This is a genomic window from Pseudofrankia coriaricola, from assembly GCF_001854805.1.
In the GTDB taxonomy this organism is placed as follows: domain Bacteria; phylum Actinomycetota; class Actinomycetes; order Frankiales; family Frankiaceae; genus Pseudofrankia.
This window is the reverse complement of sequence record NZ_MBLO01000032.1, coordinates 1-57,671: the sequence shown is the minus strand read 5'-3', so window position 1 is coordinate 57,671 and position 57,671 is coordinate 1. Positions and strand designations below refer to the sequence as shown.

The following is a 57,671-nucleotide window of genomic DNA, read 5'->3' as shown; positions in this document are numbered from 1 at the left end:
TGCTGATGCCCGGCACGTCATCGAGCACCTGCGAGAGGCACCCGATGACGCAGGCGTGCACGGCCCCGAACATCACGTTCGCGTACGCGCCGTTCGCCGCCGGGAACGACGAGTTCACGACGGAACCCTTCGGGCCGGAGATCGACCAGCACCGCGCCGCACCCGAGTTCGAGACGTGGCCGGGGGACAGGAACGGCACGAGGATCTCGAAGACACCGGCGTGCAGGTCGGTGATGGTGCAGTTCGCCACGCCGTTCGCCTGGGGTGAGGATCCCTCGAAGTCAAAGGTCAGCCGGTCGCCGTCGATCGTCATCGCGCAGGCGATCCGGACCGGCAACGGGTGCGCGGAGCCGGCGTTCTCCAGGTAGTCCTCGAAGTAGTAGACGCCGTCGGCAAGGTCGGCGATCCGCGAGGCGGCCTTGCTCGCCTCGTTGGCCAGGATCCTCTCGACGGCGTCCTCGATGACCGCGACCCCGAAGTGCTCGCACGTCTCGTCGAGACGCTTCGTTGCAGTCTTCATGCAGGTCGACTGTGCCGAGTACATGCCTTCGATCTCGAAGGGCTGGCGGAAGTTCGCGAGCAGGACCTCCAGTAGTTCCGGAGTGACCCGGGTCAGCGGGAATCGGATGCCTTCCTGGAACACGTCGGTCGCGCCACCGTTCACGCTGCCCGGCACAGCTCCGCCCACATCTCCCCAATGCACCGTGGTCGCCAGCCACAGCATGAGCTTGCCGTTCTGGAAGTACGGCGAGATCAGGCTCACGTCGTTGAGGTGCGAACCGCACTCCCACGGGTCGTTGACCAGGAACCGGTCGCCGGGCGCGATCGTGTCGCCGTACTTGCGCAGCGCCGCCGACACAGCGTCACGTATGTCGTACATGTGCATCACGATGTCGTCGTTCATCGCAATGATCTCGCCCTCGGCGGTGCAGATGGCCGTGGCGAAGTCGTGGGTCTCAGTGATGATCGGCGAGTACGCCATCTTGATCAGCGTGCTGCGCATCTCGCGCACCGCGTAGGTCAGGTGGGCGTCGATCACCTCGAGGGTGATTGCGCTGATCCGGGGAAGGGTCGATGTGTCGGACACGGGTGTGCCCCCTTCTCGCGAACGGTGGCTGGGTCAGGACCGGCTGGCGCGGCGAAGAACGAGGTTGCGGTCGTCGTCGACCGTCGCCGTCCAGGCGACGGGCACGAGAGTCGTGGAGTCGTACTCCTCGACGACGGCTGGTCCAGCGACGATTGCGCCCGGGTCCAGGCGCGCCCGGTCGAGGACGGGGGTGTCGATGAAGGCTCCGTCGAGGTAGACCGGACGCCTCTCTTTGACCGCGCCGGCCGCACCAGCAGATCCGGTGGCGAGAACGGCGCCGCCGTTGGCCACCTCGCGCCGGACCGCACGGTGCCCGCTGCGTCCGGTGGCCACGACCCGGAGGTTGACGAGCTCGGACGCTTCGGGCTCGCGCTTGAACTCGTAGCGCTCCTCGTAGAGGTCGCCGAACCAACGGCCGAGATCCTCCAGCGTGAACTCCAGATCGCTGAGAATGACCTCTTCTTCCCACGTCTGGCCCACGTACCGCATGCCGATCTTGTAGGTGATGTCGATGTCGCCCTCGGCCACGCCGTCACCGAGCAGCCGCTCGCGACCCTCCTGGCCCAGGCCCCTCAACCGGTTCCGCACGTCGTCGAGGTCGGCCCTCGGAAGACCGCGGATGTAGCTGCTGACGTAGTCGAAGCGACGATCTGCCACAAGCATCCCGAACGCGGAGAAGTTGCCTGCGTCGCGGGGCACCACCACGCACGACATGCCCAGCCGCTCGGCGATCAACGCACCGTGCAGACCCCCGGCACCGCCGAAGGAGACGAGCACCATCTCCTCGGGATCGCCGCCGCGTTCCACCGACACCTCGCGGATGGCGCCGTACATGTTGGTGACGGCGATCTCGACGACGCCGGAGGCGAGCTCGTGGACGTCGTCAACCTGTGCGGCCTCGGCAAGGCGCTCTGCGGCGGCGTACGCGAGCGCGCCGTCGAGCACGAGGTCGCCGTTGAGAAGCGACTTGGCGCCTAAGCGGCCGAGGACCAGATTGGCGTCCGTCACCGTGAGCTCGGTTCCCCCGGCGCCGTACGCCGCGGGGCCGGGCGAGGCTCCCGCACTCTGCGGACCGACCTTCACAACACCCTCGTCCGTCAGCCACGCGATGCTGCCGCCGCCGGCGCCGATCGATTTCACCTCCAGGTCGGGCAACGCGATCGGGAAGGCCTCGACCACGGCGTTCGGTACGACGTGGGTCCGGAAGTTCTTGATGAAGCCGACGTCGCTGCTGGTGCCGCCCATGTCGAACGTCGCGACGTGCGGGGCGTCGATGCGTTCCGCCAGGAAGGCAGAGGCGGTGACACCGCCGGCGAGGCCACCCATCAGCAGCCGGAGCGGCTCCTGCCGGACGACCGCCTCGTTGATCAGGCCACCTGAGGAGGTCATCCACATCACCTCACCGGCGTACCCGCGGTCCTTGAGAGCTGCACCCAGCGACGTCACGTACTCGGTCAACAGTGGCGAGAGCGACGCGTTGAGCACAGCGGTGATCCAGCGCGGGTACTCGCGGAACTCGGGGTTCGTCGCGGACTTGATGATGTGGACGCCCGGCAGCTGCCCCGACAGGTGGTCGAAGGCGACCTGCTCGTTCGCCGGGTTCAGGTAGGAGTTGATGAAGCAGATGGCCACCGACCCGACATCGGCCTCCCTCAGCCTGTCGGCGACGGATCCAAGCTCGGCCGGGTCGGGCGCCGCGAGGATCTGGCCATCCGCCGAAACCCTCTCCCGGATCTCGAACCGCCGGTCGTGCGGGACGGGGTACGGGCGCGTCCTGACCCAACGATGATCGAAGAGACCGCCGGTGTAGCGCTTGGTGTCTCCGATCTCGATCTGGTCGCGAAAGCCCACGGACGTCACGATGGCCGTCGGCGCTCCCTTGCCCTGCAGGATCGCGTTGAGCGCCGCGGTCGTGCCGTGGACGATCGTGGAGACCTGGGCCAGGTCGGTCCTTTCGAGGCCACGCACCACGGCGCCGGCCAGGTCGTCAGGGTCGGTCGACACCTTGGCGACCTCGCCACGACCGTCCTCATGCATGAAGACAAAGTCGGTGAACGTGCCGCCGACGTCGATGCCGATGTCGATCACGGTCTCAGCTGCCTCTCCGGGTCGAGGTCCGGTCGCCGGCAACCGGCTCCCGCGCGACGCTGCGGCGCCCGCAGCGTCCGTCGGCGGGGTCGGTCGCTCCGGATATCCGGAACGACTACGCCACCGCCAGATCGGCGATCTAGTGCGATTGTCATAAGAGATTGCGAACGGGGTGTCAGCGTAATCACACGTGTCCGAGACGTCAATGGGTGTCTCGCGGCGTCGTTCCGGTCGCCGTTCTTCCGGCTAGTGCGCGGCCAGTCCCCGTCGACGACAAGTTCGGTGCCGGTCACGTAGCGTGGTTAGGTTTCCATATGTCGAGCGAGCCAGCGCGACGGCTGCGTCCCACTTTTCGGGCTGCGTGACGTCGAGGTGACAGAAGGTCTCCTGCGGGCCCTGTTCGCGGAGCGCCTGCTTGAGCCGGCCGGCCTCCTCGTCGAGGACGCCGCCGAAGACGACGGATGCGCCTTCCCGTGCGAAGAGTTCGACATGCGCTGCACCCAGCCCGCGCACCGCCCGAGACGAGGGCAACCTCGCCGGTAAGTCAGCCGGCCATCAGAGTGTGGGGTCGATCAGGAGCTTCATCTTGCGGCCCGCCCGCAGTTCCTCGAACCCCTCGCTCACCACGGCGGTCATCGGGATCGTCTCGACCCATCCCGTGGTGTCGTAGTAGCCCTTCGCCATCAGGTCGATCACCGCCGGAAAGTCGCCGGACTTGAAGCTGACCGCCCCTTTGATGCTCTTCTCACGCATCATCACGTCTAAAAGGGAGGTCGCGACGGGCTCGTCGTAGACCGCCACGCAGACCAGCGTGCGCCGTTCGGCGAGGCAGTCGAGTGCAGTCTGTACGACGCTCGCCACGCCTGCTGCGTCGTACACCGCGTCGACGCCCTCGCCCCGGGTCCGCTCCAGGACGATCGCGGTGACGTCCTCTGTCGTCGGATCGAGGATGCGCGCGCCGAGGCCTTCGATCGCGGCCCGGCGGGAGGCGGACGGCTCCACCACGTCGATCTCGGTCACGCCGTCAGCGCGCAACGCGAACCACAACCCGATCCCGATCGGGCCGGCGCCGAAGATCAGCGCGCGTTCCTGATCCTTCACCGCCCCCAAGGCTGCGGCGTGGTAGGCCACGGCCATCGGCTCGACGAGGGCCGCCATGTCTAACCGCACCGCGTCCGGCAGCTTGTGGATCATGATCTGCGGGAGAACCGCGTACTCGGCCATGCCGCCGTCCCCGCTGAGTCCGGGGAAGCCGATCAGGCGGCAGAGGTTGTAGTGGCCCGAGCGACAAGCCCGGCACTCACCGCAGCGGTAGGTCGGCTCGATGACCACGCGGTCGCCTTCGTAGATCTCAGTGACGCCCCGTCCCACCTCGGTCACGGTGCCCGAGAACTCGTGCCCCAGTGTGAGAGGGAGCTGCTGTCCCGTGAGCGGATGGGGGCTGCGGGGGATGAACAGCGGGCCGGCGTAGTACTCGTGGACGTCCGTCCCGCAGATCCCGTTGCGGCTGACCCGGACCTTGACCTGCCCGTCGCCTGTCGAGGGGTCCGGGACGTCCTCGACCTCGACTTGCCGCTGGCCGCGGTACACCGCTGCGCGCATTCGTTGGCTCCTTCGGCTGGGGCGTCGGGCGCGGGGCGGTACCGCGCCCGCGGCCGAGCCTGACTCGCCAAACCTGAATCAAGTATAATGGTTCTAAGTGTCGAGAGCCACAGCTCTCGACACTGGCGGCGCGGCCTCGGCAGGACACGGCGGCGGTGCCGCCAGGCCCCCGCCGAGGCAAGGATCGAGATGCCCGCCGTCGTGAACGTTCCGATCGAGACGCACTATCACCACTTCGACCAGCAAGGCGTCGCCTTCAACATGTGGTATCTCGCCTTCCTGGAGCAGGCGCGCAACGGGTACCTGGCGGCGCAGGGGTACTCGCTCAAAGACCTGCTCGTATCCGGTCACGACATCCAGGTCGTGCACGTCGAGATCGACTGGACGGCGGCCGTCCGCTACGGGGATGAGGTCGACATCGGCGTGACCGCGCAGCGCGTCGGGACAACGAGCTTCGCCCTCGGATTCTCGGTGAACGTCCAAGGGCGGACGCGGGCAACCGCGTCGATCACCTACGTGATCGTCGACGCCGCTGTCAAGGGCAAGGCGCCGATCCCCGACGGCCTGCGCTCGGTGCTCGGTCGCTGAGGTGGACAAGGTCGACGATCTCCCGCCGCGGTAGGGCTTTTCCACACGACCCGGATGTACGCGAAGGTGGCCGGGGAACCGGATCTCGACATGGTGGCGAAGGCCACCGCGATCACGAAGGCGACCGAAGCGGTCGCCTCCGTCGTCCGATGTTCACCTCGGGGGCGCCAAAGACGGCGTCCTCGGACGCCACCACGAAGTCGCAGGCGAGTGCCAGGCCGAACCCGCCGGCGAGGGCATACCCCTGAACCCGGGCGATGGTCGGCTTCCCCGGCTGGTACATGAGGGTGAAGAGAGTCGGTGCGGTACGAACAGCCTGATCGGGATGGGTTGACTTAGACAATCCTAATGATGATACTAGATCCAGTGCGGCGGAAGCCATCGGGAGACGCGGAGGCGGCATGGGTGACGTGGCGCAGGCCGGGGACGCCGTGGATGTGCGCGTCTGCGAGTGCTGGTCCCGGGACGGGATCCAGTCCTGGCCGTCGGCCATCCCGACCGAACAGAAGATCGATGTTCTCGACAAGGCGATCGCCGCCGGCATCGTCGAGTTCGACGCCACGTCGTTCGTGCCCGTGAAGGTCGTACCCCAGTTCTTCGACAACATCGCCATCCTCGAGCATCTTGCGTCCCGGGACGTCTACGTCCGCGTCCTGGCGCCCAACCTCAAGGGGTTCCAGCTCGCTATCGACGCCGGCAACAGAATTGGCGCCATCGACGCGATCGGGTTCCCGATCTCGGCCTCCGAGGCACACAATCTCGCCAACGTCCGGCGAACCCACGAGCAGCACCTCACCGAGATCAAGGAGATGGTGCAGGCTGGTCTCGACGCGGACGTGACGGTCATGGCGGCCGTCGCAACCGCGTTCGGGTGCCCGATCGTCGGCGACGTCGACGAGGAAGTGGTCTTCGGGATCGCCGGCACGCTCGTCGGCTACGGCGTCACGCGCATCATGCTCAGCGACACCACAGGGCTCGCGGATCCGGTTCGTGTGCGGCGGTTCGTCGAGCGCGCGCGACGCGACTTCCCCGGTGTGGAGCTGATCGCCCATTTCCACGACACGCGGGGGACGGGGCTGCTGAACACGTGGGCTGCCGTCGAGAGCGGAGTTGGAGTCGTCGACTCCAGCCTCGGTGGTCTCGGAGGGGAGCCCAAGGCGGTCGAGCAGAATCACTCCGGCGAGACCGGCAATGTGGCCACGGAAGACCTTGTCGTCGCGCTCGAGCGGGCCGGCCTGAGGACGGGTATCGACGTGGAAGCCCTGCTGGACGCCGGACGGGCCCAGGAGCGAGTGACGATGGTCGCCGCTCGTGCGCAGGTTCTGCGCACCGGCTCCGGGCTTGGCACTCCGTCCCACAGGCCAGGATGACTGACCTGAACTCGCCCTGGGCCGGCGCGAGTCCCTGGCGCTGGTGCTGCGGTGCCGCTGTTCGCCGAGCCGCCGTTCCTGTAAGCAGGCCGCACTGAGCTTGTGATGCCGGGCGCGCCTCTCCCGCTGCTTCGAGCCCATGAAGTTACGTCGCTGAGACCTTGTCGCGCCTCCATTGGCGCCGTAGAGTTATAATGATTCTTAGAGAATGGGTCCGGAACTCCGCGTCCGCCACTCGTATCTGGGGAGCACTGGATGACGACGCAGAAGACCGACGTCACGTTGGCGCTCAGCGACTTCGTCGCGAACACACCCATGGGTTCGGTCCCGGACGAGGTCCTGGCGGTAGTCGCAGCATCCCTGCTTGACGCCATCGGGGGGTCCCTGGCCGGCAGCACGGCCACCGGTGTGCCCGAGGTGCTGGGGGTGCTGAACGCCTGGGGCGGCAACTCACGCAGCCGGGCATGGGTCACGGGTGAGCGGCTGGCGGAACCGTGGGCAGCCTTCGCCAACAGCGCCATGCTGCACGGTCGCGACTACGACGACACCGACGACGCCGTGCCGCTCCATGCCTACTCGGGGGTGCTCCCGGCGGCCTGGGCGATCCTGGACTCCTCCGAGGAACCGGTTCCCGGTCGGGTCTTCCTCGAAACGGTGGTGATCGGACTCGAGGTGGCCTCACGGATCGGCCGCGCCGGCGGTCCGAAGTCCGCGCGCGGATGGAACAGCACCGCGCTCTGCGCGGGATGGGGCGCGGTCGCGGCTGCATCCCGGATGCTCCGCCTGGACGCCGAGAGGACGGCGAACGCGTTCGGACTTCAGCTCTGCCAGACCTCGGGCACGACGCAGGCGCTGATCGAAGCGACACTGGCCAAACGCATCTCGCCGGCGTTCGCGGCGAAGAGCGGGGTGATCTCCGCCCGTCTGGCCGAGGCCGGCATCACCGGTCCCCACGAGGCGCTCGAGGGCTCCATGGGGTACTTCCACCTCTACCAGGACGACCGCTACGACCGGAACGTCGTCCTCGACGGTCTCGGGGACCGCTACGGCTGCGTCGAACTGTCGCTCAAGCCCTATCCGTGTTGCCGCTTCACCCATCCCGTCATCGATATCGGGCGAGAGATCTCCACCGGCCACAAACTCACGGACATCGCGAGCCTGGAGATCCACGGCTCATCCTTCATGGCCAGCGTGGTGGGCCGCCCAGTGGGACAGACCCCGATGTCCGAGGTTGATGCCCAGTTCAGCGCCGCCTACACGGCGACCGTCGCGATCGACGGGGGCAACGTGGGTCTCGACGACTTCGCGCCCTCCCGGCGCAGTGACGACGCCCTGGTCTCCTTCGCGCGGGAGAGGGTGCGGGTCCTCGTCGACGAGGCGTTGCCGGCCACGGCCGTCGCCCCGGTGCGAGCTGTGCTGACGACCACGACGGGGAAGACGCAGGAGTACCTAGCGTCGGACGTCCTGGGAAGCCCGGACCGGCCGATGAGCGGCGACGACATCGACGCGAAGGTGCGCGCCTGCGCCGCGCACGCGATCGTGCCGATCGACGCGGACGCGCTGATCGCCGCGGTGCGTGGCATCGCCAACCTCGAGGACGCGCGCAGCCTCAGCGACATCCTCGCTCCGCCGCCCGCCAACTAGCCCAGGCCCCGACAGGAAGTACAGGGAATCCCCGCATGCAGCACCCTGTCTACGATTTTCGCGACCAGGTCGTCCTCGTCACCGGCGGAAGCTCCGGCATCGGTCTCGCCAGTGTGACGGGCTTCGCGGAGGCCGGTGCCGCCGTCGTGATTGTGGACGTCAACGAGACCACCCTGCGACCGGCGACGGAGAAGCTGTCCGCCGCCGGCCACCAGGTGCTGGGACTGCCCTGCGACGTCACCGACGAGCAGCAGGTCGCGGCGGCCGTCGAGCGCACCGTCGCCGAGTTCGGCAAGCTGGACATCGCCTTCAACAACGCCGGAGTGCTCGGCTACACCGGCGAGATGGCGGACGAGCCGATCGAGACCTTCGACCAGGTGTCCGCGGTGAATCTCCGCGGCGTGTGGGCCTGCATGAAGTACGAATTGCTCCAGATGCGCCGGCAGGGCAACGGCGTCATCGTCAACACCTCGTCGCTCGGCGGCCTCGTAGGTCTGCCCAACCGGGCGACCTATCACGCGGCCAAGCACGGGGTGATCGGGCTGACGAAGAGCGTGGCGATGGACTACGCCTCCCACGGTATCCGGGTCAACGCCGTCTGCCCGGGTGTGATCCAGACGCCCATGTCGGAAGGTCTGACCCAGTCGCACGGGGAGATCCTCGAAGAAATCCTGCGCGATCAGCCGATCGGTCGCCTCGGCCGCGCCGACGAGGTCGCCAATGCGGTGCTCTGGCTGTCGAGCCCCGCGTCCTCCTTCGTCATTGGCGTAGCCCTGCCTGTCGACGGGGGCTTCGTCGCTCACTGACGTCCTCGCTCAAGCCTGATTGAGAGCTGTTCTACCGACCGTCGGAGACCTGCCGGGCCACTGCGTCACCGCGCCTTCCGGTACCTCGCGATCGCGTTCGCCTCCTCCGCGATGCTTCCCTGGTCCAGACTGCGATCACTCTCCCGGTCGCCGTGCTCGCGCTTCCCGCCGGTGTGCTCGCCGATGCGACGGATCGGCGCCGCCTCCTGATCGGCGTGCATGGCGCCGCCATGATCACCTGTGCCGCATTGGCCGGGTTGGCCTGGTTCGGGGCGCTCGAAGCGTCCTGGGTGCTCGTGCTTACCTGCCTCCTCGGCGTGAGCAACGCACTGACCCTCACTCCCTTCCAGTCGCTCGTCCCGGATCTCGTCCCGTTACGCGCTCGGGTCGTGGCAGGAGTACGAGCGCCACCTGAAGCATCGCCTCGTGGTGTCGGACCGGGAGCTTGAGAGGCGGATCGCGGCGCTGTCGAGCCCGGCTCCCCAGGTGCGCTGGTTGTACGGGCTCCAGGAATCTCCGGCCGCTCGTCTCTGAGCCATTGACAAGTGGCGTGCGTCACCACAAACTATGGTAATCGTTGCGAGAGAATACCGGGTTACGACACGAGCCAGCTGGCGGCGGTGACGCACTCACGTCGACGGACGAGACGACCGTCGACCGGCCAAGGAGATCAACAGATGACCGGCAAGAGGCTCGTGGGCGTGGTGGCTGCGCTCGTGGTGAGCGCCGCGGTGCTCAGCGCATGCGGCGGCTCGACCGCGTTAGGCTCCGGGGGACCCGGTGATTCCGCTGCCGCCGCGGGGGATGTCCAGGCGACGGCGAAGACCAAGGTCGCGGAGTACGAGAAGGGGCCCTCGACCTACCCCGGGCCGACCGAGGCGTTCGACCCGGGCACCGGCAAGGCAGAAGTGCTCGCCTGCGGGTTCGGTGCGCCGGTCTGCGCCTCTCAGTCGCAGGTCGCCGTGACCGCGCTGAAGACTATGGGCTGGGACGCACCGCCTCCCGTCGATGGCCAGTTCTCCCCGCAGGTGGAGGCCGCGTTCCTCGACCGTGCCGTCGCCAACAAGCTGGACGGTGTCGTTCTGGTCGCCGTCAACGTCAACACGATCAAGGCGTCGGTGGAGCGGGCCGCCGCCGCGGGCTTGACGATCATGTGCACCCAGTGCGTGTCGGGTCCGCAGTGGCAGGGCAAGGTCTACGACGTCACCGTCGACTTCGCCGAGCAGGGCGAGATCGCAGCCTGGCAGGTCCTGGCCAACGCCGGTCCCAAAGCGAGGATCGCAGCGTTCGACGACCCGCAGTTTGCCTCCGCCGTGCTGCGTCAGCAGTCCTTCAAGAAGACCATCGAGAGCAACTGCCCGGACTGCGAGTTCACCCTGACGCACTTTGCCGCGGCGGACCTCTCCAAGCCCGGGCCTCCGTCGTTCACAGCGCTCCTGGCGTCGCATCCGAAGGGCACGCTCGACTACGTGATCGGGCACTACGACGGGCTGGGCGTGCAGATGTCCAATACCGCAAAGAACGCCGGTCGACTGGACTTCAAGATCGGCTCTTATGACGGCAGCCCGGACGGTATCGCCTCGCTCGCAGGCGACAACCCGCCGAACGACTTCGACGTCGCCGATCCCTTCACCTACGAGGAATGGGCCGCCGCGGACCTGATGGCACGCATCAAGGTCGGCGCCCCGTCGTGGACCGGATACGACGCGATGCCCAGCACGCTCATTACGCAGAATAACGTCAAGGAGTACGTCAACAAGAAGCCCGACGTGTTCCCCGCCCCCGAGGGCTACGAGGAGAACTTCAAGAAGCTCTGGGGTTCGGCCTGAGTTCTGTGCGGGGACGCGTGCGCCGGGCTCCGACGTCGCACGCGTCCCCGCACCACTTCCTCGACCTTCGACGACCTTCGACCGATCGCACTGCCGCGACAGGAGCTCCCGTGACGACATCCGCGACGAACGCCGGGTCTGCGTTCGCCCTTGAGGTCTCGCAGCTCGTGAAGTCCTTCGGCGCCAACAAGGTTCTGAAAGGCGTCGACCTGCAGATCCGCGGGGGAGAGTTCGTCGGCCTGATGGGCCCGAACGGCGCCGGGAAATCGACCTTGATCAAAATTCTCGCAGGGGTCTACGAGGCCACGAGCGGCGAGATCCGGCTCGGTGGAAAGCCGGTCCGCTCCCTGGCGAGCAGCTCGGACGTCGGCTTCATCCACCAGGACCTGGGTCTCATCGACGGTCTGACGATCTCCGATAACCTCAGCCTGGCTCAACCACCGAAGCGGCGGCTCGGTCCCGTTCTCGACAAGCGGGCCGAGCGTGCAGAAGCGGCCCAAGCCCTGCGCCTGGTGGGTTTGAGCATGAGCGTTGACACCTACCTCTCCGACCTGACACCCGGGGAGAAGACGCTGGTCGCCGTCGCACGAGTGATGGGGCGCGGGGCGAACATCCTGGTCATCGACGAGACCACGTCGGCGCTGCCGCCGGCCGACGCCGGCCGCGTGATCGAGTCCCTTGCGCTCGCTGCTCGATCGGGCGCGACGGTCATCATGGTGACCCACAAGCTGTCCGAGATCCTCAACGCGACCGATCGTGTCGTCGTGATCATCGACGGCGAGCTCGTGCAGGACGCTCCGACCGCGGGCCTCGACCGGGCCGCGCTGGTCGAGATGCTGATGCAGCACGAAAGCGACGCCCGCGAGATCAACACACGCGCCGCGGCAGGTGAGGAACCAATGTGCGTGCTGGAGCTCCACGACGTGTGCGTGGGCAAGCTCGGCCCGATCAACCTGCGCCTCAATGCGGGTGAGGTCATCGGCATCAGCGGACTGCCTGGGTCGGGACTGCACGACATCGCCTTTCTCGTGAACGGCAGCCTGAAGCCTGAGCGCGGCGAGGTCGTCGCTCACCGCCAAGGCCTCAAGCGGGCGCTCGTGCCCCCGTACCGCGAGAGCCAGGGAGGCTTCGGTGCGCTCAGCGTCCGCGAGAACTTGTCGGTGTCCTCGCTGTGGCGGTGGCGCCGGCGAGGAGCGCGGCTTCTCTCGCCCCGGCGCGAGCTGCGGGACTGCGCCAAGATCGCGGCCGACCTGTCCGTGCGACCGCGGCCGATGGACGTCCCGTTCGACACGCTGTCCGGCGGCAACAAGCAGAAGGTGATCTTCGGGCGGGCGCTCCTCGCCCAACCGCATCTGTACGTGTTATGCGAGCCGACGCGCGGTGTCGACGTCGGAACTCGATCCGAGATCTATCGACTGATCCGCGAGATGGCCGCCAGCGGTGCTGCGGTCCTCGTCGCGAGCTCTGACGCGGAAGATCTGTTCTCCGTGTGCGACCGCGTCGCGCTCGTCGTCGACGGTCGCCTGCAACGGCTGCGGCAGGTCACCGAGATGACCGCCTCTGAACTGGAGCTGATGGTGTGATGGTGCAGGCGATCAACGAAGACACGCCCGAGGTCGTCAAGGTGCGTCAGGCCGCGGTCGTCCAGTCGCGGGTCGTCCGCAGGAGGTTGATCGAGAACTCGATCACCCTCCTGGTTTTCCTGCTCATTTTCGCAGCCTTCGGGGTGTTCCTCGGCGGACAGTTCCTCAACGTGGCGGGGCGCCTGCTGGACGTGCACCAGAGCGTGCCGGTCCTGCTTCTCGGGCTCGCCGTCCTCGTGACGCTGATAGCGGGCCTGTTCGACTTGTCCGTCGCAGGGAACGCCACCTTGTCCTGCTTCTTCACCATCGGCCTCACCGTCAATCAGGGACTATCCTTCCCGGTGGCCCTGCTCGCGGCCTTGGCGATCGGTGTCGTCGTCGGCTTCGTCAACGGGTGCCTGGTCGAGTGGTTGAAGGTGAACGCCTTCATTGCCACGCTCGGCACCGGGGCCGTCTGCACGGGCCTGGCGTCGGTGTACTCCGGCGGTTCCTACGTCGGTCCTCTCCCCGGCGGCACGCAACTGCCGGCATGGTTCGTCTCGTTCGGGTCGTTCGCCAACAAGGCACCGACGTGGCTGGTCACTTTGGCCGCATTGGCTCTCTTCGCCTCCTTCTCCACCGGGCTCGATCGGGTCCGCCCGGTCGGCTGGGACGGTCGCCGCTGGCTGGTCGCCAAGGTGGCGACGCTGGTCGTCGTCGCCGCTCTGCTGGTGTTCGTCGTCCGCATCTGGGAGTGGATCCGGAACCTGTCGTGGATGATCGCCTTCTTGCTGATCGCCACGCTCGCCCTGTGGGTCCTCATGCAGTACACGACGTTCGGTCGTCAGGTGCAGGCAGTGGGGTCCAACCGCGCTGCCGCACAGCTGGCCGGGGTGAAGGTGCGAAAGCAGGTCATCAAGTCGTACGTCATCGGCGGTCTCTTGGCGGCGACCGCAGGGATCTGCCTCGCCGCCGGTCAGGGCTCCGCGTCTCCGGACATCGCCGCGAGCTTCCTGCTCCCAGCCTTCGCTGCTGCATTCCTGTCCACGGTGGTGCTGTCCGACGGCAGGTTCTCGGCGCCGGGCACCGTCGTCGGCGGGGTCTTCGTGACGTGGGTCGGCCTGGGACTCATCGTCGCGGGGCTCCAGCCGACCTACGTGAACGTCATCAACGGTCTGGTTCTCATCGGAGCCGTCGCACTGTCCACGGCCACCAGGACGCGACGTTAGCGCTCGTCGCCGAACCGGCGCGTCGAGCGGGGCGGAAGATATGGAGCAGCGGATGGACGAGAGCAAGGTCTGGCTCGTGACCGGCGCCGGTCGTGGCCTGGGGGCGTGCATCGTCCGCGCCGCACTCGCCGCCGGGCATCGTGTCGTCGCGTCAGGGCGCGATCCTGAAGCGATCACCGGGGTGCTGGGAGCTACCTCCGGCCGGCTCCTCGGCGTCCGCCTCGACATCACCAGCGACGCGGAGTCGCGAAGCGCCGTCGCAGAGGTGGCCGACAGCTTCGGGCGCCTCGATGTCCTGGTGAACAACGCCGGGACATTCGTGGCCGGCTACTTCGAAGAGTTGCTCCCGGAGCAGATCGAGCAGCAGTTGGCCACAGGGCTGCTCGGCCCCATGAACATCACCCGCGCAGCGCTTCCCGTCATGCGGGCCCAAGGCTCCGGCCACATCGTGTCCGTCTCGTCCTCCGCGGGCCTGGTCGGCTTCGAGTACTGGTCGTCCTACAACGCCGCCAAGTTCGGGCTCGAGGGATGGATGCAGGCGCTGGGACGCGAGGTCGAGCCGCTGGGGATCCACACCACGATCGTGAATCCCGGATCATTCAGGACCGATTTCCTGGCGCACGCCGCGGATGCCCCTACGGGGAGTCCGGTGCCCGACTACGCCGACCGGCGATCGCGACAGGTCGTCAGTTGGCGCACCAAGAACGGACAGCAGCCAGGAGATCCGGAGAAACTGGCGGCGGCGATGGTCGAGATCTGCGGCATGAATCCGCCGCCCAGGCGGTTCGTCGCCGGTGCGGATGCCATCGGGCTGGCCGAGGGCCAGGCCGCCCTCCTGATGCAGGAGGTCGACGCGCTGCGCGACCTCTCCCTCTCTCTAGGCTATGTCAGCGCCTGATCTGCAGAGGCGACCGTACGCAACCGACTCGAGAACGCTTCCGGGATGTGGGACGCAGGCGACTGCGGCGCGTCGAACATCTAGTATAAGAGAAATGGGAGATGCGGCATCTGCCGGGCACTCCACCGCAGACGACGCGTCCATGGACGAGCGAGTTTGCAGATCGCCAGGCTGCGCGGTCGAGACACCAATGGGCGGGGAGTCGGATCCCGCGAAACCGTGGGAACAGGAGGATCGCAGTGGGTCAGATCGACTACGGCGTCAGCGATCACGTCGCGACGATCGTCATCAACAACCCCGAGAAACGGAACGCCGTGGACCCGGAGATGTCGACGCAGCTTCTCGACGCCTACGCCGATGTCGTCTCCAATGACGACGTGCGGGTGCTCGTCATCACGGGCGCCGGCGACAAAGCCTTCTGTGCGGGCGGTTACATCCCGGACTACGTGGCCGACAGCGTGGTCGGGGCAGGCGCCACGAAGGACCGCACAGCCCTGCACAAGCCTTGGCGATTCTACAAACCGGTCATCGCCGCCATCGACGGGTTCGCCGTCGGTGGAGGGTTCAGCCTGGCCCTCTACTGCGACATCCGGGTCGTTTCGACGTCGTCCAGAATGGGGCCGTCCGGACTCAAGCGTGGAGTCGCCAACGGGGCCACCCAGGCGACCCGGCTCAGCCGGCTCGTAGGCGTGGGCAACGCGATCGAGATCCTGCTGCTCTCGAAGTACGTCGACGGTGCCGAGGCACATCGCATCGGGCTGGCCCAACGGTTGACCGAACCTGGCGGGGCGATGGCCGAAGCCATGGATATCGCCACCACGATCGCGTCCTTCAGCCCGGGCGCAGTGCAGGCCACGAAGCGACTTGCCTACGACAATCTGGATCTGGGCTGGGACGAGGCCCTGGAGTGGGAGGAGGCGGTCACCAAGCGCAGCTTCCACACCGCGGACGCGCTCGAGGGGTTCGCGTCCTTCGACGAGAAGCGTCCAGCAGTCTTCGGCCAGGAACGCTCGCTGCACACCCTCGGCCTCGACGAGTTCTGGCCGGGCACCCAGACGCCGGAGTGGCGCAAGTGAAAGGCCCGCTGAACGGCATCCGGGTCGTTGCGGTGGAGACCTTCATCGCCGGCCCCATGGCGACGATGTGGCTGGCCGACGCGGGTGCCGAGGTCGTCAAGATCGAGCCGCCGCGGGGCGGCGACCGCGCCCGCACGGTGCCACCGATCAAGGGCGATGGGGACGGGGCGCAGAGTCTCTCGTTCGTCCGCGCGAACCGGAACAAGCGCAGCGTGGTGCTCGACCTCAAGGACGAAGCGGATCGTGCGACATTCCTCGAACTGATCCGGGAGGCGGACGTATTCCTGGAGAACGCCCGCCCTGCGTCATTATCCGCCCTCGGGCTGAACTACGGGCAGCTGAGCAAGGTCAATCCTCGGCTGATCTACGCCGCGGTGTCGGGTTTCGGCGTCCCGGAGTTCAACAAGGGAGACCTGCCGTACCTCACCGCGTTCGACATCGTCGCGCAGGCCATGGCCGGCCTCATGTTGCGACCGGAAGGCGCGGAGTCGGGTGCCGTGTACCCGGGCTACCCACTCGCGGACATCTTTGCCGCAGCCAACGCGCAGTCCGCGATCTACCAGGCACTGTACAACCGAGAGCGTACCGGTGAAGGCGCATACATCGACGTCGCGATGTTCGACGGTGCGATCGCCCTGAACGAACTGGCGATCATCATGTACACGACCTTCGGGACGATCCCCCCGCCCGGTGTCCACGCGCTGGGTGCGCCTTTCGGGGCCTATTCCGCATCCGACGGCCAGGTCGTGCTCGGCGTCCTGGGGAATCCCGTGTGGGTCAGGTTCGCGGAAGCCATCGGTCGCCCGGACCTGGTGGACGTACCCGAATACGCCAGCGGGATCCTGCGGCATCAGCACCGGGACACGCTGGATCCCGTCATCAATGCCTGGATGGCCGCACGGACCACCGAAGAGGTCCTCGCTGCGCTGGGATCGTGCGACGTTCCTGCTGCGCCGGTATGGAACGTCGACTCCGTCGTACGCCTCGCATATGCGCGGGAGCGGGGCATGATCGTCGCGGTTGACGACCCCGCCTGGGGCGAGATGACCGTCGCGGGCAACCCGATCCGGTCCAGCCTGATGTCGGGCGAGCGGCCGGCGCCGGCGCCGCTGCTCGGTGCTGACACCGCAGACGTCTTGAAGGAGTGGCTCGGCCGCGAGGCCTGAGCGCGCCTTTGTCTCTTGGCGCGCTGCTGCGCCCTTCAATCAGCACCGATGCAATGAGGGATGGAACATGTCGGATTCACCCCAGGTCGTCTCGGCGGACGAGGCCATGCGCGCCGTGCAGTCCGGAATGCTCGTCGCCACCGGCTCACTGAGCTCCGAGCCGGTTGTGCTCCTCGAGGCGCTGGCGCAGCGCGCCCGCTCGGTGGGCGCGCTGACACTGCTGGGAGGCATGCTCCTCGACGGTTATCGCGCCATGGCACCGGAGCTCGGGGCGTCCGTGCGGCTGAACACATGGTTCATGCCAGGCACGTCGAACGTCGACGCCGAGATGGGGCCGGCCGTGGACTTCCTCCCGATGTCGTGGTCGCAGACCTGTCGTTACGTCGAGGGCGCGGACATCGACGTGGCACTTGTGCAGGTGTCGCCGGCGGACGCCGACGGCAACCACAGCTTCGGGATCAGTTCGAGTCTCACCCCGCTGCTGGCGAGGCGGGCGACCGTGGTCATCGCACATGTCAACCCCCGGATGCCTTTCACCTTGGGCGATTCGCTCATTCATGAGTCCGAGATCGACTTCGTGGTCATGCATGAGGCACCGTTGCGGGCGTACCCGCATCGGACGCCGGGCCCTCTGGACGCAGAGATCGGCTGTCTCGTCGCCGACCTCATCCCGAACGGCGCGACCATCCAGTGCGGCATCGGAACGGTGCCGGAGGCCGTGTGCCAGACGCTCGTCGACACCGACCGCACGGATCTCCGGATCACGGGCATGCTCACCGACGGAGGGCGAGCGCTGATCGAGTCCGGGCGCTGCATGTCGGACGGCCCTGCGGCCGTGGTCGGTGAGGTCGTCGGTTCGCCGGACCTCTATCGGTGGGTGGACCGCAACCCCGCCGTGAATCTCCAGAACGGCCTGCACACGCACAGCCTGGAGGCGTTGGCCAGGTGGGAGAGGTTCGTCTCGATCAACTCCACCCTCGAGATCGATCTGTACGGCCAGCTCAACTCCGAGGTGCTCCGGGGCGGGCAGGCCGGTGGCATCGGTGGCAGCGTCGACTTCATGCTCGGCGCGCAGTTGGCCGGCAACATGTCGATCGTCGCCCTTCCTTCGACCACCGTCCGCGGGGCATCGCGCATCGTGCCGGTCCTCTCAAAGGGATTGGTGACCGTGCCGCGAACACTCGTGCAGCACGTCGTCACCGAGTACGGCGTGGCGGATCTGCGCTTCCTGTCCGCCGGTGAGCGCGCCGAGGCACTGGCCGGAATCAGTCACCCGGACCACCGTGAGGGACTCTTCGCGGCGGCCAAGAAGCTGCCCCGCACCCACTAAGCCGTCCATCTGAAGACCAGCAACACGAACGTTCGCGGTCCGCTGCTGCAGCGCGTCCTGAGGAGAGGGGTTCGTCATGTCGATCGTAGGGGTTTCGACAGGCGCGTTGACCGGGCTGGCCGCGGGTGTGTCGCTGACCGTCGATGGTCGTCCGGTGCCGGGCGCGGGGACGTTCGAGGTGGTGAACCCGGCGACGGGGGAGCGGTTTGCCGATGCGCCGGACGCGTCACGGGCGCAGGTCGACGCGGTCATGGAGTCGGCGGCGCGGGCCTTCGTTTCCTGGCGTGCCGACGATGCGGCGCGGTGTGCGGCGTTGCGTGCGGCGGCGGATGCGCTGGAGGCGTCGGCCTCGGAACTGGCACTGCTGCTGACCGCGGAGCAGGGCAAGCCGTTCTCGGGGTCCTTGGCAGAGGTGTCGACCAGTGCGACCTGGTTGCGCTGGTACGCCGATCTGGACCTGTCCGCGCCCGAGATGGTCGAGGACGGCACCGAACGTACGGTGACTGTGCACCGCCGGCCCCTGGGGGTGGCGGTAGCGATCTGTGCCTGGAACTTCCCGATCCAGATGGCGATGAAGAAGGCGGCGCAGGCGCTGCGTCCAGGCAACACGTTGGTGATCAAGCCTTCGCCGTACACCCCTTTTGCCACGCTGAAGGCGGTGGAGGTGCTGCAGTCGGTCTTTCCGCCGGGTGTGGTCAGCGCAGTGAGTGGTGGCGGCTCCGAGCTGGGGGGTTGGCTGACCTCGCACCCGTTGACGCGCAAGGTGACGTTCACCGGGTCGACCGCGACCGGAAAACTTGTTGCGGCGGCGGTGGCGCCGGACCTGAAGCGGGCGACGTTGGAGTTGGGCGGCAACGATCCGGCGATCGTGCTCGACGATGCCGATCCGGCCTTGATCGGGCAGGGTCTGTTCGACCGGGCGTTCGTGAACTGTGGTCAGACCTGCGCGGCGATCAAGCGCGTGTACGTACACGAGCGGCTCTTCGACGACGTCGTCGACTCCTTGGCCGGGTATGCCCGCAACAGTGTGGTCGGCAACGGTATGGAACCCGGGACAGAGTTCGGGCCGCTCAACAATCGAGCGCAGCTCGAGATCGTCACGAGTCTCGTCGACGACGCGCTCAGCCGTGGTGCCCGAGCGGTCACGGGCGGGACGCCGATCGAGAGTCCGGGCTACTTCTACCCGCCGACGATCCTCACCGGCGTCGAGGACGGGATGGCGGTGGTCGATCAGGAGCAGTTCGGTCCGGTGCTTCCGGTGCTGGCCTACACCCACCTGGATGACGCACTCGGGCGGGCCAATCGTGGCCCGTACGGGCTGGGGGGCTCGGTCTGGACCTCCGACGAGGACCGCGGCCGCGACGTCGCGGCGCGTCTCGAGGTCGGCACCGCCTGGGTTAACACCCACGCCATCACTACCCCCTCCGCGCCATTCGCAGGTGCGAAGTGGAGTGGCATCGGGATCGAGAACGGCATCTGGGGCATGCACGAGTTCACCCAGATCCAGACTATCCACACTGCACACTGACGAGGCGCGAGGCAGCCTCCGACCGCTCACGCGCTACGCCCACTCCGAGCGACAAGCCTCCAGCAAAGGCGGAAGAACTCCATGGACGAGAGCACCTACTCAGCAGGCGAGGCCGTTCGGCGCGAGGTTGCGGGCAACGCGGTGGTCGACGCGGCGAGGAACGCGGACGACTTCAACAAGCCCATGCAGGACATCCTCACGGAGTTCTGCTGGGGCACCGTCTGGACCCGGCCCGAGCTGGACCGCCGCAGCCGGAGCATTCTCAACATCGGGATGCTCGCCGCCCTCAACCGACCCGACCAGCTGGCCGGGCACGTACGGAGCGGGATCACGAACGGTCTCAGCAAGGCCGAGATTCGCGAATGTCTGTTGCAGGTGGCCGTGTACGCCGGCATGCCGGCCGGACTCTCCTCGTTCGCGATCGCCAGCAAGGTCTTCGAGGAACTCGACATCTGACGTGTACGCGGTTCCGACACCCGCGCCGCGGCCTCGGGACGAGGCGCCCACGGCCGACCCGCAGGAGGAGACCAGCATGGCGATCGGATTCATCGGCCTGGGCCGGATGGGTCAGGGCATGGCCACGAACCTGGTGCGGCGGTCCGGACGTCAGGTGCTCGTCTTCGACACCAGCGCGGAGCCCGTGGACCTGCTCGCTGCCGCAGGCGCGACGCCCGCCTCGGACATCGCCGAGGTCGCTCGTCGTTGCGACGTGATCTTCGCGTCGCTGCCCGGTCCGCCGGAGGCGCAGGCGGTCTTCCTGGGCTCGGGTGGCCTGGTCGAGAACGCTCGGCCGGGCACGATCCTGGCGGACCTGTCGACGAACTCGTTGTCGCTCCAGAAGGAGATCCACGACGAGTGCCTGCGCCGCGACCTCTCGTTCCTGGATGCCCCGGTGAGCGGAGGTCCGGCGGGTGCGGCCTCGGGTGACCTGGCGATCTGGGTCGGTGGTGACCGTGCGGTGTACGAACGCTGCTTGCCCGTCCTGACGACAATGGGGGACAAAACCCACTATGTCGGCGCATCCGGTGCCGGGACGGTGACCAAGCTCTGCCACAACATGCTCGGTTCCATCATCCAGCTCGCACTGGCCGAGACGTTCTCCGTCGCCGTCAAGGCGGGGGTCGACCCGCTGGACCTCTGGGAGTCCATCCGGCTGGGGGTCGTCGGGAAGCGGTCGCCCCTCGACATGCTCACCAAGCAGTTCCTGCCGGGCAAGTTTGACCCACCGGCGATGCCGCTCAAGCTGGCCCACAAGGACCTCTCGCTGGGCGCCGCGCTAGGGACCGACCACGACGTCCCGATGAGGATGGCGGAGATGACGCGCGACGAGATGGCGGCGGCGATCCAGCGCGGCCTCGGCGATCTGGACGCCCGGGTGTTCCTCACGCTTCAGCTCGAGCGGGCGGGCGTGGAGATCGCCGTCGACCCGGAGCGGCTGGACGCCGTTCTGAAGGCCTCGCGTCCTGCTGGCAAATAATCCCTTGCATTTAGGCCAATTATAATGAGAGATTATCGGGAGGGCCTCTCACATCCGTAGTGATCGATGGCGGAGGTGTGCGGCCCCGCTGACGGCGACCTGTCACCGGATCGCAGTTCTGCGCCGAGCGCGCTGGTACCAAGGATGGACTCATGACCTCCATGAAGGAGAACACGGCACCGCACTCGTTCCTGGCCTCGCGCCTCGGGCACGTGATCGGCGGCGCCGTCGTCGACTCCGCCTCAGGCAAGACCTTCCCCACCCTCAATCCCGCGACGGGGCAGGTCCTGACTCATCTCGCGGACGGAGATCACGAGGACGTCGATCGTGCGGTGCGGGCGGCCCGTCGGGCGTTCGAGGGCCCTTGGTCGCGCTGGAAGCCCTATGAGCGCCAAGCGTTGCTGATGCGGATCCACGACCTCGTCGACCAGCGCTTCGATGAGATGGCTCTTCTCGAAACACTCGACCTGGGCTCGCCGATCACACGTTCGCGGGGGCTCAAGAGCTTCGTCCTGCAGACCATCGCGTACTTCGGGGCGCAGACGGTGAATGTCGGTGGCTCGACCCTGCCGAACAATCTCGCCGGCGACGTGATGACAATGACGATCAAGGCGCCGCTCGGAGTGGTGGGCGGGATCCTGGCCTGGAACAGCCCTCTGGTCGGGGAGTGGTTCACGGTCGGCGGTGCTCTCGCGACCGGCTGCACTGTCGTGCTGAAGCCCGGCGAGTACACGTCCCTCTCGGTGCTCTACATGGCCCGTCTGCTCGAGGAGGCAGGCGTGCCACCGGGCGTGGTCAACGTCGTGACCGGTCACGGTGCGGCGGGGGGTGCGCTGGCGGCGCACCCCGATGTCGACCGCGTCGTGTTCACCGGTTCCGTCGAGACCGGACGGCGTGTGGTCGAGGCGTCGGTGAGCAACATGAAGCGGGTCCAGGTCGAACTGGGCGGAAAATCACCCGACATCGTCTTCGCGGACGCGGACCTCGACCGCGCCGTCCCGGGGGCCGCGATGGGGGTGTTCAACAACTCCGGGCAGATCTGCACCGCCGGCACCCGTCTGCTCGTGCAACGCAGCGTCCATGACGAGTTCGTCTCGCGCCTGGTGGACTTCTCGGCGTCCCTGCGCGTCGGCAACGGCATCGACCCGGACGTCCAGATGGGGCCTGTCGCGTCGCAGGCCCAGCTCGACCGCGTCCTGGGCTATGTCGAGGGGGCGGGGCCCGAGGGGGCGACGCTGGCCGCGGGCGGGGCTCGGCTGGGCGGCGACCTGGCGGACGGGTTCTTCGTGCAGCCGACCGTCTTCTCTGACGTGACGCCGGACATGACCATCGCTCGCGAGGAGATCTTCGGCCCTGTGGTGTCGGTGCTGCCGTTCGACGACGTCGAGGAGGCGCTGGTACTCGCAAACGACACGCCCTTCGGCCTCGGTGGAGCCGTGTGGACCCGTGACACGACGACCGTCATGACGATGGTGAACGGGATCCGTTCCGGCAGCGTCTGGGTCAACTGCTACGGCCTGCTCGACATGACCGTGGGCATGAACGGCCACCGCATGAGCGGCTACGGCGTGAAGGGCGGCCCGGGGCACGTTGACGCCTTCCTCTACGAGAAGTGCGTCTACATCGACCTCTCGTCATGAGAGGCGTTCCCTTGCTCGTGCGCCCGTTCTGTCCCAGGGAGAGTTCGCCATGACCGTTGCACATCCTCGACCGCAGCAGACCCACCTGAGTGTCGACCGCACCCCGGCCCCAGGGACGTGTCCCGCGTGCGGGGCAGCCGAGCTCGCGTCGTACCCGGTGCTCGAGGAGCGCGGGTGGTTCGACGTCGTCAAGTGCCAGGCCTGCCTGCACTCGGTGGCCCGCGAGCGGGGTCCGTTGCTCGGCTACATCCAGCTGCTGTCCGACACGGTCTGAGGAGGCAAAATGATCGGCATCGACGTCGGCGGCACCTTCACGGACATCATCGCCGTCGAGGACGGCGAGATCCGGGCCTACAAGGTGCCGACGAACGTGCGTGACACGCACCTGTCCGTGCTGGCCAGCGCAGACCTGGTCAACGTGCCGGAGGCGCCGGTGTTCAACCACGCCAGCACCCATGGACTCAACGCCATCCTCACCAGGAACTTACCCAAGGTCGGATTCCTGACCACGGCCGGCCATCGTGACGTGCTGGACATGGCGCAGAGCTGGCGGCCGAATGACGCGGTCACAGACGCGCACTGGCGGCGGTCCTTCGGCGACTCGACCGCACCGGTCGTGCCGCGCTACCTGCGCCGGGGAGCCAGCGAGCGGACGCTGGCCGACGGGCGGGTCTACCAGGACCTCGACGAGGACCAGGCACGTCGCGAGATCGAGCTGCTTGGTCGCTGCGGCGTCCGTGGGATCGCCATCTGCCTGATCAACTCGTACGTGAACGGCGCGCACGAGGAGCGCCTGGCGGAACTCGTCCGCGCCGTCCTGGGAGACATCCCGGTCTCGGTCTCGAGCAGGGTCTCTCCACTCGCCCGCGAGTACCCTCGCGCGTCCACCACGGTCATCGACGTCACGATGAAGATCGTCTACGGGCCGTACACCAAGCTGCTCCAGGACGGCCTGGAGAAGGTCGGCTTCCGGGGACAGATGAACTTCGCGGACTGTGCCGCCCAGCTGTCCCCGGTGGATGACGCCATGAACGTGCCCAGCCGGATCGTCTTCTCCGGCCCTGCTGCCGGGGCCGTCTCCGCCGCGTACTTCGGCAGCCTGATCGGCAGGTCCGACCTCGTCTGTGCCGACATCGGCGGGACCTCCTGCGACATCAGCATCGTCCGCAACGGTTCACCGACCGTCGACACGACCTTCGAAATCGAGCACGACCTCGTCGTGAACACGCTCTCCAGCCAGGTGCACGCGATCGGAGCGGGCGGCGGCAGCATCGTCTCGGTCGGCCCCACGGGAGAGATCGTGGTCGGGCCGGCGAGCGCCGGGGCGGATCCGGGTCCCGCGTGCTACGGCAAAGGCGGAGTCCAGCCCACGACCACGGACACCTGCCTTCTCGTAGGGATCATCGACCCGGACCGATTCGCCTCCGGCTTCCTGGATCGTGACGCCTCCTGGCGCGCCTTCGAGAAACTGGACACGCACAGTCCCGTGGAGCAGCGGATCGCACACGCCTACGGGATCGCGGTCCACAACATCGCCGAGGGCGTCTTCAACCAGATCGTGCGTGCGGGAGTGGATCCCCGCGACTACGACCTGGTGGCGTACGGCGCGGCAGGACCGATGCTGCTTCCCGCGATCCTCGAGCTCGTCCACGCCCGAAGCGTCATCGTGCCTCCGCACGCCGGCCTCTTCTCCGCTCTGGGGCTGCTATCCGCGGACCGGGTCTTCACCGACAGCCGTAGCCACTACACGGTGCTGGACGAATCCGCCGCCGATGGAATCGACGCGATCTACCTGGAGCTCGAGAGCGCCCTGCGGAGTCGCCTGGGTGCCGAGGCCGACACCGCGACCATCGTGCGTTCTTTCGACGGACGGCTGCTCGGTCAGGCGTGGGAGACCCCCTTCATCCCCGTTCCTGACGGGACACTCGGCGTCAAGGGGATCGCCGCGATGGTGGCCGGCTTCCATGACGTGTACGCCGAACGGTCCGGCGCTCGCTTTGAGGCCATCCCGGTCCAGGGCGCCACCTATCGCGTCAGCGCGATCCTGCCGACACCCAAGGTTCAGTATCCGGTGCTGCCGCGCCGGGAGGGAGCGGCGCTCGTGCCTCGCGCGAGCACCCCGTTGCGTTTCATCGGTGACGAGGAACAGCTTGCGGACGTGTACGAGCGCACCGATCTGCGGGCCGGGGACGCCTTCCGGGGACCCGCCATCGTCCGCGAGAGGCTCGGCACCGTCCACGTCCACCAGGGGCAACTGGCCACGGTGGGCCGGTACGGCGAAATCGTCATCACCTCTGATACGAACAGCGAGCGGTGAGAGGACTCCTCCCACATGACGACCACGTCAGTCGCCCTGCGCGACCTCAAGGATGAGCAGTTCCAGGAGTCCTACGGGTGCGACCGGTTCACCGCGTCGGTGCTCAGCAACCGGCTGCGCTACATCTGCGGGCACATGGCGACGGGTCTTCTGCACAAGGCCTTCTCTCCGATCATCTCGTATATGAGCGACTTCGCGACGGCGGTCGTCGGACCGCCGGAGCTGGACTACCCGATGCCCGCGGTCAACAACGGGCTCGCCCTCTTCCTGGGCACACTTTCGGACGCGGTCCGCAACACGGTGGAGGAGTACGGGCCCGAGAACCTCCGCGTCGGCGACCTCCTGATAGCCAACGACCCGAACCGCGCCGGCTGCCACGTGAACGATCTGATGTTCGTTGCGCCGGCGTTCTTCGAGAACAGAATCAGCGGATTCATCGTCATCCGTGCCCATCAGCTCGACATGGGTGGCTCGGTGCCGGGGGGCTTCGGCGCCAAGAAGACCGACTCGTACGAGAACGGTCTCGTTCTCCCGCCCATCCTGCTGTACTCGCAGGGAACGCCTGTGCGGTCCACTTTCAGCCTCATCTTCGACAACGCGCGCTGGGGGCAGCTGCTCCTGCCTGACATCCGCACCATCAACGAGAGCTGTGCACTAGGACTGTCGATGTTCCGCGAGAGCGTGGAGCGCTACGGCCGCGCGGCGATGCTCGGATCGATGCGGTTCGCCACGGACCGGTCGGCCGAAGAGATCGCGGACGCGCTCGCGAGCGTTGCGGACGGTGACTACACGGGGACCGCCATCCTCGACGCGGACAACGCCACGGACGAGCAGTACGACGTGGTCGTCAAGGTGATCAAACGGGGTGCGCGGGTCGAGGTCGACCTGAGCGGCTCGTCCCGGCAGGCGCAGACCTGCATCAACGCCGGCGCCCTCGACGCGAAGACGGCGGTCGGCGTGGGGCTCAACATGGCCACCGGTGTCAGATCGCCCTTCACCTCGGGAAGCTTCCGGCACATCGATGTGGTGATCCCTCCTGGCACGGTCGCGAGTGCGCTTCCCCCGGATGGCGCCATCTTCTTCTACTGGGAGGTGTCGTCCGCCATCCTCGCCGCCATCATCGTGGCGCTCAAGGACGTGCTCGGTGACCGGAGTATCGGGGGGGACTACGGCTCCACGAGCACGCACAACGCCCAGGGCACGCGCGGCGACGGCACCACCTGGCAGAGCCTGTCCGAATGCGGCGGTGAGTGGGGTGCCTGGGGCGCGAGCCGTGAGGGCGACGGAGACGGCTACAACGCGCTCTACTTCGTGAACACAATGTCACCAGCCACTGAGGGGATCGAGGCTTCCGTGCCGGTCGTCATCGCGCGCAAGGAGTACGTGCCGGACACCGGAGGCCCGGGACGGCACCGAGGCGGTTCCGGGACGATCAAGGACGTCCGTTACCTGGACGACGCCGAGCACTACACGACTCCGCTGCGGTTCAAGGCTCCCTCTGGGACAGGCGTCAACGGTGGTGATGCCGGCCGGATGGGCGGCGTGTGGATCCTCGACCAGGAGGGAACCGCGGATATCGCGTTCCCGGGCATCGAGGACTCGTCCTACCTGGGATCCACCGCACTTGCGGGCGTCGTCCATCCGGACACTCGCCTCCCGACTCCGGACGGGGTGTACGCCTACTTCGGGCGTGTCGCGACCTGGAAAACCGGGCCGGGAGCCATGTTCCGCTATCGCACCAACGGCGGCGGCGGCTGGGGTGCCGCACTGACGAGGGACCCGGAGCGTGTGGCCCGGGACGTCCGGGACGAGTACGTGTCGATCGCGGGAGCCGCGCGGGACTACGGCGTCGTCGTGGTGGGGGATCCGCAGACCGACCCCGAGGGCGTGAAGGTCGACGTCCGCGCCACGGCGGCACTGCGCGCCGAGCTCGAGGCGGGCACGACCAGGCTCAGCTGAGGACCCCAGGTGCGGCGACGCCGGTCCCTGCTTCGCGGCCCGCGCCGCGGGTGTCTGAACTGCGATGGAAGGAGATGTGCGATGGATCGGATGTCGGGAAAGGTGGCCGTGATCACCGGCGGTGCTCGCGGTCAGGGCCGAGCGCATGCCGTCCGCCTGGCGGCGGAGGGTGCCGAGATCGCCATCACCGATGCTTGCGCCCAGTACCCCGACGTTCCCTATCCCATGGGTACCGTCGACGAGCTCGCCGAGACGGTGGCGGCCGTCGAGGCGCTTGGACGGCGCTGCCTCAGCTTCAAGGCCGACGCCCGCGACCCTGCCGCGATGCGGGCCGTCATGGCCGACACCGTCGCCGAACTCGGCCACATCGACACGGTCGTCATCAACCACGGCATCACCATTCCGCACACCGTCGAGGGTCCGGAGGCGGAGGACGCCATCTGGGATCTGATCATCGACACCAACCTGTCGGGCGTCTGGCGCACGGCTCGGGCGGCCGTCCCTCACCTGCGCGACAACGGCGGGTCGATCACCGTCACTGCCTCGTCCGCGGCCTTGACCGGCCTGTTCAACCAGGCTGCATACGTCTCGGCGAAGTGGGGACTCATCGGCATGGTCAAGACCTTGGCTGCTGAACTGGCGCACTACTGGATCCGTGCGAACGCCGTCTGTCCGTGCGCGGTCGCAACGCCGCTGTTCCTGAACCCGCACCACGTCAGGGCGTTCTGCGGTGACGACCCGACGAAGACTATCGAGGACATGGAGTGGCCGGCCACGTCGCTCAACCTCCTGCCGGTTCCATGGATCGAACCGGAGGCGGTGGCGAGTGCCGTCCTCTACCTGGCATCGGAGGAGGCGAAGTACGTGACCGGTATCGCGTTGCCGGTGGATGCGGGGACCAGCATCCAGCCTCCGGGGATCACTCCGTTCGTGGGAACGCGGTTGTGGGAGCTCCAGCAGCAGGTTCCGTCGCTGGGTGCGTGATTCCGTCACGTCTGTTGCGTCAAAGGGAATCCCTGGTACCACGAGGGCCACGTCGGAAAGGGCGAAGGCCGGGTGCTGGGAGGTATTCCGGGGCAGTTCGGCTACACGGCGCGCGAGCCTTACGGCGTAGTGGTCGCCCGCGACGCGTGAGTTCATTTCTATGATAATCAGAGATAGTCGGCGCGTTCGAGGTTCGCGTCGACCACGACCACCTGCCGGCGATGGAGCGAGGACGGGCAGCATGAGGCGAAGCCACAAGACCATCATTTCTTGTGCGTTGACCGGGTCGGTGCACACCCCGTCGATGTCGCCCGGCCTCCCGGTCACCGCCGACGAGATGATCGAGCAGGGACTGGCGGCGGTGTCGGCCGGCGCGGCGATCCTCCACGTCCACGCTCGCGATCCGGTCGACGGGCGCCCCGCTTCGGATCCGGAGGTCTACCGTCCGTTCGTCACGGCGCTGGCGCGCGACACCGACGCCGTCATCAACATCACCACCGGTGGGGCGATGACCATGACGGTCGAGCAGAGACTCGAGGCTGCGCTGGTCTTCGAACCCGAAGTGGCATCACTCAACATGGGTTCGATCAACTTCAACTTCGCCGGCGCCGCCGAGCGCGAGCGCGAGTGGCGCTACGACTGGGAGAAGCCGTACGTCCTGGGGTCGGCAGACAGCATCTTCGTCAACACGTTCGCCCAGATCGAGACGAGCCTGCTCCGCCTGGGCAAAGAGCGCGGGACCCGCTTCGAGTTCGAGTGCTACGACGTGGGCCACCTCTACAACCTCGCGCACGTCGTCAACAAAGGGCTGGCCGAGCCACCGTTCTTCATCCAGGCGGTCTTCGGGATCCTCGGTGGGATCGGTCCCGACGTGGACAACCTGACCCACATGGTGAGCATCGCCGACAAGCTGTTCGGCGACGACTACTACCTGTCGGCGTTCGGTGCGGGACGGCATCAGATGACCTTCGCGACGGCCTCCGCTCTCCTCGGCGGAAACGTCCGTGTGGGGCTGGAGGACAGCCTCTACCTGACCCAGGGAAGGCTTGCGGAGAGCAACGCCGAGCAGGTCGCAAAGGTCGCGCGACTCCTCGACGAACTCGGCCACGACATCGCGACGCCCGACGATGCTCGCCAGATGCTGGAGCTCAAGGGCAGCGACTCCATCAAGGTGTAGCGGCAAGCGATCGAGGCCGTCTGGAGAGGGAGGAACGACGTGAGCATCGGCAATCCGGTCGTGGTCGGTTACGTCCCCACGCCGCAAGGTGCGGCGACACTGGCGCGAGGGATCGTGGAGGCCCGGCATCGTGATGCCCTCCTCCTCGTGGTCTTCCCGAAGCCCGACGGTGGCTCCGTCGTCGTCGACGGTGTCGAGGTCGATGAGGCCATGGACCCTGTTGCCCGCCTGCTACAGGACTCGGGTGTCCGGTTCGGGGTTCGACCCCTGACCGCCGGTGGAAGTGTCCCCGAGGACGTGGTCTCGATCGCCGCGGAGGTGGACGCCGACCTGGGCACCGGCCTCCGTAACCGAACGCCGGTGGGGAAGCTAATCCTGGGAAGCAATGCCCAGCGCATCCTGCTCGGTGCTACGTGTCCGGTTCTCGCCGTCAAGGCTCAGTGACACCGGACCCGTCGCGCGTCGCGCCCGCATCCTCCGTCGCCGGAACAGGAGCGCGTCCGCGAGCACTCCTCGCGATCATCCTGATCAGCTACCTGATGATCGTGATGAACGTGGCGCTTGTCGTCACGGCACTGCCCCGCATCCACAGCGATCTGCGTTTCACCACCGCCGGACTAGCGTGGGTCCAGTCGGCGTATACCTTGGCATTCGGCGGGCTGTTGCTCCTCGGGGCTCGTGCCGGAGACATCCTCGGCCGTCGTCGCGTCCTCGTGGCGGGCCTTCTCTGCTTCGTCGCCGCGTCGCCGATCGTCGGCCTCGCGGGGACGCCGACCCTACTCCTCGCCGGACGCGCTCTGCAGGGGGTCGCAGCTGCGTTGATTGCGCCCTCGACCCTCGCCCTGCTCGCCGTCGGTTTCCCGGAAGGACGACCGCGGACGAGAGCGGTCGCGTACTACGGATCCGTCGCCGGCTTCGGGGCGACGCTCGGGCTCGTCGCCGGGGGACTCCTGACAGACACCGTCGGCTGGAGGGCGGGCTTCTTCTTCAACGTGCCGATAGGGCTGGTCCTGGTCGCCGCGACATTCCGGAGCATCGACGAGACGGCGCGCCGACCGGGCGACTTCGACCTCGCAGGCTCGCTCGCATCGACGGCCGGCATGTCCGCGCTCGTGCTGGGGCTGGTACGTGCCGCCGGCTCGGGGTGGTCCGACCCATTAACGCTCGGCGCCCTGGTCGCCGGGGTGCTCCTGCTGACGGCCACGCTGGTCAATGAGGAGCGGGTGTCGGAGCCCATCATCCCGCTCGCGCTGTTCCGCAGCCGGCAACGCTCCGTGGCGTACGCGGGTCGTTTCCTGTATCTCGGAGCCATGCTCGGCTTCTGGTTCTTCGTCTCGCGTTACCTGCAGGACGTCCTGGGCTACTCCGCTCTGGCCGCAGGCCTCGCCTTTCTACCCATGACTCTGATCAACATCGTGACGGCGCTCGCTGTGCCGCGCCTGACGAAGTGGTGGGGCAACACATGTGTGCTCTCGGTTGGCCTCGCCATCACTGCGACGGGCATGTTCTGGCTCAGCCGGTTGGAGCCCTCTGAGCCGTACCTGACGGCGATCGCGCTGCCGATCCTCTGCGTTGGAGCTGGGCAGGGGCTAGCCCTGGCCCCGCTGACCGTTATGGCCATGGACGGCGTAGGCAGTGAGAACTTTGGCGCTGCGTCCGGGCTCGTCAACGTAGCCCACCAGCTCGGTGGGTCGGTGGGGCTCGCTGCACTGGTCGCGATCTCGGGACAGGTGCACGCATCGGGGCGGACGCCCGCCGAGTTGCTCACGCGCCGGGCCTCGGTGGCCCTCGACGCCGGCGGTCTGCTGCTGGTCGTCGCGCTCTGCCTGCTCTTCCTTCCACGGCGCGACAGTCGTTCAGAGAAGCGACTGGTACAGGTCGAGGTCCCTCAGCGCGGCCTCCCGTGACTCCTGGCTGATCGTGAGGACGACGCGATCGACCCCTGCCTGACGCAACTCGTCGAGTGGATCGGGTGCGGGATCCGGTGAGTAGACTGAGACCGGCAGGCGATCGCGCCCCCGGACCTCGCACAGGTCGCGGAACTCCGCGACCTGTTGGACCAGACGGGCACGTTCCGACCACTTGTTGCCCACCGGGAACCAGCCCTCGCCTGCCTCGACCACGCGCTCCATGCTGTTCGTCGTGTTTCCGGCGATGTACAAGGGGAACGGATGCTGAACGGGCTTGGGCCACTGCCAGACGGGGTCGAAGGACACGAACTCGCCGTGGAACTCGGCTTCGTCGTCGGTCCATAGCCGGCGCATCGCGAGCACTCGCTCGTGCATCAGTCTGAACCGGGTCCTGGCAACGGTGCCGTGGTTGGCGATCTCCTCAGGGATCCATCCGGCGCCCACACCGCACATGAGTCGGCCGCCGGACACCTGGTCGAGGCTCGCGACAGCTTTGGCAGTGGTGATCGGATCGCGCTGGACGAGCAACAGGATGCCGAACCCGAGGCGCAGGGTATTGGTGACCATGGCGGCGGCGGTGAGCCCCACGAACGGGTCGAGGGTGCGCTTGTAGTGCTCCGCGATATCTCCCCCGGCAGGGCTGTCCGGATCCCGGAAGACCGGGATGTGGGTGTGCTCGGTCAACCAGAGCGACTCGAAGCCGCGCTGTTCGACCTGCTCGGCGAGTTCTATGACCCCGATCGTCCGATCGGTGGGGAACACCGAGATGCCGATCTCCATCACGCCTCCAGGAGCTGATTGCTATTCATACTGATAGATATCAGCATAGTGTGAAGCCGCACTGTCCTGGGTGCGGCGCGGGCCGCGTCAGCGTGGCTTTGCGCTGAGCCCGAACGTGCTACCCCGAGCCGAGCCGGGACCAGTCGGCCGGGGTCAGGGCGGCGGCCAGCAGCCCGAGGACGCCGGGCCGGTGGATGTGGCTGCCCAGCAGGCGTTCGCCGGCCGTGTGGATGTGAAGGAGGGCGTCGCGGAGCCGGTTGGACAGCTGGGTCGCGTCGGCGGCCAGGTCGCTGTCGTAGCCGACGAGCACGGTCAGCCCGGCGAGCGCGTCGTCGTCGGTGCCGACCCGGCGCAGAGTGTGGGGCAGCGTTCGTGCCGCGTCCGCGATCACGTAGTCGTGGCGGGCGTCGGTCTTCGATTCGCCGGGATGCAGGTCGGCGATGCGGCGCATCGCCAGGCCGGGCAGGTAGGCCACGTCCACGCCGCGGGCGACACGGCGGGTGCCGGGAATGGGTGCGATGTCGTCGCCGCGGGTGAGAATCCAGGCTAGGGCGGTCTGCGCAGGGGTCGCGCCGATCTCCGCGCCGATCGCCGTGACGGCGTCGACGATGGCCAGGTTGCGCCGGAAGTTCTCGCCGGTACATCGGCAAGCGCGGCCGCGCCGCCAACGGCGTCGTGGCCGCTGCCAGCCCAGCCCCCTGTCGCCGCCGGAGACTGCCCGAGCCGGCGGAGTCTGCTCTTGGCGTCGCCCGCCCTGACGGCCCACGGGTGGGCACGACTCGCCACGTGCACGACGTCCTGAAGCGGTCAGCCGCGGAGACCTTGCAAAGAGTCTAACTAATATGAGAGATTGGCTTCGTCTTCGTACCCGACACGAGTCTCCGCACCTGGCGTGAGGGAGTGCATCCGACGGTGCGCCGTCCGACTGTCCGCACCTGCCGGTCGTGGCTGACGGTGACACGACGGCAGCTGAGCGGTCGCCGAGGAGCGCTACGCCGTGCTCGCAGGGGCGCCGCATCCGCCGCAGCGGCTCCCAGGCCGGTCGCTCGGCGAATTCGGTCGGCCGGACGGTGGGGTCGCGATGGCTCGGTAACGGTCGGCCAGGTAGTAAAAAGATTACTATTATGATGGTTGAGGAAGGGTTGTGCTACGGTGACGCGATCCGACATCTCAGAGTTCCTCTTCCCGGGCCAGCTCACCCGGTACGCCGGTGCTTCAGGTGACGTCGGCGACCTGCTGTGCGCCCGGGGCGTACCGACGGGCGCGATATGCGTGGTGGCGGACAGCATCGTGCATGCCAACGGTCTGACCGCCGATCTACTGGAAGGCCTTGCCAAAGCTGGTTACGAGCCCCAGGTGTTCGCGGACGTCATCGGCGAGCCCGACGTCGATGTCGTCACACGGGCTGCGGTCGCCGCCGCAGCCACCAACCCCGTCGCCTTCGTCGGAATCGGAGGCGGCAGTGCTCTGGACACGGTCAAGCTAGTTGCCTACAGCGTCGCATCCGGCACACCGCTGCGGGACCTGAAAGGTCCGGCGCCACTGGTGCCGGGGCTCGGCCCGCTGGTGATGGTGCCAACCACGGTCGGCACCGGCGCGGAAGCGACTCGCGTCGCCATGTTCGCGGTAGACGGAGCCAAGCGCGCGGTGTTGTCCCGTCAGTTCGTACCGGAGCTCGCGGTCCTGGACGACGCCCTCGTGCAACGACTGCCCGCTCCGGTCGTGGCGGCGACGGCGCTCGACGCGTTGGCCCACTCCGTCGAGTCCATGATGTCGAGTACGTCGAACGAATTGACGTGGTTCTTCTCGGGCGAGGCCGCGCGACGGATCTTCGCCGCCCTCCCCGCGGGTCACAAAGGCGACCCGAAGGCGCGGTCCGAGCTTCTGTACGCCTCGTTCTTGGCCGGTGTCTCGCTCAACGCGGGCGTGGTGCTCGGCCATTCGCTGAGCTACGTCCTCGCGGCTCGGCACCACCTGCCGCACGGGGTCGGTTGCGCGATCGCGCTTCCGTACTGCCTCGCCTATAACCAGACGATGTCGGCCCGTGACGGAAAATCCCTGGCCGAAAGCGTGCTCGGCCAGTCCGACGCCACGTTGCGCGACGTCGCCGAGGCGGTGCGGGCGCTGACCGAGCTCGTCGACCTGCCGACCGACCTCGATGCCTACGGCACCGCCGCTGAGGAGATTCCCTTCCTCGCCCAGTCCGTCGTCCGTGACTACCCGCGACCGACCAACCCTGTTCCTCTTGAGTCGGTCCGGCTCGGCGTCCTGCTCGAACACCTGCGCACCGGAGACCTCCGCGGCGCCTGGACTGCGATGGGAGAGCTCGCATGACCGAGACCCGCTCCTACAACGCCCACGTGGGCGGGCGTTGGGAAGGATCCGGTACCCTCCTCGACGTGCACGACCCGTCCGACTGGGACACGGTCGTGGCGCGGGTGCCCGCACTCGGAGCGGACGTCGTCCGTGAGGGTTACAAGACGGCTCGCGAGGGCGCCCGGATCTGGGGTCGTACCAATGCGCTCGAGCGTGGGCGCGTTCTGTTTCGGGCCGCCGCCATCCTGCGCGACCGGGCGAGCGAGCTCGCGAGACTCCTTGCCCAGGAGAACGGCAAGACCTTGGCCGAAGCCACGGGCGAGGTCGGGAAATCCGCCGAGTTCTTCGAGTTCTACGCTGGGGTCGCGCGGCTGCCCTACGGCGACCTGATCCACGACGCACGGCCGGACACCACCACAAGCGTCTGGCACGAGCCCGTCGGCGTGGTGCTCGCGATCACTCCGTGGAACGACCCGTTGCTCACCCCGTCGCGCAAGCTTGCGCCGGCGTTCGCCGCGGGCAATGCAGTGGTTCTCAAACCGGCGTCCGACACGCCGACGATAGCGCTCGAGCTGACCCGGGCACTGGTGGACGCTGGCCTGCCGCCAGAGGCGATCACAACCGTCACCGGTCGGATCGGCGAGATCGGCGAGGACCTCGTCGGTTCGCCAGAAATCGACGCGATCACGTTCACCGGGTCCACGGGCGTCGGTCTCGATCTTCAGCGGAAGGTCGCCGGACGCAACATCCGAGTCCAGTGTGAGATGGGCGGCAAGAACGCGGCCATCGTCCTTGCCGACGCCGACCTCGACCTCGCGGCCGAGACGATCGCCGCCGCCGGGTTCGCCCAAGCCGGCCAGCGGTGCACGGCGACGAGTCGGGTCCTGGTGGAGGCCTCCGTCAAGGACAGTTTCGTCGAGCGTCTGGTCGCGGTAGCCAACTCCTACGCCGCCGGCCCGAGCCTGGACCCGAGCACTGTCGTCGGGCCGATGGTGAGCCGTCGCCAGCAGTCCGACGTCATCGGGCACGTCGCGACTGCGAGCGCAGAGGGCGCCACGATCGCCGCAGGCGGCACCGTCGGCGCGGGCGAGGTCCTCCAAAAGGGGTGTTACGTCCTGCCCACGGTCTTGGACGACGTGACAGCCGACATGACCATCTGGCGGACGGAGGTGTTCGGCCCCGTCGTCGCCGTGCTGGCCGTTTCGTCTCTCGACGAAGCGGTCGAACTCGCCAACGCCTCGGAGTACGGGCTTTCGGCCGCGCTGTTCACCAAGAGCATGTCCGCCGCGAACACCTTCCTGCGGGACATCGACGCGGGGCAGGCGGCCGTCAACCTACCCACTTCTGGCTGGGACGTTCATCACCCATTCGGGGGATTCAAGTTGTCCGGTTCCCCTTTTAAGGAGCAGGGCCTCGGTGCGTTGGCCTTCTACACGCGGACGAAGACCTGCGCAGTGCGTGCGTTGTGAACCTGTTCGACCTCGCGGGCCGACACGTCGTCGTCACCGGCGCGGGCCGCGGGCTCGGGCGGGCGATGGCCGAGGCGGTAGCGGCAGCAGGTGCTCGCGTGACGCTGGTGGCGCGTAGCGAGTCGCAGCTAGCCGAATCGGCCGCGGCAGTCGAGCACGCCGGGGGGACGGCGTGCGTGCGTCGTGCGGATTTGTCCGACCTCGACGCCGTTGCTGACCTCGCCCGGGAACTTAGCACCGGGCAGGTGCATGGTGTGGTGCACGCGGCAGGGGTCACTCACCGTGCGGACGCGCGCGACTTCGACGACGAAGTGTTGCGGCGCGTGCTGACGGTCAACCTCGAGGCGCCGATCGTCCTGTCACGCGAACTGATGCGGCACCGCGCAGATGACGTGCCGTCCAGTCACGTGTTCGTCGGCTCGCTCGGCAGTTCGATCGGCCTTCCGCGCGCATTGGCCTACGTCGCGTCCAAAGCCGGTGTCCTTGGGGTGGTTCGTACACTCGCCGCCGAGTGGGCCACCTCGGGGGTCCGCGTCAACGCGATCTCGCCTGGCTACTTCCGCACGGCGTTGACGGCCGATCTCCTCGACCAGCCCGACGAACTGAGCCGGATCGAAGGTCGCATCCCGATGCGGAGGCTGGGCAGACCAGCGGAACTGGGTGGCGCGACCATCTTTCTGCTGTCGGACGCGTCGTCGTACGTGACCGGTCAGCAGATTGTCGTGGACGGCGGCTGGCTAGCTTCCTAGGCAACCTCGTTGCACGGCCCCAGCCGACTTGGTCGGCTGGGGCCGTGCGTCATGAAGGACGCTTTGTGACAGTCGCTCGGTCGCGGTCGAGGCGCCGGATCACGAGCGGTCGATGCGGTCCACGAGTTCGCGGGCCAGGGCGAACGCGGAGGTGGCGGCGGGCGAGGGCGCGTTGCGCACATGCGACACCGCCCCGGTCCGAGAGATCGCGAAGTCGTCGACGAGCGTGCCGTCGCGGTCGACTGCCTGGGCGCGTACTCCGGAGTGGAACGAGTCGTCGATCGAGGACCGGGTCAACGACGGGACGTACTGCGCTGCCGCCCGGACATACGCTCGCTTGCTGGTCGCCATCCGGATCTCGTCGATCCCGGTGCGCCAGTAGGTGCGTGCCACGTGCCAGGTGCCTGGCCAGCTGACGGTGTCCCAGATGTCACGGGGTCGTGCCCGGCGGAACAGGTAGCCGTCGCGCGACGGCACGAGCATGGCGGTGGGGCCCAGCATCACGTCGCCGTGGACGTGCTTCGTTACATGTACGCCGAGGAACGGCAGCGTCGGGTCCGGGACCGGGTATACCATCCCGTTGACGACCGGACGGTCGGTCTGCTTGAGGCGGAGGTAGACCCCTCGGAACGGGACGACGCGCGGGTTCGCAGGTGCACCCGACCGTCGGGCCAGCCGGTCCGACCATAGCCCCGCACAGACGATCACTTGCTTGGCGGTCACCGTGCCGTGCGGCAGGCGCAGGCGGCATTCAGTGCCTTGGGTGATCTCACGGACCTGCTCGCCGAAGCGGAAGTCGACGCCCTTGCCTTCGAGTTCTTTGCGGATCGCCCGGGACACGTCGGTGTAGTCGATGATGCCGGTGTTCGGGGCGTGCAGCGCGGCGATGCCGGTCGCGTTGGGTTCGATGTCCCGGATCTCGTCGCCGGAGACACGACGAAGGCCGGGTACGCCGTTCGCCGCTCCGCGCCGTTCGAGTTCGTCGAGTCGGGGTAGCTCGTCCGGTCGCACCGCGACGATCAACTTGCCGCACCTCTCGTGCGCGATGCCTTGCTCCTGGGCGAACTCGTACATCAACGCCGCGCCCTCAACGCACAGTTTGGCTTTCAGCGAACCAGGCTCGTAGTAGATCCCCCCGTGGATGACCCCGGAGTTGTGCCCCGTCTGGTGCGCGGCCACGTCGGCTTCGCGCTCGACGACCACGATCGACGCGTCGGCTCTGCGGTTCGAGACCTCCAGCGCGACCGCCAGACCAACGATCCCTGCGCCCACCACGGCCACGTCGTACTCGGCCACTTTCGCTCCTCGACGTCCGGCCTCAACAGGCTCTATCAAATAGAATCATCATAACAAATTGAGGCCGCATCACACTCCACTCGATCCTGACCGAGGGCGGACTCGACCTGGTACGGCGCAACGGTGCCGCCGGAAGGCCGGCACTCGTCGGAGAGATCATCGGCGGCGCCAGCCTCTACGAGTTCGTCGACGGCAATCCGTCGGTTCAGATGGCGCCGGGCAACGTGACCCACGCGCTTTCTGCGTTGTCGTCACCGAGTACGGGATCGCCGACCTTCGAGGGTGCACCGCGCGGGAACATGCCGACCGCCTCCTCGAGGTGGCGCACCCGGACCACCGTGCGGAGCTCGCGACCCAGTGGCGTCGTGCGGAGGACGACGCCAGCCGGGCCCGCGCCGTCACTCGGTCCAGACAGGCTCGCGCCTCTCGTGGAAGGCGGCGACGCCTTCGGCGGCGTCGGGCAACGACGTCGCGACCGTGAGCATGGCCTGCAGCTCCGGTAGCGCCTGGGCCGAGGTCTGGTCGAGCATCCGGTAGAACGCGGGCCGTCCCAGCCGAATGGCCCCTGGTGAGCGGGTGGCCAGCCGCGCCGCCAGTTCGTCGACCGTCGCGTCGAGGCCGTCTTCAGACGTCAGCCGGCTCACGAAACCCAGCTCACGGCCCTCGGCCGCCGTCACTCGACGGCCGGTGAGGATGAGGTCGAGGGCGTCTTTGGGTCGCATCGACCTGACCAGCGGAACTGAGATCATGTAGGGCCACAGTCCGATGTTCACCTCTGGCGCCCCGAACGTGGCGCGTTCGGAGGCGACGACGAAGTCGCAGGCGAGGGCCAGGCCGAAGCCGCCGGCGAGAGCGTACCCTTGCACGCGCGCGACGGTCGGTTTGCCGAGCTCGTACATCTCGGTGAACAGCGAGGCGAGATGACCGCGTCCGGCGTGTGCGGCCTCGGCACCGTCCTTGGCGCCTCTGAGCCCGCCGAGGTCCGCCCCGGAGCAGAATGCCGTGTCGCCGGCACCGCCGAGCACGACGACCCGTACCCCCGGATCTTCGTCCGCCTGCCGAAACGCCTCACGCAGGTTTCGGATGGTGCCGAATGACATCGCGTTTCGTTTGGGCTCTCGATTGATCGTCACACGCGCGACGTGCCCGCTGACCTGGTAGAGCACGTCGGGCGGAAGTTCCTGGAGCGGGTCGGTCATGCTGCCTCCTCGCAGACGTGGCAACGGGTTCGGCTCACGGAGCCGCCTGACGCACCACACGGGTGCACCTGGCACCGCTTGCGTGGCCGCACACGTTGACGAATTCACTCGTAATGATAATACTAAATACAAGCTGCGCCCGCGAGGGCCGCCCCTCGCGGGCGCAGCTCACCTCACTCGTCGGCTTCCCACCCTGGATGGAGATGGCGCAGGATGACCCAGACGCCGGACGTGCTCTGGCGGCCACGACCAGGGACGACGTCGGAGCTCACGAGGTTCGCTGATCGACTGAGAGGACGGGGTGTCGATCTTCCCGACTACGAGGCGCTCCGCACCTGGTCGGTCGAGAACCTCGACGAGTTCTGGCTCGAGGCTTGGCGCCACTTCGACTTGCTGACCTCGACCGAGCTGCACCGGGCGCTGGTTGAGGACACGATGCCTGGGGCGATCTGGTTCCCGGAGGTGGCGACGAACTACGCGGCGGCCGTGCTGCGCCTGCCTGGACGGACCGACGACGACACGCGGGGCACCGGCCCGCTCAACACGTGGGCAGCCGTGGAGAGCGGGACCTCCATGGTCGACGCCAGCCTCGGCGGTCTCGGCGGGGAACCCAGCGCCGTTGAGCAGAACCGCTCCGGGGAAACCGGCAACGTCGCGACCGAGGACCTCGTGGTCGCGCTCGAGCGAGCCGGAGTGGCCACGGAGATCGATGTCCCGGCTCTGCGGGAAGCCGGGCGCCTGCAGGAGCGTATGACGGGCGTCAGCTCTAGAGCTCGGGTTCTCCGCACCGGGTCCGGGCTCGGCGCGCCGACGTGAGCTGCGCGCTGGCGTTTCCAAACGAGCAACAACAGTGACCGTTCAAGGGACAGGACAGGGGCATGACGGCGTTGAGTGAGACGGCCACGCAAGCAACCTCGTGGACTCTTTCGGAGAACCAGCAGGCGATCGGTGCGGCAGTGGCCGAGGGGATGACGAAATTCGGTCTCGACTACTGGCACGAATGCGACGAGACGGCCACATTCCCGCATCAATTTTTCGAGTTCGCGGCCGCGCAGGGGTGGCTCGGTGTCGCGATGCCAGAGGAGTACGGCGGCGCCGGTCTGGGGATTTCCGAGGCCGCTGTCATGCTGGAGGGAATTGCCAAAGTCGGCGGACTGACCGCGAGCAGTGCCATCCACATGAACGTGTTCGGAACGAACGTCGTGGTCAAACACGGCAGCGACCAGATGCGCCGCGAAGTGTTGCCCGAGGTGTCGTCCGGGCGGATGAAGGTGGCCTTCGGTGTCACCGAGCCGAACGTCGGGCTCGACACGACCAGATTGAAGACGAAGGCGGTGCGGCGCGGCGGCGACTGGGTCGTCAGCGGACGCAAAGTGTGGATAAGCACCGCCCAGATCGCCGACAAGATCCTGCTGTTGACCCGCACCAGCGAACGGGATCCCGCCCGGAAGTCGCGCGGTCTGACCCTGTTCTTCACCGACCTCGACCGGTCGAAGATCGACGTCCGTGAGATCCACAAGACCGGACGCGCCGCCGTGGACTCCAACGAACTGTTCATCGATGACCTGGTCGTCCCTGATTCCCATCGCGTCGGCGAAGTGGACCGAGGCTTTCACTGCCTGCTTGACGGGCTGAACCCCGAGCGCATCCTGGTGGCCAGCGAGGCGATCGGCATCGGCCGCGGCGCCCTGCAGATGGCTGTCTCCTACGCCAAAGAACGCATCGTCTTCGACCGGCCGATCGGCCAGAACCAGGGGATCCAGTTCCCACTGGCGAAGGTCTACGCCGAGTTGGAGTCCGCGTGGCTCATGGCGATGCGGGGCGCCGCGCTCTATGACTCCGGTCAAGAATGCGGTGCGGAGGCCAACATAGCCAAGTACCTGGGTGGCGAATACGGCTTCAAAGCCGCGGACGAAGCCATGCAGACGCTCGGCGGGTACGGCTACGCACGCGAATACCACGTCGAGCGGCTCTGGCGGGAAGTCAAGTTGTGCCGAATCGCGCCAGTGACGCCGCAACTCATTCTCGCCTACCTCGCCGAGAACAAGCTGGGTCTGCCGAAGTCGTACTGATTTCTCCAGGTTCAGGCCACGAACAGGGTTGGCGCCGAGCCGGTCCGTGGTGTCGTGGCTGACGCGGGACCGCTCGACGCGGGAGCCGGGTGGTGCGGCCGACTTGATCGCCGGCAGCGCCGACCCTCTTCTCGATCACGACCACTGTCGGCCGACGCACCGTCAAGCGCGTGGCGTCAGACGTCTCCGCGTCGAACGTGTTGGCGCGGCAACCTTCGCAAAGACCAACCCGGCAAGGCTAACCTGTCTAGCGATCTTTCGTCGCTGGGGCCTGTACATCTGTGCCATGTCCCAGGATACGGGGACGAGGCGGGCGTTCTCGATTTAGATGTCGACCTGGTAGGGGGCGGGTAGCGCCTGGCGGAGTCTGGGTGGAGTCTGGGCCTGGTCGGCGCCATCAGGCCGTGCAGGAACGACCGCGCCCGCCCGCGGGACTCGACGCGGGAGAAACAGCGATCGATCTGGGCTGCGAGGGCCTCGACCTCTGATCGCCACCTGTCAAGGTCTACGCTGGGGTGGTACAACCACCGGCCGATCTTCGAGAATCGCCCCAAACCCGCAATGATCACCTGTCGCCTCTTCATGCTCGGACACCGACGCGCCGCTCAGGCCAGCCCGGCCACCCAACCCCAGCCCGCCAGATCCAGAAGATCACAAAATTCGGCCCGGAGTACTAGGATAATGATTCATCGAGAATCAAGGACGGGAGGCTCCGCATGCAACGGGCTGTGCTGATGGGCCGGATCGCAGGCCGGTCGCTGAAGCGTGCCGAGCACGTCGCCCGCGAGATCCTAGCCGACGTGGTCGAGCGCGAGTTGCCGCCGGGAACGCCGCTGCCGCCCGAGGCGGTGATGCTCAAAGAGTACGAGGTAAGTCGCGGCACGTTCCGAGAGGCGCTCCGCATTCTGGAGGTTCACGGCTTGATCACGATCAAGCCGGGGCCGAGCGGAGGGCCTCGTATCGCCGCGGTCACCGCGCGAGAGTTCGCCCGGACGGCGACGTTCTACTACCGTGCGATGGGAGCCACGTTCGGCGACCTCGTCCAGACGCGCCTGGTCGTCGAGCCGATGATGGCTAGGCTGGCGGCCCGGAACTGCACTGCGGCGGACGCGACCGGCTTCGAAGATAACCTGGCCATGGCCAAAGTCGCCGCTCCGAAAGAGAGCCTGCGGCTCGCGTTCGAGTTCCACGAGATGATCGGACGTATTTGCGGCAACCAGGTGCTTGCGATGTTCGATAGGTCTATGGGCGAGATTTTCGACATGTACTCCTTGAACTCGCTGCCAGAGCGTGAGAACGAGCTCCATCTCCGCGCCCACGGCAACATCGCCCGCGCGATCATCGACGGCGACCAGGACCGTGCCGAGGCGAGCATGAGGAAGCATCTCGAGGGAATCGTCCGCGACTTCGAGCAGCGGAACGGAGACATCGTCGACCAGGTCGTCGACTGGCTCTAGACCTGGTTGGACGTCAACTGAAGTCGGGACGCCGATGCTGTCTGGTGGCGGCGGCCGCCTCCTTCGACTCGGGAAGAGCGCTCATGATCGCGGTGCCGAGCTGCTCGACGTGAAGGCCGGAAGCGAGGTCGCGGTCTTCGGTCAGGTTGAGCACCTCCTTCATGAGCCGCACCGCCTGCGGCCCCTTCCGGGCGATCTGGGAAGCCATCGCGATGGATTCGTCGAGCAACGACTCTCGGGAGGTCACTCGCACAACTCCGCCGTATCGAGCCACTTCCGCCGCCGGAATTCGTTCACGGCTGAGCGCCATCCACCTCAGTACGGTCGCCGGGACGAGGCGGCTCATGTGCTTGCTGCCTCCCATGACGCCTACGTCGATTTCGGGCAACCCGAAGACGGCATTGTCCGAGGCGACAACTATGTCCGCTGAGGCGGCCAAGGTGGCGCCGGCGCCGAGTGCGGGACCGCCGACGGCGGCTAGCACGGGCAGATCGCAGTCACGGACGGCCGCGAAGCACTCCCGCACCATGCGCGCCCGCGCCAGCGCAGTAGTCGGAGACAGGTCGACGACCTCGTTCTTGTCCCCGCCGGCGCAGAAGGCTCGTTGACCTTCCGCGTACAGCACGACGCAGCGTTCGTCGCCCGAACCCGCGGCCCGAAAGACCTCGGCGAGTTCGCGGTACATCGCCGTCGTCAGAGCGTTGACGGGCGGGTTTCGCAAGGTCACGAGCATTACATGTGAGATCCTCGATTCGACGAGGATGGCGCCTGTCGCCACCTGTCGCGCCTCCTTCCGGTCGCGGCCGCCGGGTACTGGGCCGCCGTCACGCGCCGAACAGCGCCGGGTTAGCCCGAAGGTGCCGGGCGAGCTCGTCCCGGTGCGCGGGGTCGGCGACCGCGACGAGCCGCTCGGCGCGTTCGCGAGCGGACGCGCTGTCCAGCACCGCGGCACCGTGTTCGGTTACGACCCTGCGTACCAGCGTTCGGGGGAGGGAGACCATGCCTCCCGACAGTCGCGGGACGATGCGACTGGTCCCGTCGGCGGTCGCCGAATGCAGCATGATGACCGAGTCCGCGGTCGCCTGAGACGTCGCCGCGGCGACGCCGAAGTCCATGGCACCGCCCACGCCACTGAACTGCGCGCCGCCCCGGACCTCCAGATTGGCTTGTCCGAGGAGGTCGACCTCGAGTGCCGAACCGAGGACCACCAGCCCCTTCCGCTCGAGCAGCCCTTTCATAGCGTGGGTGCGCCGGCCGTCCGCCATGGTGACGCGGCGGTTTTCCCGGACGTAGTCGTACAAGGCCGACGAGCCGACGATCTCGCCCACGATGGCCTGCGGCCCTTCGTCGGTCAGCGCCCTATGCTTCACGAGTTCGAGGAACGAGTCTGTGAGCATGGAGAACTGCCGTAGATTCCTGCGACCGAGATCGACGAGTCCGGCGATCACCGCGTCCGGCAGCACGCCGACGCCCACCTGAAGCAGGGCCCCGTCGGGGATGGTCTCGGCAACGGACATGGCCAGCGCTCGGTCGCGAGGGCCGGCCGGCCGGTTGGTGAGCACGGGAAGTTCTGCCTCGTCGTGCACGATGACGTCCAGCGCGGAGGCTGGGATGACGCTGTCGCCGAAGGTGTAGGGCATGAGTGGGTTGACCACGCCGATCACCGTTTCGGCGTGGTCAACCGCGACCCGGCCGTAGCTCACGCTGGTTCCGAGGGAGTAGTTGCCGTCCGGACCGGGGGCGACCTGCACGATGGCCACGTCGATCTTGATACGCCGGAGCCAGTCGACGGCCTGCGACCAGCTGAACGGCATGAAGGAGACACGGGATGGGTCCACGCGGTGCGACGAGGAGGTAGGCATCAACCAGGTGCGGAAACGGAACGACTCTTCAGGAGCGTCGAGCACCGGGTACCCGTCGAGCAGGACGCCAGCGGTGATCGTGACGTCGCGCAGTTCGTGCGCGCGCCCGCACACCGCTCTCACGAGGCCGATTGGCTCGGCCGCTAGGCACCCGACGACTACGTGATCACCCGACTTCACCAGTGCTGCCGCCTCTTCCAGGCTGACCTCGATGGGGGACGGCGTCATGGCTGAGTCACCTCGGTGGTCGAGCCGGAGATCGTCGGGCAAGTAAATCTGTCATAATCATACTATTAAAAGCGACGCCGGCTGACTCGTGCGGTGGCGTGGCGCCCCAACGTCTCAGGCTGAGAGCGGCGGGGACGGTGGTGGCCGTCTCGATGTCGTGACGGGTGGGTTCGAGCAGCGGTAACCCGCAGCCGCGGCGACACCCGGCTGGCGGGTGTCGACTCCGGGTCGCCGTCGGTGCGGTTGACCTGCGCTGCGAGTACCTCCCTCGTGGCCACGCCGGTGCGAAGCCGGCTGGCCAGCACCGGCTTCCGACCGAGCGCCAAGCAATTTTGCGGTGACGCTTGACACACCTATATCTATTAGGACGATTATATGAGTATTGCGACGCGGGGCGCCGGACGTGCCCGAGGGGCCGGACGGCCACGCGGACGGAGGTAGCGCGAGTGCTAGTCGCATCGGTGGTTGGGCCGGGCATCCCGGTAGACGGCGGTTCCGGCGGTCGTGCGGAAGACGCCGGCTTCGACGTCCGGGACTGCGCTGGCGAGGTGGTCGCTCGGGTCGACGAGTGCTCGCCGGGCGACGTCGACTCGCTGGTTCGCGCCGTGACAGCGGCTGCTGCCCGCTGGCGGTCGAGGCCGGCGCACTCCCGGGTGCGCGCGATGCTCGACTGGGCGGCAGCGCTCGACGGCGAGCGGGGCAGGCTGGCGGAATTGCTCGCCGCAGAGGCGGGTGCGTTGAGGTCGGAGGCTGAGCTGGAGGTCGACCGCGCGGTCGACTGGATCCGCTACTACTCCGGACTGGTCGGCAAGGTCGACGGTCGAGTCTTCGGCGGCATCCCTGGCCAGTTTGGCTACACCGCGCGCGAGCCGTACGACGTGGTGGCCGGCGTCAACGCGGCAGTCGGAGCTCTCGCCCTGTTCGCGGGGCAGGCGAGCCTGTCCCTCGCCAGTGGCAGCGGCTACCTCTTCAAGGCTCACGCGGAGGCTCCGCTCGCCCCGCTGATGATGGCCGAGCTGGCGCAGGCGGCCGGCGTGGAGCCGGTCGCGGCGGTCGCGGGTTCGACACAGGTCGGCGAGTACGTGTCGACCCACACTGGCGTAGGTCTGTTGGCGTTCACCGGCAGGTCTCCCGTTGGCCGAGAGGTCATTGCAGGGTCGGTCAAGGAAGTGACGCCGCTGGTGATGGGTCTCGGCGCCAGGAACGCGGCTCTGGTGCTCGACGACGCCGCATTGAGTACCGTCGTGCCGGCTGTGCTGCACTCGCGGTTCTCCCGCGCCGGGCAGGAGTGGTTCGGCGTCGCCCACGTGTACGTGCACGAGAGTCTGTTCGAGGACTTCGTGGCCCGTGCCGTGGCCTTGGCGGACCGAATCAAGGTCGGTCCAGCGTCCGACCCCGACTCGTTGATGGGCCCGTTGCTGTCGCGACAGCGTCGTCAGCTCCTCGAGACGGCGCTCGCGGCAGGAGTGGCCGACGGCGCACGGGTGCTTGCCGGTGGTCGACCGCCGGCAGACCTCCCCGACGGCGCGTACTTCGCACCGACGGTCGTCGTCGACGCGTCGCCGACGAACCCGCTGCGACGCGACGAGGTGGTCGGACCTGTTCTGACGGTCTCGTCGTTCGGCGATGTGGACCAGGTCGTCGCCCAAGCGAACGCGTCGCAGTCCGGAGCGGTGATGCAGGTCTGGGGCCGCGACGTGCGAACGCTCAAGTCGGTCTCGGACAGGCTCGAGGCGGGCGCGATCTGGATCAACACGGCGGACGGGCTGTCTCCCGAGGTCCCGATCGGGAGTTGGAAGAGCAGCGGGTACGGGACCACGGGCGGTGTCAGCTCGCTGGACTACTTCACTCGTACCAAAGCGATCATGTGGGACCTCACTCCACTGTCAGACCGTGCGCCTTCGCTCGCGAAGCTCGCGCACGCCACCAAGGTCGGAGGGGCTGCAAATGCTTGATCAGATGCATCGTGTCGAGGCTGTCGGCGCCGCCGAGACCTACGTCAGCCACGGCGACTACCTGGCTCTCGAGAATCCTGCTACCGGCAAGGTGTTCGCCGAGGCGCGGGAAGCGGACGAAGGACTTGTCGACCAGGTGGTCAGCGGTGCTCAAAACACTTTCCGTCGGCAGTGGCGAGGCACGAGTCCGCTGGATCGCGCCCGCTTGCTCGTTCGCTGGGCGGACGTCCTGATGGAACACCAGGATGAACTGGCCCGGATCGAGTCCACCGACGTCGGCCACCTCTACCGAGAGTCGGCCGCAGACGTGGCCAACGCCGCGAAATGGCTGCGGTACTTCGCGGGTGTGGCCGACAAGATCGAGGGTGACGCGGTGGACGCGCACCCCGATCGCGTCGCGCACGTGACGAGGGAGCCATTCGGCGTCGTCGCGGGGGTGAACAGCTTCAACGGCAACATCCTCATGTTCGGGATCAAGGCGGCGCCCGCCCTGGCCGCCGGGAACTGCCTCGTGCTCAAGGCTCCGGAGCTCGCCCCGCTCTCGTCGTTTCGGATGGCTGAACTCGCCATCGATGCGGGGATCCCGCGAGGCGTGGTGAGTGTGATCACCGGACGCGGCCAGGTGACAGGGAACGCGCTCCTGAGGCACCCGGCCGTCGGCATGGCAATCTTCACAGGCGGTCTCGGCGCGGCGAAGGCGGTGATTCGCAGCTCTGCGGTGAACGCGATTCCGCTCTGCCTGGAGCTTGGTGGCAAGAACGCCGTCATCCTGCTCGACGACGTCGACGTCGACCGAGTAGTGCCGCACCTGCTGCACTCCAACTTCGTCAAGTGCGGCCAAAGCTGCGCGGCCGGCTCAAGGATCTTCGTGCCGCGCCCGCTGGCTGACGAGTTGACCGGTCGGTTGGCTGCCGCCGCCAGCCGCCTTCGGCCGGGCGACCCCTTCTCTCCCGACTCGGACATGGGGGCAGTCATCAGCGAGACCCAAGTTGCTCGCATCGAGGACCTCGTCAACCGCGGCACCGCCGCCGGCGCCACGAGGCTGGCCGGTGGCCACCGAGCGCACGGGCGCCCAGACGTCGAGCACGGACACTTCTTCGAACCGACCGTGCTCGCCGACCTCATGGACAGCAATGTCGCCGCGCGTGAGGAAATCTTCGGTCCGGTCGTGGGGGTGCTCACCTACGACGACGTGGACGAGGTGGTCTCCCGCGCCAACGGCTTGGACCTCGGACTTAGCGCACAGATCTGGGGAAACGACTCGTCCACCATCCACTACGTGGCCCGGCGGCTGGAGGCAGGCACAGTCTGGGTGAACACCTACCGGGCGATCCATCCGAGTTCTCCGTACGGCGGCTACAAACACAGCGGCTACGGTCGGGAGAACGGGCCGGAGGTCCTGAAGACCTACACCCGAGGCAAAACCACGGTATGGGCGTACGGCGACATTCCCAACCCGTACGCTCAGCTCTCCGGAGCTTCCTGATGGCGGGCCGGCTCGACGGCAAAGTCGCCGTCATTACGGGCGCGGCGTCGGGCCAAGGCGCGGCGGCTTCGGAGGTGTTCGCTGCCGAAGGCGCGAGTGTGGCCATGCTGGACATTGACGGCGACCGAGTTTTCCGCGCCGCCGCGGCGATCGGTTCCCCGAATGTCAAGCCCTTTGCTTGCGACGTGTCCAGTTCCACGAGTGTCCGGGAAGCGATAGCCGGGATCGTGGCCGCGTTCGGACGCATCGACGTGCTGTACAACAACGCCGGGGTAGCGCTCAGGAGTGCGGGGGAGTGGGACGACACCCAGGACGGTCTCACCGGTGACATCACCGAGGAGGTGTTCGACCGGGTTCTCGGGATCAATTTGAAGGGCGTCTTCTTGATGAGCAAGTACGTCCTGCCGCACATGGTCAAGCAGGGCGGCGGATCGATCATCAACGTTTCCGCTCTCGCGGGTGCCCACGTCGGGACGACGAACCACGCCTACTGTGCGTCCAAAGCCGGCATCGTCGGCCTGTCGAGGGCGCTTGCGCTCGGTTACGGTCCGGCCGGAGTCCGAACGAACGTACTGTGCCCCGGTCTGATAGAGACACCTCTCGTCTCTCACATCCTGGGTGATTCTGAATGGACGGAAAAATATTCCAAGGGGTCGCCGCTCGGGCGCCTCGGAAGACCTGAAGAAATGGCGCAGGTGGCTCTCTTCCTCGCGTCCGACGAGTCTAGTTTCATGACCGGCTCGGTGGTCACCGCCGACGGTGGCGTAATGATCAGCTGATGCTTTCAGGTGGCTCGGCCGTAGCGAAGACTAAGATGTCGGCGCCGATCTCTCGGCCGTGGGCCGCCGTGGACAACCTGGTCCGTACCAAGATCGGTGCCGAGACCTGGGACGCGTCTGACATTCCAGCTCCACTGGTGACGGTGGAGAACGCCAGCGAGTTCCTCGACGCCTCGTACCCGTTCGTCGACTTCGAACAGACGTTCGCCTCGCACTGGCGATAGCCGACCATCGAAACGGCTCGAGGAGGCGCGATGAGCGACCGAAAGCTGCTGGAGATCGCGCACTTCACTAAGAAGTACGGTCCCGCCACCGTTCTGCGCGACGTGAGTGTCACCGTGGGCAGTGGCGAGTTCGTCGGCCTCCTCGGGCCGAACGGCGCCGGCAAATCGACGTTGATCAAGATTCTGGCAGGCGTCGTGCGGCGGGACTTCGGCGATCTGAAGTTCGACGGGCGACCTCGTGCCCACTTGGCCGGTCTCCCGCGTGCGGGTTTCGTCCACGCGACCGCCGACATCGCCAACAACTTCCTGATCCCGGCATTCGCGGCGGCGTTCCTGTCCACCGTGGTGCTCTCGGCTGGCCGGTTCCACGTGTGGGGGGCCGTCGTCGGCGGTGTCGTCCTCGTGTGGATCAGGCAAGGCCTGGTCGCGGGCGGCGTGCCTTTCTCCTGGTCCGACGTGGTGAACGGCGTCATCCTGGCGGCAGCGGTAGCGGTCTCCACCGTGCTCCACCGGAGGGCACGCCGGTGAGACGGACCGGACCGTTCGCCCGGCGACCGTGTACCCGATCCCAGCTCGTCGGCTGCAACTGGACTGCGACTACCGAAGGAGACCAGCATGAGTGACAAGGGTGCCGCTCACGGCTGGATCGTGGGCATTGACGTCGGGGGGACCTTCACCGACGTCATCGGGCTTAATCGCGTCACTGGCGAGACCCGCGACGGGAAGGTGCTGTCGACGAAGGAACAGGAAGTCGGAGTCCTGCAGGCGCTTACCGCGATCGACGTCGCCGTGGCGGACGTCGCGGAGATCGTCCATGGCCACACGGTGGGAATCAACGCCCTGCTTAGCAGAGCTGGCGCGACCACTGGACTGCTGGCGACGCGTGGTCATCGCGACCTGCTTGACATCGGCCGTATGAACCGCGATTTCGGCGAGAACTTCTACGACCCGACGTGGCTTCGACCGCACCAGCAACGGCCTGTCGTCGAGCGCCAGTACCGCGTCGGGATCCCCGAACGCATCACCTCTGACGGTTCGGTCCTGCTCCCGCTGGACGAAGACGCGGTCCGCGACGCCGCCAGGTCGTTCGCGAGCCGAGGGGTGACGTCGGTGGCCGTGTGCTTCATGAACTCCTACGTGAACCCGATGCACGAGCGACGTGCTGCGGAGATCGTGGCCGAGACCATGCCGGGCGCTTACGTCCAGACCTCAGCCCTGTATCCGGTGACGAAGGAACACGAGCGAACCACGACGGTGGCTCTCGACGCCTACGTCGGCCCGGCGGTACGCGGCTACCTGGATCGACTCCAGGTCGCTCTGGCCGCCGAGTCGTTCGCCGGAACTTTATGGATCATGATGATGAACGGTGGAGTGGCCACCGTCGAGGGGGCGTGCGAGGCTCCTGTGTTTCAACTTGTGTCAGGCCCCGTAGGCGGAGTGAGTGCGACCACCCACCTCGCGAACGACTGCGGAGCGGAGAACCTCCTCACGATGGACGTCGGCGGGACCAGCACCGACGTGGCGGCAATCGTCGGAGCGAAGACACCGCTGACTGACCTGTGGACCCTCGAGCAGGGGCTCACTCTGACGATGCCGCTCGTCGACGTCGGGAGCGTCGGATCCGGAGCAGGGAGCATCATCGGCCAGGACGCGCTGGGGAAGGTGTCTGTAGGCCCTCGCTCGGCGGGGTCGAACCCAGGTCCGGTCTGCTACGGCCGCGGCGGGACCGAACCGACGCTCACGGACGCGTGCGCAGCGCTCGGCATCCTTCAGCCGGACCTGTTCGCCAACGGGTCGCTCCGGCTCGACGTCGACGCGGCGTTGGAGGCGCTCGACCGGACCGGCCGTCAGTGGGGACTTTCCGACATCGACCTGGCCGCAGCGGCCTACCAGGTCGCGTGCGAGGACATCGCCGCGAAGATCCGGTCGATCTCGGTCTACCGAGGTCTCGACATCCGAAACTTCGCGTTGCTTCCGTTCGGCTCGGCAGGACCCATGCTCGCCGACAAGGTCGGGGAGATCCTCGGTGTGGAACGGGTGATCGTTCCTTCCTCGCCGGGACAGTTCTCGGCCATGGGCCTGTTGCGAAGCGACCTTCGGGTCACTCGCGCGGCATCTCCGATGTTGTCCCTCGAACCCGCGAACGCCGCGAGTATCGAGAACGCTTTCAAGGCGTTGGAGACCGACATCATCCAGGATCTCGAAAGCCAAGGCGTGAGCGTCGAGGAACTGACGTTCGACCGGGCTGTCTTCGCCATGTACAAGGGTCAGACGTGGGACAATCGCATGCCGCTGTCGACGGCCAGCGTCACTTCCGATGAAATACCCCCGTTGGTGCGTGACTTCCACCGGTTCTACCAAGACTCCTACGGGTTCTCGGCCGAGGACATTCCCGTCGTCATGACGAGCATCGAGGTCACTGCCGTCATTCCTCGGGCACGAAAGATGCCGTCGACCGCGGTGGGCGACTCGGGCGACTCGCTGCTGAGGACCGCCGATCTCACGGTGCCAGGATCTGCCACCGCCTTGTGTGTCCCCGTACACAAACGAGAACGACTGCGGCCTCACGTGATCGTCCTCGGTCCCGCGCTCGTCTCGGAGAAGTACGCCTCGACACTCGTACTCCCAGGCCGCCGGGCCTACATCGACGATTCCAACCTGCTCATTCTCGAATACCAGCGCTAGGAGCACGAGGGCGTGACTACCGCAAACGAAACCGAGGTCCGGGACGTGTCAGCCGACTTCGAGCTCGACATCCTTCGGTACGGGCTCATCGAGGTCGCACGCGAGATGAACGACTCGTTGATGCGCAGCGCTTTCTCGCCCGTGTGCCGGGACATTCTAGACTGCACGACCGGAATCCACATGCGCAACGGCGACGCCTGGGAAACGGTCGCCCAGTGGGAGGGCTGCATGCAGCACGCCTTCACGTCGCAGCACATCGTCAATTTCGTCATGGACGAGTGGGACGTCGACACGCTGCAGCCCGGTGACGTAATCTTGGTGAACGACCCTTGGCGAGGGACGATCCACCAGTCGGACGTCAATCTTCTCCGGCCAGTCTTCGTGAACGACCGCGTCGAGTTCCTGCTGCATTCGACCTCCCATCTCGTCGATCTCGGAGGACCCATCGCCGGCGGGTTCGCAAACGGGGTCCAGACCTCCTTCGAGGAGCAGCTCAAGTTCGCTCCGACGTTGCTCTACGCCAACGACGTGCCGGTCCGCCCGTTGTTCAACTTCATTCTGGAGAACAACCGCGTCCCGTCGATGGTGCTGGGCGATCTCCGCGCGCTTCACGGCTGTCTCGTCGTGGGCGAGCGGCAGCTGCACGCCATGATCGACCGTAGTGGGCTCGACAATGTCCGGTCAGCCGGTCTCTACGCCATCGAGGAGACCGAGGCCAGCATGCGAAGGGGGATCGCCGGTATCCCCGACGGGGACTACCGCGTCGAAGACTTCCTCGACGACGACGGAGTCACCGACGAGAGGGTTCCTGTCGTCGTCACCCTGCGGGTGCGCGGCGACTCGATGGAAATCGACTATTCGGGTACCGGCCGGCAGCCTCTAGGCAACGTGGGAACCGCCTGGTCGGAAGCGACCCGCTGCATCGAATCGGTCAAGTTGATGATTGATCCGCACACGTCGGTGAACAGCGGCACGCTGCGCCCTGTCGAGGTCCTGCTGCCGCCGGGAAGCGTGGTGTGCGTCTTGCCGCCGTCGAGTTGCTCGAACCACACCGACATCGGCTCACGAACGATGAACGGGGTGGTGCGCGCGCTGGGCGACGCCATGGAGCAACGGTCGATCGCGTGCGACTCGGGCACATCGCTGGTCGTCAGCATGGGTGGCATTGACACCCGCCGCGGTCACGAAGGCGATCCGTGGGGCGGGTTCGCCCTCGCCGGCGGAGGATGGGGCGGCACGTGGAAGAGCGACGGCGTCTCCTTCTGCGTTCCGCCGCAGGGAAACTGCCGTACGTCGGTGCAGGAGCATTCCGAGATCGAGTCCCCGCTGATTGTCACTCAGCACGAAATGATGCCGGACAGTGCGGGAGCCGGTCGTTTCCGCGGCGGCTTCGGCGCCGTGTACACAGTGACGACGCAGTCCGAGACGGTGGTGGCGATCACCAGCGACCGCGTGCGGGCAGGCGCGCCAGGCACGGCCGGTGGGGGGAGGGGAATGCCGGTGTACGGGTGGTACATTCGGGATTTCAACCCGTCGATGCACCACGACCCGCTCAATTTGGCAGGGGCCGAACCGCTGTTCGGCGTGTTCGACTCGAATGGCGTTCCCGATCCGGAGCGAGGAGACTTCTGCCTCGGAACCCGATTCACCACAGCCAAGATCTCGGGCCTGGCGCTCAAACCCGGAGACGCGCTTCGGCTCGTGATCGGAGGCGGAGGAGGCTGGGGCGACCCGCTGTCGCGAGACATCGAACGGGTCCAGAGCGACGTGGCCAACCAGCTCTACTCCGAAGCCTTCGTCCGCATTGCCTTCGGTGTGGTCATCGACGGCGGGCGCCTCGACGTCCGGGCCACCGACGATCTGCGGGCGGAACTGCGAGCAGGGCGCGACGACGACGGATGGACAGTACCCGTCGCGCACCCTCTCACGTGGTCTCTCTAGGAGCAGCATCGTGGCGATCGACCGTCTACTTTTCCCCCGTCCTGACGCAGAACGCATCTACGTCAAGCGCCTGCCCGTCGACGACGTCGAGTGTCCGTCTTGCCACGGCACGAACGTGGCCCGTTACCCGGTGGCCAACTACCTCGGACCGCGAATGGTCACGAAATGCCAGGACTGCTTCACTCACCTCTCCGTGGGTCGCCCGGAGCCGAGCGACCATTGGCCGCCGTGGAGGTCTGCCACGCGCGACTGGCCTGCGTCCCGCTTGGGCTGAGCTCGTCGCCGCCTGCCCGTGCCGTAGGGCGATCGCCACGCTGTCGGTCACATCTCTTCGATGTGATGGGCACTAGCTGTGAACGGACCACGACATGCTTGTTGAACACGTAGATGCATGGCGCGCGCACAACTCGGCAGTGGGTGTGTGGAACGCGGCCCTGGGCGAGTGGCCCGCAGAACTCGAGCGAACGTACGCCCGTGAGGTCGAGCGGCTGGGCTATTCCGCGCTGTGGATAGGGGAGAACCCCTACATGAAAGAGGTACTCGTGCACGCAGGACTTCTCCTGAGTGCCACGGAGCGCCTCGTCGTCGGTACGGGAATCGCCAGCGTATGGGCCCGCGACGCGATCGCGACCCACAACGGAGCAGAGGCGCTGGCCGAGGCGTACGACAGTCGATTCGTGCTCGGCCTGGGTGTCAGCCATCGTGTCCTTACCGAAGCCCGCGGGGCGGCCTACACGACGCCGTTGTCCACGATGAAGAACTACCTGACCACGCTGGCCGCCGTCGATTACCACGGGCCGAAGCCCGTGTCTCCCACCCCAATAGTGATCGCGGCGCTGCGCGACAAGATGCTCGCGCTGGCGGCCGAGAAGGCCGACGGCGCCCACACGTACCTCGTGACGCCCGAACACACTGCCCACGCCAGGGCCGTCCTCGGTCCCGAACCACTGCTCGTCGTCGAGCAAGGATTCGTCCTGTCTACTGAACCGTCTGTCGCCCGAGCGGCGGCACGAGAGCACCTTCATTGGTATCTAGGACAGCCGAACTACCAGGCGTCGATGCGTTCCCTCGGCTTTGACGAATCCGACATCATTCACGGCGGATCGGACTGTCTCGTGGACGCGCTTGTCGTCTGGGGAACCGCAGAGGACGTCGCCTCCAGAATCCAAGATCACCGGAGCGGCGGCGCTGACCAGGTGCTTTTGCAACCGGTGGCTGGGAGTCCGACCGAGCAACTTCACGGGCTCGGCCACGTCGCCCGGGTGCTTGGTCTCAGTTGACGTCGGTCTCGACGTAGGCAGGAGTCGCGCGGGTTCGTCGTCGTGTTCTTCGGTTTATGGGCGCGAGCGCTTCCGCGGGTGCGCCGTCGGTTCGCAACCCGCCGCGGGCGCTCGCGAGCGGACGACTGGTCAACGGTCGAACAGCGCGACAATGGGTGAACGGTGGTTGGACCTCGGTGGCGAGTACACGTTCGTTCGTTCATAGACGCACGGAAGTCTACGGACCCACCCTCTCAAGCCATTGAGCCATTCCCGGCAACGGGTCGTTGCGTTGGGTGACCGTCGCAGGCTGTGAGGGAGCTGGGGGTCTGTGCGGGGCTGGAGACGAGGCGACGCGGGGTCTCGGTAGGAAGTAGTCCTTCCACAGATCACTTCTCCGAGAGTCCCGCGTCGTCGATGAGTTTCACATACTGCGCCGAGCTGCCCTTCGGCGATCACACCGTCTTGCGTCTGGCGGGCCTGCTGGTCGCGGAGCGCCAGCGCCGCGGTACCCGGGCGGGCACGCGGACGCTGTCGCCGCTGGAGCAGGCGGTGATGGTGCTGCGCTGGTTCTGTGACGGCACCCGGACCCGCCAGCTGTTCACCGATCATGGAGTGGCTCGGTCGGTGGGCTACCGCTATCTGCACGAGGGCATCGCGGTGCTGGCCTTTCAGGCCCCTGACCTGCGTCGCGCACTGTCCCGGGCCTGCCTGGCCGGTTATGACCACCTGATCGTCGACGGGACGCTGGTCGAGACCGACCGGCTGTCGATGCCCGGACCGACGACGGGAGTGGACCTGTGGTGGTCAGCGAAGGCCCACAACCACGCCGGCAACGTCCAGGTCCTCTCGGCCCCGGACGACGGCTTCCCGCTGTGGGTCTCCGACGTCCGCCCCGGCCGCGAGCACGACACCACCGCGCTGCGCGCCTCGGGCGCGCTGCCGGTACTCGAGGAGTGGACAGCCGACGAGGCGCGCAGGGTCCTGTTCGACCTCGGTTACGAAGGGTTGGGAACCCAGGCCGGCCCGCTCGCGATCCCGTTCAAGAAGCCCAAGGGGGCCGGCCTCACCGACGAACAGAAGGCCCAGCTGAGTCGGCCGTGGGCGCGGTGCCGGGTTACCCCTGGCCCGTTTCCCACGGCCGCTCGCCGAGTCGGGTAGGCCGCCGGCGAGGTGCCCTGGTTGGGTCCTTTTCCGTCGGCCCCCCGCCGAACCCGCCGGGCGGCGTTAACCGCAACGGGCTCTCCAGTGGTTATGCCGTGGGTTGCGTGGTAGGTCGTCCGGCGTGGATGGCTTCGTGGCATGGCCGGCAGGTGACAAGTGTCTTGCGCCGTCGCATGGCCATGAGCCGGACCCACGTCGGCTTCTCGCGTCGTCCTGGTTTGTCGAGGTCCGCGAGGTGGCGGATGTGGTGGACTTCCACCTGATCCGCTGACCCGCATATCTCGCATGCGCCCGCGAGGAGCCGGTGAATCAGCTCGTTTCCGCGGGTTGTAGCCAGGACGGGYTTGTGATCTTCGAGGGTTGCCGTGGGCTGGCGGTGTAGCGGTATGCCGCCGAATCGTGCGACCAGTGGTTTCCTTCCGTCGCTGCGCGGGACGGYGACCTGGAAGCAGGTCCGTGGTCCGTGGTCCGTCTTCACGGTGGTCTTGTACTTGCGGGCCATCGTGTTGACGGTGGACTTGTGCTTGCCTGCCAGGGTCTTGAGCATGGAGGTTTCCATGGTCCAGTGCAGTTTCTGGAGCCGGTAGACGTCTCCGGCGAGTAGGTAGTACTGGACGACGCCCCGGTACTCTGCCTGATATTTCGACACGATGGTGTAGTCGGTGTCGTCAAGCATCTGTGGCCGTTGCGCGGGTTTGCCGCGCCGGCAGTACTGGGCACATTTGTTCCTGATCACTTCCGGGGGGACGCGTAGCCCGATCGCCCCGTTGACCGACCGGCGACCCCGGGCGATCTTGGTGTCGGAGTGCTGGGCCACGATGTCATAGCCGAGGAACCGCGCGCGCCCGGTCTGGGCGTGGGTTATCAGCGTCTTCTCCCTCGACAGTTCCAGTCTGAGTTCGTCAGCGAGGAACCGCCGGATCCTTTCGGTGATCTCAACTGCTTCGGCTTTCGGACCGCTGAACCCGAGGAGGATATCGTCCGCATACCTCACGTACCGGAGCCGCCGATAGTTCGGATCCTGTGGATCCTTGCTGGGCAGCCGGCGGCGTTGCTGCCGGAGCCGGCGTAGTTCCTGCCGGTCCCCGCGCCGCCGAGCACGGGCGATCGCGTACTCCACCTCGTTGTAGGCGGGGTTGGGCCCCCTGAGTCTGCCCCGATTGTAAGCTGGGAGCAGGTGTGTGACGACGAAGCCGTCGAGCCGGTCGAGATAGATGTTTGACAGGACGGGGGACGCCGGACCGCCCTGGGGCGCTCCGGACAGTGTTGCTTCCCATTGCCAGTCTTCCAGATACCCCGCCTGCAACATACCTTTGATGAGCCGGAGGAACCGGCTGTCGTGGATTCTCTCACCCACCGTGTCAAGCATGACCTGGTGGTCAAGTTGCTCGAACGAGTCCACGGCACACTACTGGCATCGAGAACGTTGTGGCCGCGTTTCGTGCCTATGCGCGCGGTGACCTGTGCGCGACGGCGGCGATTG

General features: G+C 67.1%; 50 protein-coding genes and 2 pseudogenes (1 of these 52 running past the window's edge). 39 read left to right on the top strand and 13 right to left on the bottom strand.

The features are described from left to right. The 4 genes from BCD48_RS05595 to BCD48_RS05585 all read right to left on the bottom strand — a co-directional run. Positions 1-1,087, bottom strand: partial view of a hydantoinase B/oxoprolinase family protein gene (locus BCD48_RS05595; RefSeq protein WP_071047228.1) — the 5' portion only. The gene continues 1,004 nt to the left of window position 1, outside the view; 1,087 of the gene's 2,091 nt are visible here — the first part of the coding sequence; its start codon is at positions 1,085-1,087; the stop codon falls past the left edge of the window. A gap of 33 nt (positions 1,088-1,120) precedes the next feature. Beyond that, complete coding sequence (locus BCD48_RS05590) at positions 1,121-3,175, bottom strand: hydantoinase/oxoprolinase family protein (protein ID WP_071047227.1); 2,055 nt, start codon at positions 3,173-3,175, stop codon at positions 1,121-1,123. 246 nt (positions 3,176-3,421) lie between these two features. Further along, entirely contained in the window at positions 3,422-3,688 is a 267-nt protein-coding gene (locus tag BCD48_RS56385; protein WP_157910439.1) for an SDR family oxidoreductase, read from the bottom strand. A gap of 42 nt (positions 3,689-3,730) precedes the next feature. Continuing rightward, entirely contained in the window at positions 3,731-4,777 is a 1,047-nt protein-coding gene (locus tag BCD48_RS05585; RefSeq protein ID WP_071047226.1) for a 2,3-butanediol dehydrogenase, read from the bottom strand. 189 nt (positions 4,778-4,966) lie between these two features. On the opposite strand from BCD48_RS05585, the gene BCD48_RS05580 reads away from it, so the two are divergent. Then, positions 4,967-5,365: an acyl-CoA thioesterase gene (locus tag BCD48_RS05580; protein ID WP_071047225.1), complete on the top strand. Its 399-nt coding sequence runs from the start codon at positions 4,967-4,969 to the stop codon at positions 5,363-5,365. A 112-nt stretch (positions 5,366-5,477) separates the two neighbouring features. On the opposite strand, the gene BCD48_RS54765 is transcribed toward BCD48_RS05580, so the two are convergent. Then, positions 5,478-5,747: an enoyl-CoA hydratase/isomerase family protein gene (locus BCD48_RS54765; protein WP_349307997.1), complete on the bottom strand. Its 270-nt coding sequence runs from the start codon at positions 5,745-5,747 to the stop codon at positions 5,478-5,480. Between the two features lie 19 nt (positions 5,748-5,766). On the opposite strand from BCD48_RS54765, the gene BCD48_RS05575 reads away from it, so the two are divergent. From BCD48_RS05575 to BCD48_RS05565, 3 genes are all read left to right on the top strand, one after another. Beyond that, positions 5,767-6,735, top strand: a complete 969-nt coding sequence (locus tag BCD48_RS05575; protein ID WP_071047224.1) for a hydroxymethylglutaryl-CoA lyase — start codon at positions 5,767-5,769, stop codon at positions 6,733-6,735. 255 nt (positions 6,736-6,990) lie between these two features. Further along, complete coding sequence (locus BCD48_RS05570) at positions 6,991-8,379, top strand: MmgE/PrpD family protein (RefSeq protein WP_071047223.1); 1,389 nt, start codon at positions 6,991-6,993, stop codon at positions 8,377-8,379. 35 nt (positions 8,380-8,414) lie between these two features. Then, positions 8,415-9,185: an SDR family NAD(P)-dependent oxidoreductase gene (locus BCD48_RS05565; RefSeq protein ID WP_071047222.1), complete on the top strand. Its 771-nt coding sequence runs from the start codon at positions 8,415-8,417 to the stop codon at positions 9,183-9,185. Between the two features lie 65 nt (positions 9,186-9,250). On the opposite strand, the gene BCD48_RS52030 is transcribed toward BCD48_RS05565, so the two are convergent. Then, entirely contained in the window at positions 9,251-9,406 is a 156-nt protein-coding gene (locus tag BCD48_RS52030) for a hypothetical protein (RefSeq protein WP_198543100.1), read from the bottom strand. Here BCD48_RS52030 and BCD48_RS56380 point away from each other — a divergent pair. The 19 genes from BCD48_RS56380 to BCD48_RS05475 all read left to right on the top strand — a co-directional run bounded on the left by BCD48_RS56380 (position 9,338) and on the right by BCD48_RS05475 (position 31,264). Then, positions 9,338-9,634: an MFS transporter gene (locus BCD48_RS56380; protein ID WP_157910437.1), complete on the top strand. Its 297-nt coding sequence runs from the start codon at positions 9,338-9,340 to the stop codon at positions 9,632-9,634. The genes BCD48_RS52030 and BCD48_RS56380 overlap by 69 nt on opposite strands. A gap of 228 nt (positions 9,635-9,862) precedes the next feature. After that, complete coding sequence (locus BCD48_RS05560; RefSeq protein WP_071047221.1) at positions 9,863-11,014, top strand: sugar ABC transporter substrate-binding protein; 1,152 nt, start codon at positions 9,863-9,865, stop codon at positions 11,012-11,014. A gap of 167 nt (positions 11,015-11,181) precedes the next feature. After that, entirely contained in the window at positions 11,182-12,597 is a 1,416-nt protein-coding gene (locus tag BCD48_RS05555) for an ATP-binding cassette domain-containing protein (protein WP_131803800.1), read from the top strand. After that, positions 12,597-13,805: an ABC transporter permease gene (locus BCD48_RS05550; RefSeq protein ID WP_071047219.1), complete on the top strand. Its 1,209-nt coding sequence runs from the start codon at positions 12,597-12,599 to the stop codon at positions 13,803-13,805. Before BCD48_RS05555 ends, BCD48_RS05550 begins: the two co-directional genes overlap by 1 nt. Before the next feature lie 52 nt (positions 13,806-13,857). Continuing rightward, complete coding sequence (locus BCD48_RS05545; protein WP_071047235.1) at positions 13,858-14,703, top strand: SDR family oxidoreductase; 846 nt, start codon at positions 13,858-13,860, stop codon at positions 14,701-14,703. Between the two features lie 239 nt (positions 14,704-14,942). Further along, positions 14,943-15,779: an enoyl-CoA hydratase/isomerase family protein gene (locus tag BCD48_RS05540; RefSeq protein ID WP_071047218.1), complete on the top strand. Its 837-nt coding sequence runs from the start codon at positions 14,943-14,945 to the stop codon at positions 15,777-15,779. Next, entirely contained in the window at positions 15,776-16,945 is a 1,170-nt protein-coding gene (locus BCD48_RS05535; protein WP_071047217.1) for a CaiB/BaiF CoA transferase family protein, read from the top strand. Before BCD48_RS05540 ends, BCD48_RS05535 begins: the two co-directional genes overlap by 4 nt. 67 nt (positions 16,946-17,012) lie before the next feature. Continuing rightward, on the top strand, positions 17,013-18,275 hold the full coding sequence (locus BCD48_RS05530) for an acetyl-CoA hydrolase/transferase family protein (RefSeq protein WP_071047216.1): 1,263 nt from the start codon (positions 17,013-17,015) through the stop codon (positions 18,273-18,275). Positions 18,276-18,351: 76 nt separating this feature from the next. Continuing rightward, the gene (locus BCD48_RS05525; protein ID WP_071047214.1) at positions 18,352-19,803 is read left to right on the top strand and encodes an aldehyde dehydrogenase family protein; all 1,452 of its coding nucleotides are present in this window, start codon (positions 18,352-18,354) and stop codon (positions 19,801-19,803) included. Between the two features lie 81 nt (positions 19,804-19,884). After that, positions 19,885-20,259, top strand: coding sequence for a carboxymuconolactone decarboxylase family protein (locus BCD48_RS05520; RefSeq protein WP_071047212.1), 375 nt, complete (start codon positions 19,885-19,887; stop codon positions 20,257-20,259). Between the two features lie 76 nt (positions 20,260-20,335). Continuing rightward, complete coding sequence (locus BCD48_RS05515; protein ID WP_071047234.1) at positions 20,336-21,280, top strand: NAD(P)-dependent oxidoreductase; 945 nt, start codon at positions 20,336-20,338, stop codon at positions 21,278-21,280. 152 nt (positions 21,281-21,432) lie between these two features. After that, entirely contained in the window at positions 21,433-22,920 is a 1,488-nt protein-coding gene (locus BCD48_RS05510) for an aldehyde dehydrogenase family protein (protein WP_116271427.1), read from the top strand. Positions 22,921-22,969: 49 nt separating this feature from the next. Continuing rightward, the gene (locus tag BCD48_RS05505; RefSeq protein ID WP_071047210.1) at positions 22,970-23,194 is read left to right on the top strand and encodes a hypothetical protein; all 225 of its coding nucleotides are present in this window, start codon (positions 22,970-22,972) and stop codon (positions 23,192-23,194) included. A gap of 9 nt (positions 23,195-23,203) precedes the next feature. Next, the gene (locus BCD48_RS05500) at positions 23,204-25,237 is read left to right on the top strand and encodes a hydantoinase/oxoprolinase family protein (protein WP_071047209.1); all 2,034 of its coding nucleotides are present in this window, start codon (positions 23,204-23,206) and stop codon (positions 25,235-25,237) included. Between the two features lie 15 nt (positions 25,238-25,252). Further along, complete coding sequence (locus BCD48_RS05495) at positions 25,253-27,196, top strand: hydantoinase B/oxoprolinase family protein (protein ID WP_071047207.1); 1,944 nt, start codon at positions 25,253-25,255, stop codon at positions 27,194-27,196. Positions 27,197-27,277: 81 nt separating this feature from the next. Beyond that, positions 27,278-28,180 (top strand): mycofactocin-coupled SDR family oxidoreductase, encoded by a 903-nt coding sequence (locus BCD48_RS05490; RefSeq protein ID WP_071047205.1) that lies wholly within the window; start codon positions 27,278-27,280, stop codon positions 28,178-28,180. 241 nt (positions 28,181-28,421) lie between these two features. Continuing rightward, positions 28,422-29,357, top strand: coding sequence for a 3,5-dioxohexanoate:acetyl-CoA acetone transferase (kce, locus tag BCD48_RS05485; protein ID WP_071047203.1), 936 nt, complete (start codon positions 28,422-28,424; stop codon positions 29,355-29,357). A 39-nt stretch (positions 29,358-29,396) separates the two neighbouring features. Continuing rightward, on the top strand, positions 29,397-29,801 hold the full coding sequence (locus BCD48_RS05480; RefSeq protein WP_198543098.1) for a universal stress protein: 405 nt from the start codon (positions 29,397-29,399) through the stop codon (positions 29,799-29,801). Continuing rightward, positions 29,798-31,264 carry an MFS transporter gene (locus tag BCD48_RS05475; protein WP_198543097.1) on the top strand — a complete coding sequence of 489 codons (1,467 nt, stop codon included), beginning with the start codon at positions 29,798-29,800 and terminating at the stop codon, positions 31,262-31,264. The genes BCD48_RS05480 and BCD48_RS05475 overlap by 4 nt, the downstream gene beginning before the upstream one ends. Here the strand turns inward: BCD48_RS05475 and BCD48_RS05470 are convergent. Then, on the bottom strand, positions 31,214-32,047 hold the full coding sequence (locus BCD48_RS05470) for an LLM class F420-dependent oxidoreductase (RefSeq protein ID WP_071047202.1): 834 nt from the start codon (positions 32,045-32,047) through the stop codon (positions 31,214-31,216). The genes BCD48_RS05475 and BCD48_RS05470 overlap by 51 nt on opposite strands. A 163-nt stretch (positions 32,048-32,210) precedes the next feature. Next, positions 32,211-32,567, bottom strand: a pseudogene (locus BCD48_RS53220) (IS110 family transposase); the annotation flags it as partial. 632 nt (positions 32,568-33,199) lie between these two features. On the opposite strand from BCD48_RS53220, the gene BCD48_RS05460 reads away from it, so the two are divergent. Genes BCD48_RS05460 through BCD48_RS05450 form a run of 3 tightly spaced genes read left to right on the top strand, consistent with a single transcriptional unit; the run spans position 33,200 to position 36,581 of the window. Continuing rightward, positions 33,200-34,381 (top strand): iron-containing alcohol dehydrogenase, encoded by a 1,182-nt coding sequence (locus tag BCD48_RS05460; RefSeq protein ID WP_071047199.1) that lies wholly within the window; start codon positions 33,200-33,202, stop codon positions 34,379-34,381. Next, positions 34,378-35,832: an aldehyde dehydrogenase family protein gene (locus BCD48_RS05455; protein ID WP_071047197.1), complete on the top strand. Its 1,455-nt coding sequence runs from the start codon at positions 34,378-34,380 to the stop codon at positions 35,830-35,832. Before BCD48_RS05460 ends, BCD48_RS05455 begins: the two co-directional genes overlap by 4 nt. Further along, positions 35,829-36,581, top strand: coding sequence for an SDR family NAD(P)-dependent oxidoreductase (locus BCD48_RS05450; protein WP_071047195.1), 753 nt, complete (start codon positions 35,829-35,831; stop codon positions 36,579-36,581). Before BCD48_RS05455 ends, BCD48_RS05450 begins: the two co-directional genes overlap by 4 nt. A 99-nt stretch (positions 36,582-36,680) precedes the next feature. Here BCD48_RS05450 and lhgO read toward each other — a convergent pair whose 3' ends face one another. Further along, positions 36,681-37,877 carry an L-2-hydroxyglutarate oxidase gene (gene lhgO, locus BCD48_RS05445; RefSeq protein WP_071047193.1) on the bottom strand — a complete coding sequence of 399 codons (1,197 nt, stop codon included), beginning with the start codon at positions 37,875-37,877 and terminating at the stop codon, positions 36,681-36,683. A gap of 58 nt (positions 37,878-37,935) precedes the next feature. On the opposite strand from lhgO, the gene BCD48_RS55450 reads away from it, so the two are divergent. Next, on the top strand, positions 37,936-38,358 hold the full coding sequence (locus BCD48_RS55450) for an acetyl-CoA hydrolase/transferase C-terminal domain-containing protein (protein ID WP_083418211.1): 423 nt from the start codon (positions 37,936-37,938) through the stop codon (positions 38,356-38,358). Here BCD48_RS55450 and BCD48_RS05440 read toward each other — a convergent pair. After that, positions 38,276-39,076: an enoyl-CoA hydratase/isomerase family protein gene (locus tag BCD48_RS05440; protein WP_071047192.1), complete on the bottom strand. Its 801-nt coding sequence runs from the start codon at positions 39,074-39,076 to the stop codon at positions 38,276-38,278. The genes BCD48_RS55450 and BCD48_RS05440 overlap by 83 nt on opposite strands. A gap of 213 nt (positions 39,077-39,289) precedes the next feature. Between BCD48_RS05440 and BCD48_RS52020 the strand changes: the two genes are divergently transcribed. The 3 genes from BCD48_RS52020 (at position 39,290) to BCD48_RS05425 (ending at position 42,605) form a co-directional block, all read left to right on the top strand. Next, the gene (locus BCD48_RS52020; RefSeq protein ID WP_071047190.1) at positions 39,290-39,892 is read left to right on the top strand and encodes a hydroxymethylglutaryl-CoA lyase-like TIM-barrel protein; all 603 of its coding nucleotides are present in this window, start codon (positions 39,290-39,292) and stop codon (positions 39,890-39,892) included. 62 nt (positions 39,893-39,954) lie between these two features. After that, positions 39,955-41,148, top strand: a complete 1,194-nt coding sequence (locus BCD48_RS05430) for an acyl-CoA dehydrogenase family protein (RefSeq protein ID WP_071047188.1) — start codon at positions 39,955-39,957, stop codon at positions 41,146-41,148. 716 nt (positions 41,149-41,864) lie between these two features. Further along, complete coding sequence (locus tag BCD48_RS05425) at positions 41,865-42,605, top strand: FadR/GntR family transcriptional regulator (RefSeq protein ID WP_083418210.1); 741 nt, start codon at positions 41,865-41,867, stop codon at positions 42,603-42,605. 13 nt (positions 42,606-42,618) lie between these two features. Here the strand turns inward: BCD48_RS05425 and BCD48_RS05420 are convergent, their stop codons facing one another. After that, on the bottom strand, positions 42,619-43,383 hold the full coding sequence (locus BCD48_RS05420; RefSeq protein ID WP_131803796.1) for an enoyl-CoA hydratase-related protein: 765 nt from the start codon (positions 43,381-43,383) through the stop codon (positions 42,619-42,621). Positions 43,384-43,429: 46 nt separating this feature from the next. Continuing rightward, entirely contained in the window at positions 43,430-44,695 is a 1,266-nt protein-coding gene (locus BCD48_RS05415) for an acetyl-CoA hydrolase/transferase family protein (protein WP_071047183.1), read from the bottom strand. Positions 44,696-45,141: 446 nt separating this feature from the next. Between BCD48_RS05415 and BCD48_RS05410 the strand changes: the two genes are divergently transcribed. From BCD48_RS05410 to BCD48_RS05370, 9 genes and pseudogenes are all read left to right on the top strand, one after another. Then, positions 45,142-46,650 (top strand): aldehyde dehydrogenase family protein, encoded by a 1,509-nt coding sequence (locus BCD48_RS05410; protein WP_157910436.1) that lies wholly within the window; start codon positions 45,142-45,144, stop codon positions 46,648-46,650. A gap of 4 nt (positions 46,651-46,654) precedes the next feature. Beyond that, a complete protein-coding gene (locus tag BCD48_RS05405) occupies positions 46,655-48,136 on the top strand; it encodes an aldehyde dehydrogenase family protein (protein WP_198543096.1) in 1,482 nt (493 codons plus the stop codon). Beyond that, the gene (locus BCD48_RS05400; protein ID WP_071047178.1) at positions 48,136-48,915 is read left to right on the top strand and encodes an SDR family NAD(P)-dependent oxidoreductase; all 780 of its coding nucleotides are present in this window, start codon (positions 48,136-48,138) and stop codon (positions 48,913-48,915) included. The genes BCD48_RS05405 and BCD48_RS05400 overlap by 1 nt, the downstream gene beginning before the upstream one ends. Before the next feature lie 35 nt (positions 48,916-48,950). Further along, positions 48,951-49,139, top strand: coding sequence for a hypothetical protein (locus tag BCD48_RS05395; protein WP_071047176.1), 189 nt, complete (start codon positions 48,951-48,953; stop codon positions 49,137-49,139). Between the two features lie 30 nt (positions 49,140-49,169). Beyond that, entirely contained in the window at positions 49,170-49,667 is a 498-nt protein-coding gene (locus BCD48_RS05390; RefSeq protein WP_071047174.1) for an ATP-binding cassette domain-containing protein, read from the top strand. 87 nt (positions 49,668-49,754) lie between these two features. Then, positions 49,755-51,824 carry a hydantoinase/oxoprolinase family protein gene (locus tag BCD48_RS05385; protein WP_071047173.1) on the top strand — a complete coding sequence of 690 codons (2,070 nt, stop codon included), beginning with the start codon at positions 49,755-49,757 and terminating at the stop codon, positions 51,822-51,824. Positions 51,825-51,836: 12 nt separating this feature from the next. Then, entirely contained in the window at positions 51,837-53,765 is a 1,929-nt protein-coding gene (locus BCD48_RS05380; RefSeq protein ID WP_071047171.1) for a hydantoinase B/oxoprolinase family protein, read from the top strand. Positions 53,766-54,133: 368 nt separating this feature from the next. Continuing rightward, positions 54,134-55,045 (top strand): TIGR03620 family F420-dependent LLM class oxidoreductase, encoded by a 912-nt coding sequence (locus BCD48_RS05375; protein WP_071047169.1) that lies wholly within the window; start codon positions 54,134-54,136, stop codon positions 55,043-55,045. A 396-nt stretch (positions 55,046-55,441) separates the two neighbouring features. Beyond that, a pseudogene (locus tag BCD48_RS05370) lies at positions 55,442-56,110 on the top strand (transposase family protein); the annotation flags it as partial. 166 nt (positions 56,111-56,276) lie between these two features. Here the strand turns inward: BCD48_RS05370 and BCD48_RS05365 are convergent. Further along, positions 56,277-57,590 (bottom strand): reverse transcriptase/maturase family protein, encoded by a 1,314-nt coding sequence (locus tag BCD48_RS05365; protein ID WP_071047167.1) that lies wholly within the window; start codon positions 57,588-57,590, stop codon positions 56,277-56,279. Positions 57,591-57,671 lie beyond the last annotated feature (81 nt).

Excerpts from the sequence above, each read along its gene's own strand:
- BCD48_RS52020 (WP_071047190.1), top strand. The coding sequence starts at position 39,290 with ATGACCCAGACGCCGGACGTGCTCTGGCGGCCACGACCAGGGACGACG.
- BCD48_RS05440 (WP_071047192.1), bottom strand. The coding sequence starts at position 39,076 with ATGACCGACCCGCTCCAGGAACTTCCGCCCGACGTGCTCTACCAGGTC.
- BCD48_RS05515 (WP_071047234.1), top strand. The coding sequence starts at position 20,336 with ATGGCGATCGGATTCATCGGCCTGGGCCGGATGGGTCAGGGCATGGCC.
- BCD48_RS05415 (WP_071047183.1), bottom strand. The coding sequence starts at position 44,695 with ATGACGCCGTCCCCCATCGAGGTCAGCCTGGAAGAGGCGGCAGCACTG.
- BCD48_RS05545 (WP_071047235.1), top strand. The coding sequence starts at position 13,858 with ATGGACGAGAGCAAGGTCTGGCTCGTGACCGGCGCCGGTCGTGGCCTG.
- BCD48_RS05375 (WP_071047169.1), top strand. The coding sequence starts at position 54,134 with ATGCTTGTTGAACACGTAGATGCATGGCGCGCGCACAACTCGGCAGTG.
- BCD48_RS05570 (WP_071047223.1), top strand. The coding sequence starts at position 6,991 with ATGACGACGCAGAAGACCGACGTCACGTTGGCGCTCAGCGACTTCGTC.
- BCD48_RS05470 (WP_071047202.1), bottom strand. The coding sequence starts at position 32,047 with ATGGAGATCGGCATCTCGGTGTTCCCCACCGATCGGACGATCGGGGTC.
- BCD48_RS05510 (WP_116271427.1), top strand. The coding sequence starts at position 21,433 with ATGACCTCCATGAAGGAGAACACGGCACCGCACTCGTTCCTGGCCTCG.
- BCD48_RS05395 (WP_071047176.1), top strand. The coding sequence starts at position 48,951 with ATGTCGGCGCCGATCTCTCGGCCGTGGGCCGCCGTGGACAACCTGGTC.
- BCD48_RS05490 (WP_071047205.1), top strand. The coding sequence starts at position 27,278 with ATGGATCGGATGTCGGGAAAGGTGGCCGTGATCACCGGCGGTGCTCGC.
- BCD48_RS05525 (WP_071047214.1), top strand. The coding sequence starts at position 18,352 with ATGTCGATCGTAGGGGTTTCGACAGGCGCGTTGACCGGGCTGGCCGCG.
- BCD48_RS05400 (WP_071047178.1), top strand. The coding sequence starts at position 48,136 with ATGGCGGGCCGGCTCGACGGCAAAGTCGCCGTCATTACGGGCGCGGCG.
- BCD48_RS05455 (WP_071047197.1), top strand. The coding sequence starts at position 34,378 with ATGACCGAGACCCGCTCCTACAACGCCCACGTGGGCGGGCGTTGGGAA.
- BCD48_RS05575 (WP_071047224.1), top strand. The coding sequence starts at position 5,767 with ATGGGTGACGTGGCGCAGGCCGGGGACGCCGTGGATGTGCGCGTCTGC.
- BCD48_RS05585 (WP_071047226.1), bottom strand. The coding sequence starts at position 4,777 with ATGCGCGCAGCGGTGTACCGCGGCCAGCGGCAAGTCGAGGTCGAGGAC.
- BCD48_RS05390 (WP_071047174.1), top strand. The coding sequence starts at position 49,170 with ATGAGCGACCGAAAGCTGCTGGAGATCGCGCACTTCACTAAGAAGTAC.
- BCD48_RS05530 (WP_071047216.1), top strand. The coding sequence starts at position 17,013 with ATGTCGGATTCACCCCAGGTCGTCTCGGCGGACGAGGCCATGCGCGCC.
- BCD48_RS05520 (WP_071047212.1), top strand. The coding sequence starts at position 19,885 with ATGGACGAGAGCACCTACTCAGCAGGCGAGGCCGTTCGGCGCGAGGTT.
- BCD48_RS05385 (WP_071047173.1), top strand. The coding sequence starts at position 49,755 with ATGAGTGACAAGGGTGCCGCTCACGGCTGGATCGTGGGCATTGACGTC.
- BCD48_RS05405 (WP_198543096.1), top strand. The coding sequence starts at position 46,655 with ATGCATCGTGTCGAGGCTGTCGGCGCCGCCGAGACCTACGTCAGCCAC.
- BCD48_RS05500 (WP_071047209.1), top strand. The coding sequence starts at position 23,204 with ATGATCGGCATCGACGTCGGCGGCACCTTCACGGACATCATCGCCGTC.
- BCD48_RS05580 (WP_071047225.1), top strand. The coding sequence starts at position 4,967 with ATGCCCGCCGTCGTGAACGTTCCGATCGAGACGCACTATCACCACTTC.
- BCD48_RS52030 (WP_198543100.1), bottom strand. The coding sequence starts at position 9,406 with ATGCACGCCGATCAGGAGGCGGCGCCGATCCGTCGCATCGGCGAGCAC.
- BCD48_RS05430 (WP_071047188.1), top strand. The coding sequence starts at position 39,955 with ATGACGGCGTTGAGTGAGACGGCCACGCAAGCAACCTCGTGGACTCTT.
- BCD48_RS05550 (WP_071047219.1), top strand. The coding sequence starts at position 12,597 with ATGGTGCAGGCGATCAACGAAGACACGCCCGAGGTCGTCAAGGTGCGT.
- BCD48_RS05425 (WP_083418210.1), top strand. The coding sequence starts at position 41,865 with ATGCAACGGGCTGTGCTGATGGGCCGGATCGCAGGCCGGTCGCTGAAG.
- BCD48_RS05495 (WP_071047207.1), top strand. The coding sequence starts at position 25,253 with ATGACGACCACGTCAGTCGCCCTGCGCGACCTCAAGGATGAGCAGTTC.
- BCD48_RS54765 (WP_349307997.1), bottom strand. The coding sequence starts at position 5,747 with ATGGCTTCCGCCGCACTGGATCTAGTATCATCATTAGGATTGTCTAAG.
- BCD48_RS05505 (WP_071047210.1), top strand. The coding sequence starts at position 22,970 with ATGACCGTTGCACATCCTCGACCGCAGCAGACCCACCTGAGTGTCGAC.
- BCD48_RS05560 (WP_071047221.1), top strand. The coding sequence starts at position 9,863 with ATGACCGGCAAGAGGCTCGTGGGCGTGGTGGCTGCGCTCGTGGTGAGC.
- BCD48_RS05565 (WP_071047222.1), top strand. The coding sequence starts at position 8,415 with ATGCAGCACCCTGTCTACGATTTTCGCGACCAGGTCGTCCTCGTCACC.
- kce (WP_071047203.1), top strand. The coding sequence starts at position 28,422 with ATGAGGCGAAGCCACAAGACCATCATTTCTTGTGCGTTGACCGGGTCG.